The organism is Mycobacterium persicum (assembly GCF_002086675.1).
Classification (GTDB): domain Bacteria; phylum Actinomycetota; class Actinomycetes; order Mycobacteriales; family Mycobacteriaceae; genus Mycobacterium; species Mycobacterium persicum.
In genome coordinates this window covers 1-46559 of the sequence record NZ_MVIF01000035.1, presented here as the reverse complement: position 1 = coordinate 46559, position 46559 = coordinate 1, and the positions used below count along the sequence as shown (strand labels likewise).

48 protein-coding genes are annotated in these 46559 nt (G+C 67.3%); 29 read left to right on the top strand and 19 right to left on the bottom strand.

Going from position 1 to position 46559, the window contains the following annotated elements; all coding sequences use genetic code 11:
- Together BST40_RS30100 and BST40_RS13175 are read left to right on the top strand one after the other, a co-directional pair.
- The coding region (locus tag BST40_RS30100; protein WP_083154464.1) for a hypothetical protein at positions 1 to 438 on the top strand (438 nt) is incomplete at its 5' end.
- A 170-nt stretch (positions 439 to 608) separates the two neighbouring features.
- Positions 609 to 1001, top strand: coding sequence for a DUF3349 domain-containing protein (locus BST40_RS13175; RefSeq protein WP_075545818.1), 393 nt, complete (start codon positions 609 to 611; stop codon positions 999 to 1001).
- On the opposite strand, the gene BST40_RS13170 is transcribed toward BST40_RS13175, so the two are convergent.
- Both BST40_RS13170 and BST40_RS13165 read right to left on the bottom strand, forming a co-directional pair.
- Positions 990 to 2030 (bottom strand): NAD(P)-dependent alcohol dehydrogenase, encoded by a 1041-nt coding sequence (locus BST40_RS13170; RefSeq protein WP_075545819.1) that lies wholly within the window; start codon positions 2028 to 2030, stop codon positions 990 to 992. The two genes, BST40_RS13175 and BST40_RS13170, sit on opposite strands and share 12 nt — an antisense overlap.
- 99 nt (positions 2031 to 2129) lie before the next feature.
- Positions 2130 to 3209, bottom strand: coding sequence for an iron-siderophore ABC transporter substrate-binding protein (locus BST40_RS13165; protein WP_089025128.1), 1080 nt, complete (start codon positions 3207 to 3209; stop codon positions 2130 to 2132).
- 195 nt (positions 3210 to 3404) lie between these two features.
- On the opposite strand from BST40_RS13165, the gene ctaD reads away from it, so the two are divergent.
- From ctaD to BST40_RS13090, 15 genes are all read left to right on the top strand, one after another.
- Positions 3405 to 5150 carry an aa3-type cytochrome oxidase subunit I gene (gene ctaD, locus BST40_RS13160; protein ID WP_075545878.1) on the top strand — a complete coding sequence of 582 codons (1746 nt, stop codon included), beginning with the start codon at positions 3405 to 3407 and terminating at the stop codon, positions 5148 to 5150.
- Positions 5151 to 5175: 25 nt separating this feature from the next.
- On the top strand, positions 5176 to 6411 hold the full coding sequence (gene serB / locus BST40_RS13155) for a phosphoserine phosphatase SerB (protein WP_075545821.1): 1236 nt from the start codon (positions 5176 to 5178) through the stop codon (positions 6409 to 6411).
- A gap of 202 nt (positions 6412 to 6613) precedes the next feature.
- Positions 6614 to 6961 (top strand): ArsR/SmtB family transcription factor, encoded by a 348-nt coding sequence (locus tag BST40_RS13150; RefSeq protein ID WP_075545822.1) that lies wholly within the window; start codon positions 6614 to 6616, stop codon positions 6959 to 6961.
- Between the two features lie 8 nt (positions 6962 to 6969).
- A complete protein-coding gene (locus BST40_RS13145; RefSeq protein WP_075545823.1) occupies positions 6970 to 7449 on the top strand; it encodes an NADH-quinone oxidoreductase subunit B family protein in 480 nt (159 codons plus the stop codon).
- Positions 7446 to 9422, top strand: coding sequence for a proton-conducting transporter transmembrane domain-containing protein (locus BST40_RS13140; protein ID WP_075545824.1), 1977 nt, complete (start codon positions 7446 to 7448; stop codon positions 9420 to 9422). Before BST40_RS13145 ends, BST40_RS13140 begins: the two co-directional genes overlap by 4 nt.
- Positions 9419 to 10378 carry a respiratory chain complex I subunit 1 family protein gene (locus tag BST40_RS13135; RefSeq protein WP_083044058.1) on the top strand — a complete coding sequence of 320 codons (960 nt, stop codon included), beginning with the start codon at positions 9419 to 9421 and terminating at the stop codon, positions 10376 to 10378. Before BST40_RS13140 ends, BST40_RS13135 begins: the two co-directional genes overlap by 4 nt.
- Before the next feature lie 4 nt (positions 10379 to 10382).
- Positions 10383 to 11042, top strand: a complete 660-nt coding sequence (locus BST40_RS13130; protein ID WP_083044057.1) for a hypothetical protein — start codon at positions 10383 to 10385, stop codon at positions 11040 to 11042.
- On the top strand, positions 11042 to 12508 hold the full coding sequence (locus tag BST40_RS13125; RefSeq protein ID WP_075545827.1) for a proton-conducting transporter transmembrane domain-containing protein: 1467 nt from the start codon (positions 11042 to 11044) through the stop codon (positions 12506 to 12508). The genes BST40_RS13130 and BST40_RS13125 overlap by 1 nt, the downstream gene beginning before the upstream one ends.
- Positions 12505 to 13992: a hydrogenase large subunit gene (locus BST40_RS13120; RefSeq protein WP_371686035.1), complete on the top strand. Its 1488-nt coding sequence runs from the start codon at positions 12505 to 12507 to the stop codon at positions 13990 to 13992. Before BST40_RS13125 ends, BST40_RS13120 begins: the two co-directional genes overlap by 4 nt.
- Before the next feature lie 113 nt (positions 13993 to 14105).
- Complete coding sequence (locus BST40_RS13115) at positions 14106 to 14978, top strand: ABC transporter ATP-binding protein (RefSeq protein ID WP_089025125.1); 873 nt, start codon at positions 14106 to 14108, stop codon at positions 14976 to 14978.
- On the top strand, positions 14975 to 15823 hold the full coding sequence (locus BST40_RS13110; RefSeq protein ID WP_083154461.1) for an NUDIX hydrolase: 849 nt from the start codon (positions 14975 to 14977) through the stop codon (positions 15821 to 15823). Before BST40_RS13115 ends, BST40_RS13110 begins: the two co-directional genes overlap by 4 nt.
- Positions 15820 to 16569: an enoyl-CoA hydratase gene (locus tag BST40_RS13105; RefSeq protein ID WP_089025127.1), complete on the top strand. Its 750-nt coding sequence runs from the start codon at positions 15820 to 15822 to the stop codon at positions 16567 to 16569. The genes BST40_RS13110 and BST40_RS13105 overlap by 4 nt, the downstream gene beginning before the upstream one ends.
- A 10-nt stretch (positions 16570 to 16579) precedes the next feature.
- Positions 16580 to 17554 carry a class I SAM-dependent methyltransferase gene (locus tag BST40_RS13100; protein WP_075545832.1) on the top strand — a complete coding sequence of 325 codons (975 nt, stop codon included), beginning with the start codon at positions 16580 to 16582 and terminating at the stop codon, positions 17552 to 17554.
- A complete protein-coding gene (locus BST40_RS13095; protein WP_243410721.1) occupies positions 17512 to 18738 on the top strand; it encodes a class I SAM-dependent methyltransferase in 1227 nt (408 codons plus the stop codon). The genes BST40_RS13100 and BST40_RS13095 overlap by 43 nt, the downstream gene beginning before the upstream one ends.
- Positions 18739 to 18809: 71 nt before the next feature.
- Entirely contained in the window at positions 18810 to 19490 is a 681-nt protein-coding gene (locus tag BST40_RS13090) for an esterase (protein WP_083154459.1), read from the top strand.
- A gap of 3 nt (positions 19491 to 19493) precedes the next feature.
- On the opposite strand, the gene BST40_RS13085 is transcribed toward BST40_RS13090, so the two are convergent.
- The gene (locus BST40_RS13085; protein WP_075545834.1) at positions 19494 to 19880 is read right to left on the bottom strand and encodes a hypothetical protein; all 387 of its coding nucleotides are present in this window, start codon (positions 19878 to 19880) and stop codon (positions 19494 to 19496) included.
- 16 nt (positions 19881 to 19896) lie between these two features.
- Positions 19897 to 21162, bottom strand: coding sequence for an outer membrane protein assembly factor BamB family protein (locus tag BST40_RS13080; RefSeq protein WP_075545835.1), 1266 nt, complete (start codon positions 21160 to 21162; stop codon positions 19897 to 19899).
- 230 nt (positions 21163 to 21392) lie between these two features.
- On the opposite strand from BST40_RS13080, the gene BST40_RS13075 reads away from it, so the two are divergent.
- Positions 21393 to 22130, top strand: a complete 738-nt coding sequence (locus tag BST40_RS13075) for an acyltransferase (protein WP_075545836.1) — start codon at positions 21393 to 21395, stop codon at positions 22128 to 22130.
- A gap of 143 nt (positions 22131 to 22273) precedes the next feature.
- Here BST40_RS13075 and BST40_RS13070 read toward each other — a convergent pair whose 3' ends face one another.
- Both BST40_RS13070 and BST40_RS13065 read right to left on the bottom strand, forming a co-directional pair.
- Positions 22274 to 22729, bottom strand: coding sequence for a nitroreductase/quinone reductase family protein (locus tag BST40_RS13070; RefSeq protein ID WP_240316606.1), 456 nt, complete (start codon positions 22727 to 22729; stop codon positions 22274 to 22276).
- Between the two features lie 239 nt (positions 22730 to 22968).
- The gene (locus BST40_RS13065; RefSeq protein WP_082275268.1) at positions 22969 to 23646 is read right to left on the bottom strand and encodes a TetR/AcrR family transcriptional regulator; all 678 of its coding nucleotides are present in this window, start codon (positions 23644 to 23646) and stop codon (positions 22969 to 22971) included.
- An 81-nt stretch (positions 23647 to 23727) separates the two neighbouring features.
- Between BST40_RS13065 and BST40_RS13060 the strand changes: the two genes are divergently transcribed.
- Positions 23728 to 24498, top strand: a complete 771-nt coding sequence (locus BST40_RS13060; protein ID WP_075545838.1) for an MBL fold metallo-hydrolase — start codon at positions 23728 to 23730, stop codon at positions 24496 to 24498.
- A gap of 12 nt (positions 24499 to 24510) precedes the next feature.
- Here the strand turns inward: BST40_RS13060 and BST40_RS13055 are convergent, their stop codons facing one another.
- From BST40_RS13055 to mbp1, 5 genes are all read right to left on the bottom strand, one after another.
- Positions 24511 to 25056: an anti-apoptotic protein gene (locus BST40_RS13055; protein ID WP_075545839.1), complete on the bottom strand. Its 546-nt coding sequence runs from the start codon at positions 25054 to 25056 to the stop codon at positions 24511 to 24513.
- 101 nt (positions 25057 to 25157) lie between these two features.
- Positions 25158 to 26492 carry a cryptochrome/photolyase family protein gene (locus BST40_RS13050; protein ID WP_083154458.1) on the bottom strand — a complete coding sequence of 445 codons (1335 nt, stop codon included), beginning with the start codon at positions 26490 to 26492 and terminating at the stop codon, positions 25158 to 25160.
- Between the two features lie 7 nt (positions 26493 to 26499).
- The gene (locus tag BST40_RS13045; protein ID WP_075545841.1) at positions 26500 to 26979 is read right to left on the bottom strand and encodes a TspO/MBR family protein; all 480 of its coding nucleotides are present in this window, start codon (positions 26977 to 26979) and stop codon (positions 26500 to 26502) included.
- Positions 26972 to 29083: an MMPL family transporter gene (locus tag BST40_RS13040; protein WP_244174374.1), complete on the bottom strand. Its 2112-nt coding sequence runs from the start codon at positions 29081 to 29083 to the stop codon at positions 26972 to 26974. Before BST40_RS13040 ends, BST40_RS13045 begins: the two co-directional genes overlap by 8 nt.
- Positions 29084 to 29252: 169 nt before the next feature.
- Entirely contained in the window at positions 29253 to 29486 is a 234-nt protein-coding gene (gene mbp1, locus BST40_RS13035) for a microaggregate-binding protein 1 (RefSeq protein ID WP_075509453.1), read from the bottom strand.
- Between the two features lie 263 nt (positions 29487 to 29749).
- On the opposite strand from mbp1, the gene BST40_RS29420 reads away from it, so the two are divergent.
- Positions 29750 to 29977, top strand: coding sequence for a hypothetical protein (locus BST40_RS29420; RefSeq protein ID WP_131808262.1), 228 nt, complete (start codon positions 29750 to 29752; stop codon positions 29975 to 29977).
- On the opposite strand, the gene BST40_RS13030 is transcribed toward BST40_RS29420, so the two are convergent.
- Positions 29961 to 30356, bottom strand: coding sequence for a hypothetical protein (locus BST40_RS13030; protein ID WP_075545881.1), 396 nt, complete (start codon positions 30354 to 30356; stop codon positions 29961 to 29963). The two genes, BST40_RS29420 and BST40_RS13030, sit on opposite strands and share 17 nt — an antisense overlap.
- 220 nt (positions 30357 to 30576) lie before the next feature.
- On the opposite strand from BST40_RS13030, the gene BST40_RS13025 reads away from it, so the two are divergent.
- Positions 30577 to 31227 (top strand): SOUL family heme-binding protein, encoded by a 651-nt coding sequence (locus tag BST40_RS13025; protein WP_083154455.1) that lies wholly within the window; start codon positions 30577 to 30579, stop codon positions 31225 to 31227.
- 15 nt (positions 31228 to 31242) lie between these two features.
- Here the strand turns inward: BST40_RS13025 and BST40_RS13020 are convergent, their stop codons facing one another.
- Positions 31243 to 31752, bottom strand: coding sequence for an STAS domain-containing protein (locus BST40_RS13020; protein WP_240316607.1), 510 nt, complete (start codon positions 31750 to 31752; stop codon positions 31243 to 31245).
- A gap of 459 nt (positions 31753 to 32211) precedes the next feature.
- Between BST40_RS13020 and BST40_RS13015 the strand changes: the two genes are divergently transcribed.
- The 3 genes from BST40_RS13015 to BST40_RS13005 all read left to right on the top strand — a co-directional run bounded on the left by BST40_RS13015 (position 32212) and on the right by BST40_RS13005 (position 34728).
- Positions 32212 to 32916 carry an Rv1815 family serine proteinase gene (locus BST40_RS13015; protein WP_083154454.1) on the top strand — a complete coding sequence of 235 codons (705 nt, stop codon included), beginning with the start codon at positions 32212 to 32214 and terminating at the stop codon, positions 32914 to 32916.
- Positions 32917 to 33023: 107 nt separating this feature from the next.
- On the top strand, positions 33024 to 33737 hold the full coding sequence (locus BST40_RS13010) for a catalase family protein (protein WP_075545846.1): 714 nt from the start codon (positions 33024 to 33026) through the stop codon (positions 33735 to 33737).
- A gap of 16 nt (positions 33738 to 33753) precedes the next feature.
- Entirely contained in the window at positions 33754 to 34728 is a 975-nt protein-coding gene (locus tag BST40_RS13005) for an SDR family NAD(P)-dependent oxidoreductase (RefSeq protein WP_083154466.1), read from the top strand.
- Here the strand turns inward: BST40_RS13005 and BST40_RS13000 are convergent.
- The 3 genes from BST40_RS13000 to BST40_RS12990 all read right to left on the bottom strand — a co-directional run bounded on the left by BST40_RS13000 (position 34725) and on the right by BST40_RS12990 (position 38498).
- Positions 34725 to 35969: a glycosyltransferase family 4 protein gene (locus tag BST40_RS13000; RefSeq protein WP_075545847.1), complete on the bottom strand. Its 1245-nt coding sequence runs from the start codon at positions 35967 to 35969 to the stop codon at positions 34725 to 34727. The two genes, BST40_RS13005 and BST40_RS13000, sit on opposite strands and share 4 nt — an antisense overlap.
- A 127-nt stretch (positions 35970 to 36096) precedes the next feature.
- Positions 36097 to 37677 (bottom strand): 1,4-alpha-glucan branching protein domain-containing protein, encoded by a 1581-nt coding sequence (locus tag BST40_RS12995; protein ID WP_075545848.1) that lies wholly within the window; start codon positions 37675 to 37677, stop codon positions 36097 to 36099.
- Positions 37674 to 38498 (bottom strand): class I SAM-dependent methyltransferase, encoded by an 825-nt coding sequence (locus tag BST40_RS12990; protein ID WP_083154452.1) that lies wholly within the window; start codon positions 38496 to 38498, stop codon positions 37674 to 37676. The genes BST40_RS12995 and BST40_RS12990 overlap by 4 nt, the downstream gene beginning before the upstream one ends.
- Before the next feature lie 271 nt (positions 38499 to 38769).
- On the opposite strand from BST40_RS12990, the gene BST40_RS12985 reads away from it, so the two are divergent.
- On the top strand, positions 38770 to 39570 hold the full coding sequence (locus BST40_RS12985; RefSeq protein WP_075545850.1) for an electron transfer flavoprotein subunit beta/FixA family protein: 801 nt from the start codon (positions 38770 to 38772) through the stop codon (positions 39568 to 39570).
- A 35-nt stretch (positions 39571 to 39605) separates the two neighbouring features.
- On the top strand, positions 39606 to 40562 hold the full coding sequence (locus BST40_RS12980) for an electron transfer flavoprotein subunit alpha/FixB family protein (protein WP_075545851.1): 957 nt from the start codon (positions 39606 to 39608) through the stop codon (positions 40560 to 40562).
- Between the two features lie 52 nt (positions 40563 to 40614).
- On the opposite strand, the gene BST40_RS12975 is transcribed toward BST40_RS12980, so the two are convergent.
- From BST40_RS12975 to BST40_RS12965, 3 genes are all read right to left on the bottom strand, one after another.
- Positions 40615 to 41577 (bottom strand): alpha/beta hydrolase, encoded by a 963-nt coding sequence (locus BST40_RS12975; RefSeq protein WP_075545852.1) that lies wholly within the window; start codon positions 41575 to 41577, stop codon positions 40615 to 40617.
- A gap of 79 nt (positions 41578 to 41656) precedes the next feature.
- The gene (locus BST40_RS12970; protein WP_083154451.1) at positions 41657 to 43462 is read right to left on the bottom strand and encodes a flavin-containing monooxygenase; all 1806 of its coding nucleotides are present in this window, start codon (positions 43460 to 43462) and stop codon (positions 41657 to 41659) included.
- Positions 43455 to 44093, bottom strand: coding sequence for a TetR/AcrR family transcriptional regulator (locus BST40_RS12965; RefSeq protein WP_083154449.1), 639 nt, complete (start codon positions 44091 to 44093; stop codon positions 43455 to 43457). Before BST40_RS12965 ends, BST40_RS12970 begins: the two co-directional genes overlap by 8 nt.
- 130 nt (positions 44094 to 44223) lie before the next feature.
- On the opposite strand from BST40_RS12965, the gene BST40_RS12960 reads away from it, so the two are divergent.
- The 3 genes from BST40_RS12960 to BST40_RS12950 form a co-directional block, all read left to right on the top strand.
- Positions 44224 to 45075, top strand: a complete 852-nt coding sequence (locus tag BST40_RS12960) for a GNAT family N-acetyltransferase (RefSeq protein WP_083154448.1) — start codon at positions 44224 to 44226, stop codon at positions 45073 to 45075.
- Complete coding sequence (locus tag BST40_RS12955; RefSeq protein ID WP_082275270.1) at positions 45075 to 45959, top strand: lysophospholipid acyltransferase family protein; 885 nt, start codon at positions 45075 to 45077, stop codon at positions 45957 to 45959. Before BST40_RS12960 ends, BST40_RS12955 begins: the two co-directional genes overlap by 1 nt.
- Positions 45960 to 46034: 75 nt before the next feature.
- On the top strand, positions 46035 to 46559 hold a 525-nt coding region (locus tag BST40_RS12950), incomplete at its 3' end, for an amidohydrolase family protein (RefSeq protein WP_158084014.1).

The following is a 46559-nucleotide window of genomic DNA, read 5'->3' as shown; positions in this document are numbered from 1 at the left end:
GCTGCCGAGCCCGCCGTTGCCGCCGGCGCCGCCATCGGGTGGTTCGGAAACTGCGGGGCCGGTGGGGCCGGCGGGCAGGGCGCGTTAGGTTCCAACGGCACGGGCGGCATAGGCGGGGCCGGCGGTCGCGGTGCTCTGCTTATTGGCGACGGCGGCGCCGGCGGCAACGGCGGGGTCGGCAGCTTGGTCGCCGGCGACGGCGGCGCCGGCGGCACCGCGGCGCTGATCGGCACCGGCGGCGCCGGCGGAGTCGGCGGGCAGAACTCGAACGCCGCCGGTAAGGGCGGGAACGGCGGTAGCGGCGGCAACGCCCAGTGGATCGGTGACGGCGGCGGCGGAGGTGACGCCGGAATTGGGGCTGGTGGCAACGGTACCGGCGGCACCGGCGGCACCGGTGGAACGCTGTTGGGCTTGCCCGGGATAACGGGGCTGATGTAGACCGGCGGGCCGCGATCACGGATGGCTTGCGGGCATCGGGTCAACAGTGCGCGATACGACGACTGGGAGTTCTCAGGCCGGACATGTGCTGGCCGTGAACGGCGGATGAATTGTCGACACGTCATCGCCTGACGGTGGCGCGGTGATACACCTACCGTGACACTGTTTGGGTGACGAAAACCTCGCATGCCCATCCTCATTTTCTGCGGTCGGTCATCCGGTGGCTGCAGACCGGCTACCCCAACGGCGTCCCGGGACCCGACCGGGTGCCGTTGCTGGCGTTGTTGCGCAGCACGCCGTTGACCGAGGAGCAGGTCAAGGAAGTGGTGCGCGACCTCACCGCCGACGGATCGCCGGCCACAGCCGACGGTGTGATCAACCGTGACGAGATCGCCGAATTCATCTCCGGCGTGACGCACCACGACGCCGGGCCGGAGAACATTCAACGAGTAGCCGGCAGGCTCGCCGCTGCGGGCTGGCCGCTGGCCGGCATCGACGTCAGCGAGGTCGTTCCCGGCGATGACAACGCCCAGGCAGCGGAGGAGGTTGCGTCACAGGCGTGAGATATCGATGACGAAGCGGTAGCGCACGTCGCTGGCCAGCACGCGCTCGTAGGCTTCGTTGACGTAATCCGGTTCGATGAGTTCGATCTCGGGCGTGACGCCGTGTTCGGCGCAGAAATTCAGCATCTCCTGGGTCTCGGTGATGCCACCGATGTTCGATCCGGAGAGGCTGCGCCGCATCAGCGCCAGCGCAAATGCCGGCACCGGCATGGGGTGTTCGGGGATGCCCAGCTCGACCATGGTGCCGTCGACGTCGAGCAGGTTCAGGTAGTCGCCGAGGTTCAGGTTCGCCGAGACGGTGTTCAGGATCAGATCGAAGCTGCCACGCAACGTGCGAAAGGTGTCGGGGTCGGAAGTGGCGTAGTAGTGTCCGGCGCCCAGCCGCAACCCGTCTTCCATCTTCTTCAGGGATTGCGACAGCACCGTCACCTCGGCGCCCATGGCGGCGCCCAGTTTGACGCCCATGTGGCCGAGTCCGCCCAGGCCGATAATGGCCAGCCGGGTGTCGCGGCCGGCCTTCCAGTGCCGTAGCGGCGAATACAGCGTGATACCCGCGCACAGCAGTGGCGCCGCGGCGTCCAATGGCAGCGCGTCGGGGATGCGCACCACGAAGTTTTCGTCGACGACGATCGCCTCGCTGTACCCGCCCTGTGTGGACTGGCCGTCCTTGCCGATCGAGTTATAGGTGAAGGTCGCTCCGGGCTTGCAGTACTGCTCGAGCCCGGCCAGGCAGCTGCTGCACTGGCCGCAGGAGTCGACCAAGCAGCCCACGCCGACGCGCTCGCCCACCTGGAATTTGGACACCTCGGAGCCCACCTCGGTCACCACGCCGGCGATCTCATGCCCAGGAACCACCGGGTAATTCGGCTGGCCCCACTCGGCCTTGACGGTGTGGATGTCGGAGTGGCAGATACCGGCGAACTTGATGTCGATCACCACGTCGTGCGGGCCTGGCTCCCGCCGGTCGATCGTGGTCTTGGTCAGCGGTTCGGTCGCCGAGAAGGCGGCATAGGCGGAAACAGTGCTCATACGACATCCTTATCAAGGTCCAGCTGGGGCCGTAAAAAGCTTAGCTAAGTTAAGGTTTTCGGACTAGGTGACGGCGATCACGTCCAGGGGCGAGCAGCTTCAGTTGATCGGTGCGTTGATCCAGCGCAGGTCGTCGACGATGCCACGGGCGGCCACCAGGCCCTCGCCCGTCTGCCATATCTCGTCGTTGACGACGAAGACCCGGTTGTCGCGATTGGCGGACAGCTTGCGCCAGGAGTCACTGTCGAGGATGGTCCACGCGCGTTCGGTGGCCTTCGGCGACGCACACGAGACGTAGACGATGTCGGCGTCGGCAGCGGAGAAGTCCGTCCCCCTGGCCAGGTCGGCATCGGTGGCGCCGATCTCGATGTAAGCCTTGTCGGTGAACCGTTGCGCCGCCGGCCGGTCCACTCCTACCGCGCTCAGCACGTTGGCCGGAAAGTTGCGGGCGCCGTATACCCGCATCGTGTTGGCGGTCAGCTGGACAATCGACGCCTGGAAGTGGGTCGCGTCATGCTTGGCCCCGACCTCCCGCGCCCGCTGGGTGAACGCGCTGAGCAGCGATTCCACCGCGGCGCTGCGGGCCGTGGCAGCCCCGACGCCGCGCAGGTTGTCCTCCCACGCGGCGCCCGGCGCTGCCGTGAACACGGTCGGGGCGATAGCCGCCAGCTGCGGGTACAAGTTCGGTGTCACCGCCACCGAGCCCAAAATCAAGTCCGGCCGGGCCGCGGCGATAGCTCGCAGATCCGGGGAATTGTGGGTGCCCACCCCGGGCAGGTCGTGCACCGTCTTGCCCAGATAGGACGGCTGACTCGAGGAGCCGTCCGGCAACGCGGCACCGACCACCCGTGTCTGCAGTCCCAGCGCACACAGCGCGTCGAGCTGGTCGCCGGAGAGCACCACGATGCGTTGCGGATCGGCGGGAACCTGCGCCACGTCCGGGTTCACGCCGGCAGCGTTGTGGGCTTGTCGAGTCGGCGGCCCGGGATCGGCCGCGGCCGCCTCCCGCGCACACGATTCGTCGGGTTTCCGAGAGTTTCCCAGCACCCCGGCGCCCGCGATTTGGGTCGTGGGTGTGACCATTGATCGCGTCGCCGTTGTGGGGGGCTGGTCGGCGCCGCAACCGGTGCACGTCGCAACCAGCGCCGCCAATGATGCAGCGGCCAGACCCCGTCGCACCGCGCCGAATTGCACGCGTCCGACGTTAACACCCGGCCAGTCGGGAAGGGTCTGCCCAAGCGCCTTCGAGGCACCCGGACACCGATTACGACAGTTTGTAGGACCAAGGCCTGCCGGCGGCGTGGTGGCGGGCTAAGATTCCTGTCAAAGTGAGGTATTAAGACCCTATCCGCGCCGGGATTCTTGGAGGAGCAGTTGACTGCCGAAGCGCCGCCCTTGGGACAACTCGAGGCCATCCGTCCATATCCGGCCCGCACCGGCCCTAAAGGGAACCTGGTCTACAGGCTGGTCACCACCACCGATCACAAGCTGATCGGCATCATGTACTGCGTCGCCTGCTTCGTCTTCTTCTTCATCGGCGGTCTGCTGGCGCTGCTGATGCGTACCGAGTTGGCGGTGCCCGGTCTGCAGTTCCTGTCCAACGAGCAATTCAACCAGCTGTTCACCATGCACGGCACGATCATGCTGCTGTTCTATGCCACCCCGATCGTGTTCGGCTTCGCCAACCTGGTGCTGCCGCTGCAGATCGGCGCGCCCGACGTGGCATTCCCGCGGCTGAACGCCCTGTCGTTCTGGTTGTTCGTGTTCGGCGCCACGATCGCGATGGCTGGATTCATCACACCCGGCGGGGCGGCCGACTTCGGCTGGACTGCCTACACGCCGTTGAGTGACGCCGTCCACTCACCCGGTGCCGGCGGCGACCTGTGGATCTTGGGCCTGGGGGTCGCCGGTCTAGGCACCATCCTGGGTGCCGTCAACATGATCACCACGGTGGTCTGCATGCGCGCACCGGGGATGACGATGTTCCGGATGCCGATCTTCACCTGGAACATCCTGGTGACGTCCATCTTGGTGCTGATCGTGTTCCCGCTGCTCACCGCGGCGCTGTTCGGGCTGGCCGCCGACCGTCACCTGGGGGCGCACGTCTACGACGCGGCCAACGGCGGAGTCATGTTGTGGCAGCACCTGTTCTGGTTCTTCGGCCACCCCGAGGTGTACATCATCGCGCTGCCGTTCTTCGGAATCGTGAGCGAAATCTTCCCGGTGTTTTCCCGTAAGCCGATCTTCGGTTACACCACGCTGATCTACGCGACACTCTCGATCGCCGGGTTGTCGGTGGCGGTGTGGGCGCATCACATGTTCGTCACTGGCGCCGTACTGCTGCCGTTCTTCTCCTTCATGACGTATCTGATCGCGGTACCGACCGGGATCAAATTTTTCAACTGGATCGGCACCATGTGGAAGGGGCAGCTGACCTTCGAGACGCCGATGCTGTTCTCCGTCGGCTTCGCGGTCACCTTCCTGGCCGGCGGTCTGACGGGAGTTCTGCTGGCCAGCCCGCCGCTGGACTTCCACGTCAGCGACACCTATTTCGTGGTCGCCCACTTCCACTACGTGCTATTCGGCACCATTGTCTTCTCCACCTTTGCGGGTATCTACTTCTGGTTCCCGAAGATGACCGGGCGGCTGCTCGACGAGCGGCTGGGCAAGCTGCACTTCTGGTTGACGTTCATCGGGTTCCACACCACATTCCTGGTGCAGCACTGGCTCGGTGACATGGGGATGCCGCGCCGCTACGCCGACTACCTGTCCACCGACGGCTTCACCAGCCTGAACATCGTTTCGACGATCGGGGCTTTCATCCTGGGCGCGTCGATGTTCCCGTTCGTCTGGAACGTCTTCAAGAGCTGGCGGTATGGCGAGGTCGTCACCGTCGACGACCCCTGGGGATATGGCAACTCGCTGGAGTGGGCGACCAGCTGCCCGCCACCGCGGCACAACTTCACCGAGCTGCCCCGTATCCGCTCGGAGCGTCCGGCGTTTGAGTTGCACTATCCGCACATGGTGGAACGGCTTCGCGCCGAAGCCCATGTCGGACGCGCCCACGGCCCGGAGGACGGCGACGTCACCAGAGCAGACGACGTCAGCGTCCGCTCCTGATGCGTGGTACCGGAGGCCGCAACGGGTGACCACGTCGCCCAAAGTGTCGGTGCTGATCACGGTCACCGGCCATGATCAGCCCGGTGTGACGTCTGCGCTCTTCGAGGTACTGGCCAAACACGGTGTTGAGCTGCTCAACGTCGAACAGGTGGTGATCCGCGGCCGGCTCACCCTGGGAGTCCTGGTTTCCTGCGCACCGGAAGTCGCCGACAATGCGGCGTTGCGCGGCGACGTCGAAGCCGCCATTCACCGGATAGGCCTGGACGTGACGGTCGAGCGCAGCGACGACGTGCCGATCATCCGAGAACCGTCGACCCACGTGATCTTCGTGCTCGGCCGCCCGGTTACCGCCGGGGCGTTCGGCGCGGTGGCCCGGGAGGTGGCGGCGTTGGGCGTCAACATCGACTTCATCCGCGGCATCTCCGACTATCCGGTCACCGGGCTGGAGTTGCGGGTATCGGTGCCGCCCGGAGCCTATGGCCCGCTGCAGAGTGCCCTGACGAGGGTGGCTGCCGAAGAGAGTGTCGACGTGGCGGTCGAGGACTACGGGCTGGCCTGGCGCACCAAGCGGCTCATCGTTTTCGACGTCGATTCCACGCTGGTCCAGGGCGAGGTCATCGAGATGCTGGCGGCGCGCGCCGGTGCCGAGGGAGCGGTGGCGGCGATCACCGAGGCCGCCATGCGCGGCGAGCTGGATTTCGCGCAGTCGCTGCACCAGCGGGTGGCCACGTTGGCGGGATTGCCGGCGTCGGTGATCGACGACGTCGGCGCGCAGCTGCAGCTGATGCCCGGTGCGCGGACCACGCTGCGCACGTTGCAGCGGCTGGGTTTTCGCTGTGGCGTGGTCTCCGGCGGCTTCCGACGGATCATCGAGCCACTGGCCAGGGAGCTGAACCTGGACTTCATGGCGGCCAACGAGCTGGAGATCGTCGACGGGATACTCACCGGCCGGGTGGTCGGCCCCATCGTCGATCGACCGGGCAAGGCCACGGCACTTCGCGACTTCGCCGAGCAGTTCGGGGTGCCGATGGAGCAGACCGTCGCCGTCGGCGACGGCGCCAACGATATCGACATGCTGGCCGTCGCCGGGCTTGGCATTGCGTTCAACGCCAAGCCGGCGCTGCGGGAGGTGGCCGACGCCTCGCTGAGCCACCCGTACCTGGACACGGTGCTGTTTCTGCTGGGCGTGACCCGCGGTGAGATCGAAGCCGCCGACGCGCTCGACGGCGTGCTGCGCCGCGTCGAGATCCCGCCGGATTAGGTGCTGCCGAGCAGACTGGCCGAGCAGACATAGAATCGCACGAAATCAGCGATTTCGATGCGATTCTATGTCTGCTCGCCGGGCAGGGCGACCCGACAGATGATCGCCTCGGCGAGCGGTGCCGCCCAACAGTTGATAAAGTGTTCAATTGTTAAATTGACGTATGTCTGAATTGCAAAAGTTTTAGTCGATGTGAGGTCAGGTGTCGGAGCCGCTATACAAGCTGAAGGCCGAGTTCTTCAAGACGCTGGGGCATCCGGCCCGGGTCAGGATTCTGGAACTGCTGTCCGAACGAGACCACGCCGTGGCAGAGCTGTTGCTCGAAGTGGGCCTGGAGTCGTCCAACCTGTCTCAGCAGCTGGGCGTGCTGCGCCGGACGGGGGTGGTGACGGCACGCAAGGACGGCAACACGGTTATCTACTCGATCACCTCACCGCTGATCGCTGAACTGATGGCCGTGGCCCGCCGGGTGCTGACCGGGATGCTCAGCGGCCAAGTAGCAATGCTCCAAGACCTGCGCGCGGGCGGCCCGGCGGCGGACCGGCAGTAGGTCCGGGCATGGGTTGGATCGGCAGAATCATGCGACTCGGCCGCGTGGCCGAAAACGCGGGACCGGTGCCTGAGCCGACCGTCGGCCCGCCAGCCGGGGTGCGCGGCTCCCTGCAGGTGCGCCATGTCGACGCGGGCTCGTGTAACGGCTGTGAGGTGGAAATCTCCGGGGCATTCGGACCGGTCTATGACGCCGAGCGGTTCGGCGCCCGGTTGGTGGCTTCGCCGCGCCATGCCGATGCGCTGCTCGTCACCGGGGTAGTGACCCGGAATATGGCCCAGCCGCTGCGGAACACCTTGGCTGCGACACCGGCGCCCCGCCTGGTCATCGCCTGCGGTGACTGCGCGCTCAACCGCGGTGTGTTCGGCGACGCGTATGGCGTGGTCGGTTCCGTCGGTGAGGTCATCCCGGTCGACGTCGAGATACCGGGATGTCCACCCTCGCCTGACCAGGTGGTCATGGCCCTGCGGTCGGTGACGCGCAGGTGACCGCGACTTTCGCGGACGCGCCGCCCGAACACTCGGTGACGTTGCGCCGCAACACAATAGGCGCCTTAGCCGCGGGCGCCGTAACGACGGCCCTCGGTATATTGGGAATTGCGTTGGGGCTCAACGGCGTGTTCGGTGCGCTGCCACGAGCGCGGGTCGAGTGGCTGGTGCCGATGATCGGCGTCGACCTGGATGTGAGCCGGTTGGGCGCGTTCTTTATGGCGCTGACCGGTGCGGTAGCCGTCGTCGTCGGCGTTTACAGCATCGGATACGCACGCCTGGAACGGGCCGGCGCCGTCGCGCTCACGGCGCTTCCCGTTTTCGTCGGTGCGATGCTGCTCGTTCCGGCCGCCGGCTCGGTGACCACCTTCCTCCTGGCGTGGGAATTGATGGCGCTCAGTTCGCTCGTCCTGCTGCTTACGAATCATCGCCGTAGCGAAGTTCGCTGCGCCGCAATGTACTACGCGGTGATGACCCAGTTGGGCTTCGCCGCGATCCTGCTGGCCCTGATGGCGCTGGCGGCAGCCGCCGGAACGGATCGGTTCGCCGACATGGCCGAGATCCCGGACGGAGTACGCAACGCCGTGTTCGTGCTGACGCTGGTGGGTTTCGGTTCCAAAGCCGGCCTGCTGCCGCTGCACGCCTGGCTGCCGAGAGCGCACCCGGAAGCGCCCAGCCCCGCATCGGCATTGATGAGCGCCGCCATGGTCAACCTGGGCATCTACGGCCTGATCCGCGTCGATGTGCAGCTCCTGGGACCCGGCCCGAGGTGGTGGGGCGTGGCCCTGCTGGCGGTCGGCGCTGTCACCGCGTTGTACGGGGTGCTGCAGGCCTCGGTGGCCGCCGATCTCAAACGGCTGCTTGGGTTTTCGACGATCGAAAACATGGGGCTGGTCACCCTTGCTCTTGGGGCAGCCACGCTGTTGTCGGCGGCCGGGGTCGCCGCGGCGGCCGTGATCGCGATGACCGCGGCGCTGTTGCACCTGGCCGCCCACGCCGCATTCAAAAGTCTCGGGTTCTTGGCGGCCGGGTCGGTGTTGCTGACAACTGGACTGCGCGACCTCGATAAGCTGGGCGGTCTGGCCCGGAAAATGCCTTACACCACAGTCTTTTTCGGCATTGCCGCATTGGGTGCCTCGGGGCTGCCGTTGGGCGCCGGGTTCGTCAGTGAATGGCTGCTGGTGCAGTCGCTGATCCACGCACGTCCCGAGCACAACACCGTCGTGGGGTTGGTGACTCCGCTGGGCGTCGGCGCGGTGGCGCTGACCACCGGCTTGGGTGTGGCCGCGATGGTGAAGGCGTTCGGCACCGGATTTTTGGCGCGACCGCGTTCGGAGGCGGCGGCTCACGCGCGCGAGGCATCGCCCAGCATGCTCGCCGGCATGGCAGTCGCCGCCGTTGGCTGTGTCGTGGTTGCCGTGGCGCCGTTCTTCCTCGCCGACACCCTGCAGTCGGTGCTCGACACCCTGCCCGCGTCCCAGCACGCCGATCTCACCGGCCTGGGTCCGATGCTGCGATTGCCCGGCATTGACGGCTCGATCGCGCCGGGCCTGCTGGCGGTGGCCCTGGCCCTCGCCGTCCTGATCGTACTGGCGGTTGCCCGCTGGGGCTCGCGTCGCCGCCCGGACTCCGTGAGGTCGCCATTATGGGCCTGCGGCGCCGACGAACTCAGCTCGCGCATGCAATACACGGCGACGTCGTTCGCCCAACCACTGCAGCGGGTCTTCGACGACGTGTTGCGGCCCGACACCGGCATCGAGGTGACTCATTTGGAGCACACCCGCTACCACGTGGAAAAGATCGCCTACCGTGCCGAATTGTCCGATGCCATCGAGGATCACGTCTACGCGCCGGTCTTGCGGACCGTCGCACGATGCGCACAAGCGATTCGGTGCGCGCACAACGGAAGCGTGCACCGCTACCTCGGCTACGGAGCGCTCGGGGTCCTGGTCGTCTTGGTGGTCGCGCGATGAATGCTCTTTCCGCGGTTGCCGGCGCAGCGCAGATCGGTGCGGTCATGACCGGGGCACCACTGGTCGTGGGACTGATGCGGCAAGTCCGGGCCCGAGCCGAGGGGCGTTGCGGTGCAGGTGTTTTGCAGCCCTGGCGGGATCTGCGTAAACAGCTGCGCAAGCAACAGGTCACCCCGGACGGCACCACGCTGGTGTTCGCGGCGGCACCGGCGGTGGTCGCGGCCACCACCTTGCTGATAGCGGCGATTGCGCCGCTGGCCGCGACCGGCTCACCCCTTGACCCGGTCGCTGACCTGTTCGTGGTCGTGGGCCTGTTGTTCCTCGGCACCGTCGCCTTGACGTTGGCGGGAATCGACACCGGTACCTCGTTCGGCGGTATGGGCGCCAGCCGGGAGATCACCATCGCGGCCCTGGTGGAACCGACCATTCTGCTTGCCGTCTTCGCGCTGTCCATCCCCGCGGGGTCGGCCAACCTCGGCGCCATCGTCGCGTTTAGCCTCCAGAATCCCGCGGAAGTGGTGTCGCTGGCCGGAATTCTGGCATTCGTCGCCCTGGTGATCGTCGTCATCGCCGAAACCGGACGCCTCCCGGTGGACAATCCCGCCACCCACCTGGAACTGACCATGGTGCACGAGGCGATGGTGCTCGAATACGCCGGACCAAAGCTTGCGCTGGTGGAGTGGGCCAGCGGCATGCGACTCACCGTGCTGCTGGCCCTGCTGGCCAACCTCTTTTTCCCCTGGGGAATCGCAGGTGACAGGCCGAGCTTGATCGGCGTGGCGATAGGCGTCGCGGCGGTCGGCATCAAGGTCGCCGTGGCCGCGGTCGTCCTGGCCGGCGCGGAGGTCTTCATCGCCAAGCTACGACTATTCCGGGTGCCCGAGCTGCTCGCCGGCTCGTTCCTGTTGGCCCTGTTGGCCGTGACATCGGCCAACTTCTTTACGGCCCAGGCGTGACGGCATGACCGAGCTCAACTATGCGGGCGTGCTGGACCTCGCGCCGGGCGGGCTGATACTGACCGCGGTGCTGATCGTATGGCGGCGTGACCTGCGCTCCATCGTGCGGCTGCTGGCGGCCCAGGGCGTCGCCCTGGCAGCGATTCCGATCATCGTCGGCGGCCACTCCCATGACTGGGAACTGGTCGGGGTCGGGGTCGCGCTGCTCGTGTTGCGCGGGGCGGTGCTGCCGGCGCTGCTGGCCAACGCGCTCGGTGCCGAAGATGCGCCGCGCGAGGCGACGCCGCTGATCAACACCACGGCGTCGCTACTGATCGCGGCGGGCCTGACGGTGGTCGCGCTGGCAGTCGCGCGACCGGTGGTGGCACTGGACTCCGATGCGGCGGTCAGCGCCGCCCCGGCGGGCCTGGCGGTGGTGCTGATCGCCTTGTTCGTGATGGTGACCCGACGGCACGCCATCTCGCAGGCCGCCGGATTCCTCATGCTGGACAACGGGATTGCGGCTACCACATTCTTGCTGACCGCCGGGGTGCCGCTGATCGTCGAATTGGGCGCCTCTCTGGATGTGCTGTTCGCGTTGATTGTGCTCGGCGTGTTGACCGGACGACTGCGCCGGATGTTCGGTGGCACCGATTTGGACCGGCTGCAGAGATTGCGAGACTGATGACTGTTCTGATGCTGGTGCCGATACTTGCGCCGCTGTTCGCGGCCGTCATCGCGATGGCAGGCGGTTGGCGCCGGTGGACGGCAACGCTGACCGTGTTGTCGGCGGTGGCCGTGCTCGCCTCGGGTGTGGCGCTTGGTGTTCAGACGGCAGCCCGACCGAGGGTCGTGCTGGCGGGGATGCTGCGCGTCGATGCGCTCTCGGTGACCATGCTCATCGTCATCGGCGTGGTCGGCACCTTGGCCACCTGGGCAAGCATCGGATACCTCGACTCAGAACTCCAGCACGGTCACACCGACCTCCGTGACGCGCGGCGGTACGGTGCGCTGACGCCGGCGTTCCTGTCGGCGATGGCGGTCGCCGTGTGCGCCAACAACATTGGCGTGATCTGGGTCGCGGTGGAAGCCACCACCGTGATCACGGCCTTCCTGGTCGGGCACCGTCGTACCCGCACCGCGTTGGAGGCCACCTGGAAGTACGTGGTGATCTGCTCGGTCGGTATCGCCGTGGCGTTTCTCGGTACCGTCCTGTTGTATTTCGCGGCCCGGCACGCCGGCGCCGTCGGCGCGACGGCGCTGGATCTCGAAGTCTTGACGGCCCACGCCGGCCACCTCGACCCGGCCGTTACCCGGCTGGCCGGCGGGCTGCTGCTGATCGGATATGGCGCCAAAGTCGGGCTGGTTCCGTTTCACGGATGGCTGGCCGACGCGCACAGCCAAGCGCCGGCACCGGTGTCGGCGCTGATGAGTGGAGTGCTGCTCTCGGTAGCTTTTTCGGTGCTGATCCGGCTACGGCCGATCATCGACGCCGCGACGGGGCCTGGCTTCCTGCGCTCCGGTCTCCTGACGGCCGGCCTCGCGACAGTCCTTATCTCAGCGTTGTTGCTCACTGTCACAACGGATCTCAAGCGTATGCTGGCATACTCGTCGATGGAGAACATGGGGCTGATCGCGATCGCGGCGGCCGCGGGCACCAAACTGGCGATCGCGGCTTTGCTGCTGCATGTGCTTGCGCACGGCATCGGCAAGACGGTGCTGTTTCTGGCCGGGGGGCAGTTGCAGGCCGCGCACGACTCGACGGCAATCGGCGACATCACCGCGGTGCTGTCGCGGTCCCGGTTGGTCGGGTGGTCGTTCGCCGTCGGCGTCATCGCCTTGCTGGGGTTACCGCCCTTCGCGACGTTCGCCAGCGAGGTGTCGATCGCTCGATCGCTCGCCAATGCCGGGCTGTCCTGGGTGCTCGGTGTCGCGCTGCTGTTGATGGTGGTGGCTTTCACCGCTGTGGCGGGCAACGCGCAGCGGATCCTGCTCGGAGTGCCGAGCGCCGGGGCTGCGCGGATCGCCGTGCCCGCCACGGTGGCGGCCGCGCTGGCGACCGGCGTCATGGCGTCGGTTGCGCTGGGTATTACGGCGGGCCCGCTTGCCGGGTTGTTCAATGCGGCCGCCGGCCAGTTCGGGACGGGTTGATGCAGCGAACCATGGTGCGGCGAAAGGTATCCGGTGACGAACTCGCCCGGGCGGTGAGCGAGTTGCTGGCGGCCGGCTATCGTCTGGCCCTGGTGGCCGCGCATGACGACGGCGACACCCTGAGGATCGTCTACCTGCTGCTGGCGGGACAGCCGGACCGCCGCGTGGAGCTAACCTTGACCACCGACGCGGCAACCCCGTGGGCTCCGTCCCTGGGGCACCTGTCGATCCCCGCGGGTCGCTTCGAGCGGGAGATGATGGACCTGTACGGGGTTGTGCCGCAAGGACATCCGCAACCGCGGCGGCTGGTGCGGCATGGGCATTGGCCCCAGCAGTGGTATCCGATGCGCCGTAACGCCGGTGAGCCGCCGCCGTTTCCGAACGCCGGCCGGTTTCCGTTCCTGACCGTCGACGGGCCGGGCGTCTACGAAATACCGGTCGGGCCGGTGCACGCCGGCTTGATCGAGCCGGGGCATTTCCGGTTCTCGGTCATCGGCGAATCGGTGTTGCGGCTCAAGGCTCGATTGTGGTTCGTGCACCGCGGTATCGAGAAACTCTTCGAGGCACGAAACGCGCTCGGCGCCATCGGGTCGGTCGAACTTGCCGAGCGGATCAGCGGTGACAGCGCGGCTGCCCATTCCCTGGCGTACAGCCTGGCCGTCGAGGACGCGTTGGGATTCGACGCGCCCGAGCCGGTGCACCGGCTGCGGGCCCTGCTGGTCGAACTGGAACGGCTCTACAATCACGCCACCGATCTGGGTGCGCTGGCCAACGACGTCGGTTTTGCCCTGGCCAACGCCCACGCCCAGCGCGTTCGGGAACGGCTGCTGCGGATCAACCGGCGGGTCACCGGACATCGCCTGCTGCGTGGCGCGATCCGGCCCGGCGGCGTGGTGCTGCAAGAGCTTCCCGAACCCGACGAATTGCGTGCGCTGGCACACGAGGTCGCCGAAATCAGCGACCTGACACTGCGCAACACGGTGGTCTATGACCGGTTTGCCGATACCGCTGTGCTGACGCGTGACGACGCGGATGCCGTCGGGTGTCTCGGGTATGTCGCTCGGGCCAGCGGCATCGCCACCGATTCGCGCCTCGATCACCCGACCACCACGCTGCCGGTCACCGCGGTACCCGGCAGCGGCGGTGACGTACTGGCCCGCTACACAATTCGGCGTGACGAATTCGCCGCATCGGTCGCGCTGGCCTGCACGCTGATCGAGGATCACCGCGGCCCGTTGCGATGCGACGCGTCGCTGACGGCGACACCCGGCAACTCCGGGGTGGGCATCGTCGAAGGCTGGCGCGGCACGGTCGTACACCGGGTGGAAGTCGACGACGCGGGCCGCATCACCCGATGCAAGATCGTCGACCCTTCGTGGTTCAACTGGCCCGCGTTGCCGGTCGCCATGGCCGACACGATCGTCCCGGACTTTCCGCTTGCCAACAAGAGCTTCAACCTGTCCTATGCGGGCAACGATCTCTAGCGGCCGAGCAGACTGGCCGAGCAGACATAGAATCGCACGAAATCAGCGATGTCGATGCGATTCCGCGTCTGCTCGCGGGGGCGGGGCGACCCGACAGCTACCCCACGAGGGCGGTGCGGCACGATTGGCGGGTGCCCGAATCCGGCTCACCAGCTGACCAGGAGACAGCCGATCCAGACCTGCTGATCGACTTCAGGAATGTCTCGCTGCGCCGCAACGGGCGCACCTTGGTGGGGCCGCTGGATTGGGCTGTCGAACTCGACGAACGCTGGGTGATCATCGGCCCCAACGGGGCCGGCAAGACATCGCTGCTGCGCATCGCCGCGGCAGCCGAGTACCCGTCGACCGGAGTCGCATTCGTGCTCGGTGAACGGCTCGGCCGAGTTGATGTGTCGGAGCTGCGTGCCCGGATCGGGCTGAGCTCGTCGGCCCTGGCGCAGCGGGTGCCCACCGACGAAGTGGTGCGCGACCTCGTCGTCTCGGCCGGATATGCCGTATTCGGCCGGTGGCGGGAGCGCTACGAGGACCTCGACTACCGGCGTGCCGTCGACATGCTCGAGAGCCTGGGCGCCGAACACCTTGCCGACCGCACCTACGGCACGCTGTCCGAAGGTGAGCGCAAGCGGGTGCTGATCGCCCGTGCGCTGATGACAGATCCGGAACTGCTGCTGCTCGACGAACCCGCCGCGGGCCTGGACCTGGGCGGCCGCGAGGAGTTGGTGGCGCGGCTGGCCGACCTCGCCGCGGACCCGGACGCGCCCGCGCTGGTGCTGGTCACCCACCATGTGGAGGAAGTCCCGCCCGGTTTCAGCCACTGCCTGTTGCTGGCCGAAGGCCAGGTGGTCGCGTCCGGCCTGCTGCCCGACGTGCTGACCGCGGAAAACCTGTCCACGGCGTTCGGCCAGCAGATCGCCGTGGACGTCGTCGACGGGCGATACTTCGCCCGGCGGGTCCGCACCCGCCCAGCCCATCGGAGGCAGCCATGAACTCACCGTCGGAGCAGGGGCCCCTGGTACCCCGGCCCGCAGCGACCGTGATGCTAGTCCGCGACGCGGAGCCGGGCTCGGGGGCCGGCTTGTCCGTTTTCCTGATGCGGCGGCACTCCGCCATGGATTTCGCGGCCGGGGTGATGGTCTTTCCCGGCGGCGGCGTCGACGACCGGGACCGCAATGCCGACTTGGGCGGGCAGCGGGCGTGGGCCGGCCCGCCGCCGCTGTGGTGGGCGCAGCGCCTGGGCACCGAGCCCGATCTTGCCGAGGCGTTGGTGTGCGCGGCGGCTCGGGAGACGTTCGAGGAATCGGGTGTGCTGTTCGCCGGACCGGCCGATGACCCGAACAGCATTGTCCGCGACGCCTCCGTATACAGCGAGTACCGCGCCGCCCTGGCCGACCGCACGCTGTCCTTCGCGGACTTTCTGGGCCGCAACGATCTGGTGCTGCGCTCCGACCTGCTGCGGCCCTGGGCGAACTGGGTCCCCCCGGAGGCCGAGCTCACCCGTCGTTACGACACCTATTTCTTCGTCGGAGCGCTGCCCGAAGGACAGCGTGCCGACGGTGAGAACACCGAGTCCGACCGGGCCGACTGGACGCTGCCCCAGGACGCCATCGACGACTTCGCTGCCGGGCGAAACATCCTGCTGCCGCCCACCTGGACCCAACTCGACGCGCTGGCAGGCCGCACGGTGGCCGACGTGCTGGCCGTGCAGCGCACGATTGTGCCGGTGCAACCCAACCTCGCGCTGCAGGGGGACAACTGGGAGATCGAGTTCTTCGACTCCGACCGCTACAACCAGGCCCGGCGCTCCGGCGGATTCACCGCGTGGCCGCTGTGAGGGAGTTCGTCGGCGTCGTCGCCAACGAGGGCCTGGCCACGTTGGTGGTGTCGCGACCGCCGACCAACGCGATGACCCGTCAGCTCTACCGGGAAATCGCTTCCGCGGCAGATGATTTGGGCCGCCGCGAGGACGTCGCCGCAGTCATCGTGTTCGGCGGCCATGAGATCTTTTCCGCCGGCGACGACATGCCCGAGCTGCGCACACTGACCGCCGCGGAGGCCGATACCGCCGCGCGGGTGCGGCGCCAGGCCATCGACGCCGTGGCCGCGATCCCGAAGCCGACGGTGGCCGCGATCACCGGGTACGCGCTGGGCGCCGGTCTGACCCTGGCGCTGGCCGCCGACTGGCGGGTCAGTGGCGACAACGTGAAGTTCGGGGCGACGGAGATTTTGGCCGGACTGATCCCCGGCGGCGGCGGCATGGCGCGCCTGACCCAGGTGACCGGTCCCAGCAGGGCCAAGGAGCTGGTGTTCAGCGGGCGCTTCTTCGACGCCGAGGAGGCCTTGGCGCTGGGGCTGATCGACGACATGGTGGCGCCCGACCACGTCTATGACGCCGCCGTCGGCTGGGCGCGCCGCTTCATCGACGGCCCGCCGCTGGCGATGGCCGCCGCCAAGGCCGTCATCAACGACGTCCTCGAACTGGAACCGGCGCTGCGACCCGCCGCCGAACGGCGTCGTTACGTCGAGGTGTTCGCCGAAAGTCGAGGCGGTGGCGGCAACGGCGACGACGCCGGCCGTTAGGCTTCCCGGTATGACGAGCAGTTCGACCGACGTCGTGCCCAACCCGCACGCCACCGCCGAACAGGTGGAAGCCGCCCGGCATGACAGCAAGCTCGCCCAGGTCCTCTACCACGACTGGGAAGCCGAGAACTACGACGAGAAATGGTCGATTTCCTACGACCAGCGCTGTGTCGACTACGCCCGCGGCCGGTTCGACGCCATCGTGCCCGACGAGGTGTTGAGCGAACTGCCTTACGACCGGGCGCTGGAACTGGGCTGCGGCACCGGGTTCTTTCTGCTCAACCTGATCCAGGCGGGGGTTGCCCGGCGTGGGTCGGTCACCGACCTCTCACCAGGCATGGTCAAGGTCGCGGTCCGCAACGGGCAGTCCCTGGGGCTGGAGATCGACGGCCGGGTGGCAGACGCCGAGGGCATCCCGTACGACGACAACACCTTCGACCTGGTGGTCGGGCATGCGGTGCTGCACCACATTCCCGATGTGGAGCTGTCGCTGCGCGAAGTGATCCGGGTATTGAAGCCGGGCGGCCGCTTCGTCTTCGCGGGCGAGCCGACCACCGTCGGCAACGGATACGCCCGTGCCCTGTCCACCCTGACGTGGCGCGTCGCGACCAACGTCACCAGGTTGCCCGGGCTGGGCAGCTGGCGACGGCCCCAGGCCGAGCTCGACGAATCCTCACGCGCCGCGGCGCTGGAGGCCATCGTCGACCTGCACACGTTCACCCCGGCCGACCTCGAGCGGATGGCCGCCAATGCCGGCGCGGCGCAGGTCCAGACCGTCAGCGAGGAGTTCACCGCCGCGATGTTCGGCTGGCCGGTCCGGACGTTCGAGGCCTCGCTGCCGCCCGGTCGCCTGGGCTGGGGCTGGGCGAAGTTCGCCTTCACCGGCTGGAAGGCGCTGAGCTGGGTGGACGCCACCCTGTGGCGGCACGTGGCGCCGAAGGGCTGGTTCTACAACGTGATGGTCACCGGGGTCAAGCCGTCCTGAGTGTCGGCCTTGCGTTCACTTCTGACGACGTCGGTTACCTGCGCTCGGAGCCGGGTGCTGCCGCGCTGGCCGCGGTCGCCGAGTTCGAGCTGAGCGCCGCCACCCGGGTCGCCGACACCACCGCGGTGCGCGCCCGGTTCGGCGAGCGGGCGCCGATTCTGGTCGAGACCACGCTGTTACGGCGGCGCGCTGCAGACAAGCTGGCCGATCTGGGCGACGTCTCCAATTGGCTGTTCACCGATGAGGCGCTGCAGCAGGGCACGGTCGCGGCGGTGGCGCTGCATCGCGCCCGGCGGCTGGCCGGTCGGGTGGTGCACGACGCGACGTGTTCCGTCGGAACCGAGCTGGCCGCGCTGCGCCGGACGTCGGAGCGGGCGGTGGGCAGCGACATCGACCCCGTCCGGTTGGCGATGGCGCGCCACAACCTGGGACCCGATGCCGACCTGTGTCGCGCCGACGCCCTGCACCCGGTGACCCGGGACGCGGTCGTCGTCGTCGACCCGGCGCGTCGCCGTGGCGGGCGCCGGCGCTTGCGCCCGGCCGACTACCAACCGGCGCTGGGCCCGCTGCTGGCGACCTACCGAGGCCGGGAGCTCGTCGTAAAGTGCGCTCCCGGAATCGGTTTCGATCAGCTGAGCCGGCTCGGATTCGAGGGCGAAATCGAAGTGACCGCCTACCGCGGCTCGGTCCGGGAGGCGTGCCTGTGGTCGGGCGGATTGGCTGCGCCGGGCGTGCGGCGTCGGGCCAGCATCCTCGACAGCGGCGAACAGGTCACCGACAGTGAGCCCGACGATTGCGGGGTGCGACCCGCCGGGCGGTGGATCGTCGATCCCGACGGGGCCGTCGTCCGGGCCGGCCTGGTCCGCCACTACGGCGCCCGGCACGGGCTGTGGCAGCTCGACCCCGACATCGCCTACCTGTCCGGTGACCGGCTGCCCGCCGGCGTGCGCGGTTTCGAGGTGCTCGAGCAGCTGGCGTTCGACGAGCGCCGGTTGCGCCAGGCACTGGCTGCGCTGGATTGCGGGGCGCTGGAGATCCTGGTCCGCGGCGTGCAGGTGGATCCCGACGCGCTGCGGCGACGGCTGCGGTTGCGTGGTGGCCGACCGCTGTCGGTGGTCATCACCCGGATCGGTTCGGCGGCCGCCGGCCGTGGGACCGCCTTCGTATGCTGCCCGTCTCGGTAGTGGCCGGGTACGCTGGCGGCGATCACCCTTGGCGGCGCCACTGCCCGAAGGTCTGCGAGGAACATTCGACAATGCGTCATCTGATAGCGGTCGCAGTGCTGGCTGCTGCGGTCCTGTTGGTTTGCCCGGCGGCCGCAGCACCGCCGGCCTGTGCCAGCCTCGGCGGTTCGGTCGAGGCAGCGCAGATGTGCCACATCCATGCGACAGGCTCCAGCTACACACTGGACATCACCTACCCCGTCGACTACCCGGACCAACAGGCGCTGACCGACTACATCACGCAGAACCGCGACGGATTCGTCAACGTGGCGCAGGGGTCGCCACGCCGCGACCGGCCCTACCAGATGGACGCCACCGCCGAACAACACAGCGCCGGCCAGCCACCACACAACACCCGCAGCGTGGTGCTCAAGTTCTTCCAGGATCTCGGTGGCGCACATCCGTTCACCTGGTACAAGGCCTTCAACTACAACCTCGGGACGAAACAACCCATCACCTTCGACACGCTGTTTGTGCCCGGCACCACGCCGCTGGACGCGATCTTTCCGATCGTGCAACGGGACCTGGAACACCAGACCGGGCTTTCAGTGGTGACGCCCTCCAGCGGGCTCGATCCGAGCCACTACCAGAACTTCGCCATCACCGACGACGACGTGATTTTCTACTTCGCCCAGGGCGAGCTGCTGCCGTCGTATGCCGGAGCAACTCAAGTCCAGGTGCCGCGCAACGCTATCCCGGCGTTGGCGATCTGAGGCTTACACCGGGCCGGCCAGCGATTCCATCGCTGCCGCCGCGCCGCCCAACGCCAGCTGCGCCACGCACCCGACGATCGGTACGAAGAAGGCCACGGTGCGCCGCGCGAGACGCGACACGGTGACCACCAGGTCGGCGACGAAGATCGCGATGCCGGCCCACAATCCCAACCTGATGGCGCGGTCCACCCAGGCCGGATCGCCACAGGGCTGAGCACCGCACGGGTCGGTGCCCATCACCAGCATGCCCAGCACCAGCATCGTCGCCACGAACAATAGGGCGTGCAGCGCCAGCAGCAGGATCGCGACCGTGATATCCAGCGCCCGGTGGGCGGGGTTGCGGCGGTTGGACAGAGCCGCGTTCGCCGTGGCCGCATCGTCGGTAGACATCGACCAAGTATGGCCGTTAAGCCGGCGCGAAGCTGTAGACCTGGCCGTCGCTGGTGGCGGTTACCACCCGGCGGTCATACCCGATCGAGACGCCGACCGGATATCCGGTGGCCGCCGGCAGCGGATAGCTATTGATCGTGTGACCGTTGGCCGGATTGAAAACCAGCAACGACAAACCCGGTCCGCCGTCGTGGGGTGGACCGGCAACCACGGTGTAGCCGACCTCGCTCCCGCCCAGGCTGGACGTCGACAACGGCGTGACGTCGTCGCGTCGCCAGGCCTGGTCGGCATGGTCGCCGGCGTCGCGGAAGGCCACCAGCTGGGTGTCGGGACCGCCGCCGGACACGATCAGGCCCTCCGGGGTGACCGTGGGCGGTGTCTGCGCCAGAAATCCCAGCGGCGCCGACCATTTGACCTTGCCGTCGGCGGCGTGCAGGGCCCACAGGTGTTGGTCGCGGCCGTTGACGTAGACCGTCGCTCCGTCGGCAGAAAGCACCGGACTGGCGAGCACCCCGTCTTTGACGGCATCACTGGCCCACTCACGGACCAGCTGCTGGTCACGCAGTTTGAGGCCGACCAGCCCCGCTCCCGGTGCCCCCGGCTGCCAGACACCGAGCACAACGGTCCCGTTGACCCCCGAGAATGCCGGGGCAGCGGCGACCGGGCAGCCCATCCGCGCCGGCGCGCAGTCGGCCAATCCGCGCATCGGATCGGCCGGGTCGACGCCCTCGACCAGATCCACCGGGCTGCCGACGACTTTGCCGCGGTGGGTATCGAACACCAGTATCTGTCCGAGGTGGGTTGCGACGAGCAGGTGGCCGTGCCCGACGAATCGGGGAGTGGTCGGCATCCCGATCACCGGTTGGCGCCAGCGTGTCCACTGGGTAACCGGAAAGGCCACGATCGCACCCGGCTGTCCGACGTAGAGGTTGTCGAAGCCGTCCAGCAACGGGCCGGCGAACCCGCCGCCCTGCACCAGCCGGACACACCAGCGCTGGCGGCCGTTGTTGTTGTTCTCCCACTCCATCAGCGAACAACCGGCCGGGGTCTGCGCGTTGATCGCCAGGTAGCCGCGCGCACTCAGCGCCGGCCCGGCCGCGAGGCTGCCCTTCACCGAACGCGTCCACGCCAGCTTGAGCTTGCTGGCGCCGCTCGTGCCGGTGTAGCTGCTGTTGGCGGCATCGCCGTACTGCGCGGGCCAGCCCAGCGCCGGCGCCGCATCCACCCAGGAATCTGTGTTGCCGCAACCGCTGAGCCCGACCGTGAGCACGGCGGCGAACATGGCTGTCAGGAGACGTCGCGCACGCACCTTGACCTTTCGCAGTCCTTACGCAGGGTTCCCCAATACCTTCCGCAACGTTGGTCGCCGGCAGCCGGGTCCGGCCGTTCGGCATAGCGGCCATCGGGTACAGGTGAGGGTAACCCGTGGCGGCTCGGGTGTGCCGTGCCCCCACATCCGGACGCTGCGCGTCCCGCTCGATAGCTCCGCGTCGTCAGGCTAGGCTTCCGGCCATGACGTCCATGTGGGGTGCGCCGCTGCATCGCCGCTGGCGTGGTGCGCAATTGCGGGACCCGCGCCAGGCCAGATTCCTCACGCTGGCATCGCTGAAATGGGTACTGGCCAACCGCGCCTACACCCCGTGGTATCTGGTGCGTTACTGGCGGCTGCTGAAGTTCAAGCTGGCCAACCCGCACATCATCACCCGGGGCATGGTGTTCCTCGGTAAGGGTGTGGAGATCCATGCGACGCCGGAGCTGGCCCAGCTCGAGATCGGCCGCTGGGTGCACATCGGCGACAAGAACACCATTCGCGCTCACGAGGGCTCGCTGCGCTTCGGCGACAAGGTGGTGCTCGGCCGGGACAACGTCATCAACTGCTATCTCGACATCGAGATCGGGGACTCGGTGCTGATGGCGGACTGGTGCTACGTCTGTGACTTCGACCATCGGATGGACGACATCACGTTGCCGATCAAGGACCAGGGGATCGTCAAGTCGCCGGTCCGTATCGGGCCCGACACGTGGGTCGGTGTGAAGGTGACGGTGCTGCGGGGCACGTCTATCGGACGCGGCTGCGTGCTGGGATCGCACGCCGTGGTCCGCGGCGTCGTCCCCGATTATTCGATCGCCGTCGGCGCTCCCGCCAAGGTGGTCAAGAACCGGCGGGTGGCCTGGGATGCGTCGGCCGCGCAGCGCGCCGAACTGGCTGCCGCACTGGCCGATATCGAACGCAAGAAGGCGGCCAGATGAGGTGGCGCCAACAGCGCTTCATCGGGGTACCGCTCGCTCGCACCGGGTCACGCGACGGCGCTCCGAATTGCCGCTCAGTTGGCTAAGAAATCGCCATCGATCAAAGTCGCATCGCTGCACGGAACCTCGTTGGGTCCGGCTTTTCAGCTTCGTCGGGTCAACAAGATGACCGGGATGACGCGGCCTTGTGTCTGCTGCTCATAGTCGGCGAAGCCGGGAGCCAGCGCCTTCTGGCGATTCCATATGTCGTCGCGTTCGGTGCCGGTCAGTTCGCGCGCCGTAACTGCGATCGTCTGGACACCGTCGCTAGTGCCAATCTCGATCGCCGCCGCGGGATGCGCCTTCAAGTTGTAATACCAATCCGGGTTCCTGGGTGTGCCGGCTCGGCTGGCGAATATGGCCCAGTCGTCGCCGACAGGCAGATATGCCACCGGATTGAGGCGTTCTTGACCAGACTTCGCTCCGACCGAGTGCAGAATAAGCAGTGGTGCCTCGCCGAAGGCAGCGACCTTGCCGCGGTTGGCGCGAAACTCTTCGATGTTGCGGCTGTTGTAGTCACCCATCGCATCCGGGTTGTTGACCATCTCAGCAGAATCCATCGGGGCTCCTATTGCGGACGAGGACGCGAGAAAGATCGCGCGGCAACAACCGTACGCGCAGCTTCGATGCTGCGCTTGATGCCGATCAGAGCGCCTTGGATAACTGGTGAGCGGCCAGGCGAATGCGATGAGTTCACTGCGAACTGCCCAGAGGTGGACCATGGCGGCGCGGCGCCAAGCCCGCAGACGTGGTGTAAGAGTTCGTTCGATCGCGTGATTCGGTGCAGCTCGCGTGACCACTAAAGATCACTCACGGGCAACGGCTTTGACTCGCCATCCGTGCTCGCGGCGGCGCAATTCGCTGACATGCTCAAGACTTCGGCAGCGGTGTGGGCTAATTCCTCGAGAATCCGACGGTCGGCTCCTGCGCGGGCGCGCAGCGCCAGGCTATGCAAAGCCGCTCCGGCAAGCCGCCCCTGCGCGGCGGCATTGGTGGTCGGCGGTAGCTGCCCGCTGGCGATCGCGGCATCGAAACGCTCGGTGAAAGCGGCATCGATGGCACTCAAGATTTCTGCGAGTCGGTCACGAATATCTTTGTCGCTGAACGACTCTGCCGACGCGGTACAGACCGCCAGACAGCCGCGGCCCGGTCCTGGTTGAGTGGTGTACAGGTCGACGCTGGACAGGTAAGCGGCCAGCAGGTCGTCGCGAAGCTGCCCACCAGCGTTCAGCGATGCCGTGAATTCGGTGCGCATCCGGTGCCCGAAATGGTCCAGCGCCGCCAGATACATCGACTTCTTGTCGCCCAGAGCGGTGTACAGACTCGGCCGTGTGACGCCAGCCGCGCGTGCCAGATCGTCGAGGGAAGCGCTGGAGTAGCCGCGCTCCCAGAACACCGACAGCACCGCCTCCAGCACTCGGTGCTCGTCGAACTGACGCGGTCGTCCCCGGGGGCGCCGTGGCGAGATGTTTTTCATGCCGATCCGCTCGAAAATATTGACAACGCAATTTTATTGCGAAACAGTAGCAAAATACATTCCGCCGTAGGAGTAGCTGTCATGTTGATCAAGCACAATCCATTCGCTTCGCCACGGCCCGGTGATGAGGTGTTGGCCGGCATCCATCTGCTGGGGACTCGGCGAGTGAACTTCTACGCCGTCACCGAGGGTGACGCGGTGACACTGGTGGACTGCGGGTTCGACGGACACCGCCGTTACCTGGCCGCCTGGCTCGAGAGGACAGGTAGGCGGCAGTCCGACGTCGAGGCAGTCATCCTGACGCACGGTCACGCCGACCATGTCGGGTTCGCTGAGCGGTTGCGGCGCAAGGGCGTTCCCGTCTACTTGCACGACGCCGATGCCGCCTTCGCGCAGAGCTCCCGGGGCCGACTGCCCCCACAGCGGTTACGGCGACGCATCTGGAGGCCCGCAGCACTCGGCTTGCTCGGTGAAGCCGCCTGTGACGGTGTATTCGTTCAGCCGCTGCTGAAATCGGTAAACCGCGTAGGGTGCGGCTCACCGTTGGATGTACCGGGAAGACCGGTGCCGCTGTTCGTCGGCGCCCATTCGGCCGGCTCCGTCGTATTTCATCTGCCCGGACAAGCGGCGCTATTCACCGGCGACGCGCTGATGACCCGCGATCCCATGTTCTTCGGTCACGACCGCCCGATCGTCTTCGCCGAGCACACCGCCAACAATGCGGCGACGGTGTCCGTACTGAGACACCTCACTCCCTACATGGATGACGCTCTGCTGCCCGGCCACGGCGACCCATGGACCTTCGCCGGTGGCGTCGGTCAGGCGGTTCAACAGGCCGAAATAGCCGCCTGAGACTAAGCCGGCCTATTCGGGGTGGTCATCGACCTTGAAGTCGAAGTTGACATCGCCGGCGTCGACGCCGGTGACGGTCACGTTGACGCCGTACTTATCGCTGCCGTCGGTGAGTTGGCAACGCAGTGTGGCTCCCTCGACGCCCTTGAGGTTGTCGGGGCAGGTCACCGAATCAGGTCGTCGGCCCACCTGCTGCGTCAGCTTGTTGCTGATGATGGAGGCGACCTGGTTCTTGTCGACGGTCTCCACCATGTCGAACTTGACGTCCTTGCCTTCGACACTGGTTACGGTGACGTTGACGTTGTAGGTCGAGTCTTTGACTTTCATCTCGCAGTTCAGCTGCGCACCGACCTTGGCCGGCAGGTCACCCGGGCAGGTCACGGATTCGGGCTTGTTACCGGCGGCGTCGGTCATCTTGGCTCTGATCTGGTCGGCGACGTCGCTCTTGCTCACCGAATGCGACGACGATCCGATCGAACATGAGCAGGCTCCGGCGCTGGCCATCAGCCCCAAGGCAGCGCCTGAGATCAGCAACGCGCGAACGATCGAGTGAGCCATATCGCCTCCCTGCTTGGAACACTGGGACAACTGTGAATCGGCTGATAATGACATGCCAAACAGCTTCTCCGAAAGCGAATCCGGGAAATACCGCGCGCCGGTCAGCCGATGCCACGGTAGCGGCGCAGCGCCTCGGCGCGCTCGGTGCCATGGTCCACGATCGGCGGCGGATACCCCGATGGGCGCTTGCCTGTCCGGAGGTGGACGTCGGCGGCCGCGCGCAGTTCGGGCACCCAGCGGCGTATGTAATCGCCTGAGGGGTCGAACTTCTCGCCCTGCGTGGTCGGGTTGAACACCCGGAAATACGGCGCGGCGTCGGTACCGCATCCCGCGCACCACTGCCACCCGTGCTGGTTGCTGGCCATGTCGCCGTCGGTGAGCTGCTCCAGGAACCAGGCCGCCCCCCATTGCCAGGGCAGATGCAGGTCCTTGACGAGAAACGATGCGGCGATCATCCGGACCCGGTTGTGCATGAACCCGGTCTCGCGCAGTTGCCGCATCCCCGCATCGATCACTGGAAACCCGGTTTCACCGGCCTTCCAGGCCTCGAAGACTCGTTCGGCGTGGGCGCCGGTGTCGGTCTGGATGGAATCGAAGTCACTGTTCCAATTGCGCCAGGCGCTGGCCGGGCGGTCAAACAGGACCGCGGCGTAAAAGTCGCGAAAAGCCAGCTCGCGCAGGTAACTTCGGGCACCGGCACCGCGGAAGTCCAGGCCGGCGACCATGGTCCGGGGGTGTATGGTGCCGAACTTCAGGTGCGCCGACATCCGGCTGGTGCCGTCGAGGTCAGGCCGGTCGCGATCCTCGGCGTAGCGTTCCAGTCCGTCGTCGACGAAGGCTCCCCACTCCCGAAGAGCCGCGGCTTCGCCCGCAGCCGGGTCAAGCGGCACACCGGGGTCGGGGATTTCGCAGTGTTCGACGGGCACTCGGGCCGGATCCAGCCAGCGCGCACAGTCGTGGCCGGTACGCGCCGGCGAGGGCCACCCCGCCTCGCTCCACCGGCGGAAGAACGGGGTGAACACCCGATATGGCGTCCCGTCGTCTTTGGCGACGCGCCCGGGTGGCACCAGATACGGCGATCCCGTCGCCACCAGCGGAACGCAGCCCAGCGCCGCGCGCACCCGCTCGTCGCGGCGCCGGCCGAACGGCGCGAAATCCCCGGAGATATGTACCGCCGATGCCTCGATTTCCTTGGCGATTACGGGAATCCGTTCTTCGGGCCGCCCGCGGGTCAGCAGCAGCCGGCCGCCCAGATCGTCGCGTAATAGCCGCAGCGAATCGCCCAGATACTGCAGGCGGCGCCGGCCGGACGACGCCTCCAGACGCGGATCGAGGACAAAGCAGGCGAGCACCTCGTCGTCGGCGGCGGCAGCGGCTAGCGCCGGATGGTCGCGCAACCGCAGGTCGCGACGAAACCACAAGAGCGCCCGCGTCATCGGGCGGTCAGCGGTTGAGCCGCCAGAGGTGGGTGGCCAGCACGGTGGCGAAGGCCGTCCACACTGCGTAGGGAAGCATCGCCAGCCCCGCGCGTCGATCTGCTCCGGCGGTCCGGCGCACCAGGTCGGCGCTGCTGGTCGCCAAGACCGCGGCGCCCACCGCGGACGCGCCGAGTTTGTGGAACCGGAAGAACAGCCAACTCCATCCGCCGTTGAGCACCAAGTTGATGCCCAGCGCGGCGACATAGCGGCGCGCCTTGTCGTGGTGTCCCGCTGCGCGCAACCGGTCGAGGGCCACCGCGGAACTGAGGGCGATGTCGCCGTAGAGGGTGGTCCAGACCATCGGGAAGGCGATGCTTGGCGGCTGGTACCCGGGCTTGCGAAGCCGCGCGTACCACCCGGCGGTGGATCCCGGGCTGGCGATGCTTCCGGCACCCGCCGCCGCGGTGACGGCCAGCCCGGTAGCGGTCAGTGTCGACTTATTCATCCAATCCTCCATTCGCCGGTGAATAGGCTGAATCATGTTGATATCTAGCCATATTCGGGAAATTTGGCCACCAGATACGATCACCGATCAGGGTGAACACAGCCGGGATCACCAGCGTGCGCACGACGAAGGTGTCCAGCAGGATTCCCAGCCCCACGATGATCCCAATCTGGGTCAGCGCAATCAGCGGCAGCACGCCCAAGACGCAGAAAACAGCGGCCAATACGATTCCCGCGCTGGTGATGACGCCGCCGGTGGCCGACACCGCGCGGATCATTCCGTCGCGGGCGCCGTGGTGTGCGGCTTCCTCGCGGGCGCGGGTGACCAAGAAGATGGTGTAGTCGACCCCGAGCGCGGCCAGGAACAGGAAAGCGAACAACGGGGTGCTGTTGTCCAGTGCCGCGAATCCGAAGACGTGCATGCTGGCCCAGCCACCCAGTCCCAGTGCGGCCAGCGCGCCGAGAATGGTCGCGGCCAGCAGGGTAGGCGGCGCCAACGCGGCTCGCAGCAGTACGTACAGCACGAGCAGGATGACCATCAGGATCGCCGGAATCAGCACCCTGCGGTCGTGTGCGGCCGCGTCGCCGACGTCGAGGGCTTGGGCGTCGGCGCCGCCCACCAACGCACCGGGGGATACCGCGGCGGTCGAATCGCGCAGTGCTGCAACGATACTGAACGCCTTCTTGGATGCCGGCGGCGCATCGATCACTACCGACCATTTCGCCAACCCGGTCGTCGACCTAGCCGACTCGGTCGCCGATACCACTCCGGGTGTGGCGCTGATCGCCTGTTGCACCTGCGGCACCTGTGCGGCGGGGGCCACGACGATCGTCGGGCTGGCCAGTCCGGCCGGAAAATGCCGGTCGACGATGTCGAACCCGGTCACCGAATCGGCCTTGACCCGGAATTGCTCGGTCTGCGACAAACCGGTGCGGGTGCCGAGTAACCCGGTGGCCAGCAGGACCAGCAGGGCGAGGGTGGCCGCCGCGACCAGGGCGGGGCGGCGGGCAACCCGTTCGGCGACGCTGTGCCACAGTCCCGATTCGAGGGTCGCGCCGGCATCCGGCTCCGGGATGAAGGGCCAAAACAGTCGCCGGCCGCTCAACGCCAGCAGCGGCGGCAGCACCACCAGCACCGACACCGCGGCGACGAGCAGTCCGCAGGCCGCCAGCGCACCCAGGCTGCGGGTGCTGGGAGTAGCGGCAAAAAGCAGCGTGAGCAACGCCAGCACCACGGTGGCGTTGCTGGCGACGATCGCCGGCGCGGCCATGCGCACCGCGCGGCGCAGGGCGCCGCGGTGTTCCGCGTGTCGCCGAAGTTCCTGGCGATAACGCGAAATCAACAACAGCGCATAGTTGGTGCCGGCGCCGAAGACCAGCACGCTGGTGATCCCGGAGGTAGCCCCGTCGAAGCTGAGCCCGGTCACCGAGGCGACCGCGGTCCCGGCAGCCGCGGCAAGTCGGTCGGCGAACCCGATCACCAGCAGCGGCAGCAGCCACAACACCGGCGATCGGTAGGTCGCGATCAGCAGCAGCGCGACCACGGTTCCTGTGACAGCCAGCAAGGTGACATTGGCGCCGGAGAACGCGTTGGCGATGTCGGCGCCGAACGCCGGGCCTCCGGTGACGTGGGCATCGAGATCTGCCGGCAGCCCGCGGTGCGCGGCGGCGCGCAGCGACGTGACCGCGTCGGTGAGTTCCAACCCGGAAAGGCCGGTGCTGATCGGCACCACCCCGATGGCCGCTTTGCCGTCGGCCGATACCTGCACGGGCAGCGGTGCCGGCGGCGCGCCCGGTTGGGCAGCCGCCCGCATCCGATCGCGGACTTGTTCGGCGGCTTTGAGATCGGCGCCGTCCAGGACGGCGCCGTCGGCGCGGCGGGTGAGGACCACCAGCAGCGGAGCGCGGTCGCCGCCGGGGAACTGAGCCGAGAGCGCCTCGACTTTGGCCGACGCGGAGTTGCTCGGCAGCGATTGCGGTGCCTGACCCGCCGCGGCATTGGGGCCGATCAACACCATGAAGCCGACGCCGAACAGGACAACGCCCAAGGTGATCAGCCATGACCGCCTACCGGTCACCGCAGCCGCGAGCCCGTCCCACACCACGCCGGCAAGCATTTCAATTTTTAAGTATTAAGCAAACTAACCACTATGGCGGCCCGGGTCCGGCCGCGTGGCGGCGACCGCAGAACAATGCTCGAATACGTTGTACGCCAATGCAAATCGACGGTGGGCCCCGGCCAGGAATTCCGGCCGGGCCCACCGTGTCGACGAACTACTGGTTGGCCTGCTGCCGTTCTTTTGCCGCCTTCGCGCCGGCACGGGCCGATTCGGCCGCAGCCTCCTTCTTGGCGGCCTGGCGTTGGGCGTCGGCCTTGTCCTGCTGGGCCTTTGCTTCCTGCGCAAGCCGATCATTGCCGGTCACCAAACCGATGACTTGCTTGATCGCGCCCTTGACGCCCTCGACTATGCCGCTGACGGCTTCCAGGGGTCCACTTCTGCTTGCCATTTCTGCCTCCCGCTGATTTCTCGATTCGGCGGCATTACCCCGCCCTCGACCTCAGTTTCCCGTTGAGTCTCGAAAGGAAACCTTCGCGGACCCCCGGGTCGCCCGTCGAGGCCAGCGAAATGCCGGCGGAGCTCCGCAGACGGGTGCGGCAGGGTGATCGTCGTCTCCGGCGCGACCCTGAAAGACCGCGGCCGGCCGGCCCGCCGGTGAACGCGGTGCTCCGGCCGGAGTTTCGCGCTGCTGCTAGCGGGTATGTGGGTGGGGTGAACGCGGGAGAGGCAGCCCGGCGCGTCCGGCGCGCAGAGCGCACCGTGCTGCGGGTGCAACGGCGACTGTGGTTGGCGCAGCTGGTTCTTCCGGCGGCCGCGATCACCACGGCAATCGTGGTATCCGTGGCGGCATGGTCGATGTGGCAACGGACGTCTCGTCAGCGCCGGTCCGAAAGCCCTTCCGCGGCGGCCCGGCCCGCCGCGGCTACCGAATGCCCTTGAGCGCGGCCACCAGCCCTTCAGGGTCTGCGACGGTCACCGTCAAGGCCGAGTGGTCGCGCAGTCCCAGCACCCGGTGAACAGGCGGTTCGAAGTGGACGCACACCCCGGCCCGCGCGTTCGTGCCGAAGGTGAGTCCGTCATCGACCATCGACAGCCGGGGGCCGACCGCGGTCCACCATCGATACGGACCGGTGATATGCGCGTCGCGGACGCTCGACAACGGCGCTTCGACACGAAATGGCCCGTAGCGAGCCAGAAAACGGCCGTCGTCCGTCAGCGTCACGCCCTGGCGTCCCGGCCACCGAAACGGAAGCCACATCGCGGCAAGGCGAGGATCGTAGCGATAGGGAAAGTGTTGTCCCCGGTTCTGCGGTTTCATTGCCCGGCTCCCGTCTTGCGCCTTCGCGCCACCGCTGTTCGTACCGAGGCTACTGGCCGTCGCATCGTGGTCTACACCGGCTCCGGCGCGGTGCGCGGCGTTTTGCCGGAAAATAGGATTGCTGCGGAAAAAGAGACTGCCATTCGATATTTTCAGAGCCGACACGTCGGGCTGGTCCGCGCCGTTAGGCCGTGAAGCACACGAAAGGTAGGTCCGCAGCATGCTGGGATGTGTCGCGCCACTGCTGACCCAGGTCGTCGAGGCGGCCGGCTCGGTCGTCGGGGTGCGGGTCGGGACCGAGAAACCGCCCCATACCGTAGAGCAGCTCCACGGCGGACTTCAGATCCGCCGCTACGGCCCACGAATCGCGGCCGAAGTCGTCGTCGCCGATACCGAGGAAGGTGCCCGCAATCGCGGATTCCGTGCACTGGCGGGCTACATCTTCGGTGCGAATCATGCGAATTCGAAAATCGCGATGACGGCTCCGGTCAGTCAGCAACGGGCCGGCGGAGCAGCCGGCCCGGGAATGCGCATCGCCATGACGGGCCCGGTAGCACAGCAAGCGGGCGGCGACGGCGCCTGGGTGATCCGGTTTTTCATGCCGGCTAAATGGAGGCTGGATACCCTACCCACGCCGGACGACGAATCCGTCGAACTCGTCTCGGTACCGGCGCAGGATTATGCCGTGCTGCGTTTCAGCGGTGACCGCGGACCCGGCGCCGTCGCCGCACACACCGACGAATTGCTCGGGCTGCTCGACGGCACCGAGTACGCGCCGGCCGGTGCTCCGGTGGCGTGGTTTTATGACCCACCGTGGACGCTGCCATGCTTGCGCCGCAACGAAGTTGCCGTACCGGTGACGAGGCGGTGACCGCCGCGGGCAGTTCTAGCGACGATCTCCGGAGACTTGCGCGAGCGGGGTTTGGCGCTGCGGTTCGCGTTGTTTGACCAGTCCGGCAAGGAACTGACGGCGCGAGCGGATGACGTCCTCGATCAACTGCAGAGCCTCGGCAACCGAATCGGCAACAGGCAGACCGTGATTGATGACAATCCGCAGTAGCGGACGCATCGCAGGACCCGCGATCACGCTGCAGTGCAGGCCGGCTTTGTGGTGTTCGTCGTTGAGCACCAAAAGAGCCCGAAAACCGTCAACGCTGAGGAACTCGAGGTGGCTCAGATCGAGTATCAACGGCGCCTTCACCCGCGCGAAGCGCCGAATTTCGTGGGCAATGCGCTCGGCGTTCGAAGCGTCGATCTCTCCGTCGATGCGCGCAATGGTGGCCAGGCTGCGCGCGTAAACGCACAGTCGTGCCCCTGCGCAGTCGACCACATAGCGGCAGCGGGGTTGTTCTGGTGGGCTGATAGCCCCTAAAGCAGTCATATTCTTCGAGCCCATCGAGTGTGGTGGTGGGCGCGGGAGCTACAGCCTTTGGGACACCGCCCCCGCGGTGGTCAGCTGTGAACTCAACCTCGTCGAAAAGCCTAATGCCGGCAGCCGCGACGCGGTGGCCGTAGGCGGACCCGACGCGAAGCCCGGGGCAGCGATTAAATGCCAGCGGCACAACAGATTTCGGCAGAGCCACCGAGGTCGGGCAACCACGCCGAGTCTTCGCTTTTCGGCTACTGCCCCCCTAACCACTTCGCCTGTTGACCTTCGACCGCGGGCCCGTAACCGACCGCTCTGCGACCAGATCGCCGCCGGAAAATGTACTCGCCACCGCCCTGGTGTTTCTGCGATATTTGGGTTTCACCGCGCCGGAAAAGGGGTAATCTGAGCCCGCTAGGCGGCTTGTACAGCCTGGAATTGACGGTTGCGGAAGTTGCCCTTGTGGAGACGAGGAATGGTAGCGGCCAAATGGAAACCGTGTGGTACGGATTTCGCCATTCCGCGGTAGCTATAGCGATCGCGTTGGTGGTGCTCAGTACACCGGCGCCCGCTGCGGCCAAACCCGGTGTCACGGTATTTCCGGGCATGGAAATTCATCAGGGCGCCGTGGTGTGCACGGTGGGGTTCGTCGAACCGCGGCTGCGGATCGCGGTGAGCGCCGGCCGCTGCGACGAGGGGGCCACCGTGACCGACAGTAAAGGGAACGTGGTCGGTAGCGTGATGCTCGCCCGGCGCGACACCGTCAACGAACCCGCGGCAGCCGACTCCGCAGCGGGCGTCGAATACGAAGTCATCACACTGGCACCCGAGGTGATCGCCTCAGAGCTGTTGCCCGGCGGCCGTCAACTGCAGTCCATCCCGGGATTCAGCGTGCAACCGGCGCTGCCGGTGTGCCATGGCGGAATATCCTCCGGGCACGTCTGCGGCCGGGTCAGCTCGGTCGGTAACGACGGGTTTGCCATTGCCGACATGACCGCAGACCAGCGCGAGCTGGGCGGGCCGGTATATACACTGACCGACGACAACCGCGCCGTCATTGTCGGACTGCTCGACGGGGCGCGCGGCTCGACGCTGTGGGCCCAGTCCTGGCAGGCGGTCATGCGGCAGCTCTACATCGACGCACGGTCGGCTGGCCCGATACAGCCGCCCTTGGGACACACCATCGGCCGGTGAACGACCCAGTTCGAACCGGGACAGACCCGAAAGTAGCTGCGCGGCAACGATGACCGGCCGGCCCCGAGTGCTGGTTTCGCAATCCCGAGAAGGGGAACCCGGCGCGGATGACTGTTTCCGACTTCGTCGCTCGGCCTTTTCAGTGGGGATCCGCGATCCGCGGTAGTCGAATCTTCCACCCGGTCGGCGTCATCGCGTCAGGTTCGATCGAACGCGTTGCGCCGGCGTCCACCGGGCTTCCGGTGCCGTCGTCCGACGTCGTGGTCAGGGTGTCAAAAGCAGGCGGCACGCCCGGGTCCCTGCCCGACTTCATCGGGCTGGCGCTGCGGGTCGCGCCCCCGCGGGTCGACGCGACACCGTGGGACATCCTGTTGGTCTCCGCGGGATCTGGTGTCCTGAGCCGGGCGCTGGCGCTGCGGCCGGTCACATCGTGGACGGGCCCACCCATGACCACCCTCATGCCGTTGCGCTACCGGGCAAAGTACTGGTGGCTACGAGCGCGAATACTGACCGATATCAATGGATTCGGCCTGTCTCTCGGCGATGTTCGGGAACGAATCAACGACGGTGGCGTCGAACTGGCCCTCGACCAAGCTTGCGGCAGAGCCAATTTCGAGAAGGTGGCGCACCTGAGGCTGACCAGTGTCGCCAGTCCGGGCCCGGGTAACGACGTGTCGTTCGATCCGGTGGTCAACACCGTGCCCGGGTTGCGGCTGTTTCCGGGATGGCTGGCGGACCTACGGGGCCGTGCCTACGCGCGAAGCCGTGACGGCCGACATGCCGGCGCAGCCGCCGGCGGGTGCCGCTGCCACGGGGGATAGGGAAGTATGGGGCGGTATGAGCGTTTTCGGCCGGCTGCGCCCGCTGCTCGACACGGCCCTCGACCGGACGATCGTGCCCGGTTACACCCGCATCGGCTATCGGCTTCGCCGATCGGGCTGGTCCGGTGACCCGCCGCCGGGTGCGCTGCGGGGCCGCACCGCGCTGGTCACCGGCGCCAATCGCGGCCTGGGCAAGGCCGTCGCCGCGGGTCTGGCCGGGCTGGACGCGACCGTACTGCTGACCGTTCGCGACCGCGAGAACGGTGAGCGGGCCCGCGACGAGATCGTCGCCGAATCGGGCGCCGACGTGCGGGTGGAGGTGTGCGACGTCTCCGACCTGGACGCCGTCCGCACCTTCGCCGCCGACCTGCGCACCCGGGTGTCGCGGCTGGACGTGCTGATCCACAACGCCGGATTGCTGCCCGCGACCCGCGACGAGACCGCCGATGGCCACGAAATCACTTTGGCCACACATGTTTTGGGGCCGATACTGCTGACCGAGCTGCTGGCTCCGATGCTGGCTGCCTCCGACGACCCGCGGGTGATCCTGATGTCCTCCGGCGGGATGTATACCCAGTCGCTGCCCGTCGAGGACCCCGAATATCGCATCGGTCGCTACCGTGGCGCCGTCGCGTATGCCCGCACCAAACGGATGCAGGTGGCATTCACCCCGATCCTGGCCCGCCGCTGGGCCGACCGGCACATCCGCGTGTATTCCATGCATCCGGGTTGGGCCGATACTCCGGGCGTTGCGTCGTCACTTCCGGGTTTTCGCGCCGTCACCGGGCCGCTGCTGCGCACCCTGGAGGAGGGCGCCGACACCGCCGTGTGGCTCGCCGCGACCAGTCCCGCACCACCGACCGGCACCTTTTGGCACGATCGCCGGCTCCGACCCGAGCATTACCTGCCCTGGACCCGTTCCAGTGACCGCGATCGCGATGTGCTGTGGCGGTATTGCGCGACAGCGATCGGCCTGGATGGTGTGGACTAGCGGTCCGGCAGGGCGTGCTCGGCGATCGGCAGCCGGGGCAGTGGCTGCCGTTCGCGGCGTTTGGCCGCCAGATACACCTGAGCGGTCTCTTCGGCGACTGTCCGCCAATCGAAGTCGGAGGTGAGCCGGTCGCGGGCGGCGCGGGCCCGCTGCTGCGCGGCGGCCGGGTCGGCGAGCACCGCGGACACCGCGGCGGCCAGCCCCGCCACATCGCGGGGCGGACACGATATCCCGGTCACCCCGTTGATCACCGCTTCGCCCAGGCCGCCGATGTTCGACGTCACCAGCGGGGCGCCGGCGGCGGCGGCTTCCAAGGCGACCAGCCCGAACGGCTCATAGTGGCTGGGGAATACCGCCGCGTCCGCTCGGTGTAACACCGCCAATAGTTCGGTGTGGTCGAGGTGTCCGACGAACGTGGTTGCCTTGAGTACCCGGTGCTTACGGGCCTGCTCGACCAGCCAATCCCGTTGGGTGCCTTCGCCGGCGATAGTCAGGGTGGTACCCGGGTGGGCTCGCCTGATCCGCGGCAGCGCGGCGATGGCGTCGTGCACACCCTTCTCGTATTCCAGCCGGCCGACGTACAGTAGCTCGGGCGCCCCGGTGCGCGCGCGTCGGACCGCGAATGGCCAGCGCGCCGCGTCAATACCGTTGCGGATCACCGTGGTTTCAGCCAGGCCCGGACCGAAGAGCTCGGTGATCTCGTCGCTCATCGACGCCGAACACGTGATGATCGAATCGGATTCGCGCACCAGCCACGACTCGACCGCGTGCACCTGACGACTGATCGTTCCGGCGACCCAGCCGGAATGCCGCCCGGCTTCGGTCGCGTGAATTGTGGAAACCATTGGCACGTCGTAGAACTGGGCGAGCGCGATGGCCGGATGCGCCACCAGCCAGTCGTGGGCGTGCACGACGTCGGGACGCCACGGCCGGTCGGTGCCGTGCCTCTTGAGCGACAGGCCGGCCCGGATCATCGCATGACCCATCGCCAGGGTCCAGGCCATCATGTCGCTGCCGAAGCTGAATTCGTGCGGATCCTGTGCGGCCGCGATCACCCGCACCCCTTCGCTGACCATATCGGACGACGGGTGGGTGCTGGGGTCGGTGCCGGCGGGCCGGCGGGACAGCACGACGACGTCGTGACCGGCCGCGGCCAATGCGGTCGACAGATGGTGCACATGGCGGCCGAGCCCGCCGATCACCACCGGCGGGTACTCCCACGACACCATCAGGATTTTCATCGAAACGGCCCCCCATTCCGTCGCCGAAACTGCAACCACAGCGCGGCTTCGACCCCCGAATAGACGCTGAGCGCAGGATGGATGCGGCCAGCGCAGTCTCGGCGGCCCGGCGGACCCGATAAAGCCGTCATCGGGGCAGCCTTCGGGCATCAAGAGCGCCGAACAGACCGTCGGCGCGGTTCCAGCCATCGGCCAGCCGCTGCGCGTTGTCGCGCCTGCCAGAAGCCAGCGCCCCGGCGATCTCTCGGGTCGCATGGGCGTGCAGATGCGCGCGATACCGGGCATAGTCGGCGGCCGAGTCCTTGCTCACCATGAACGGCCAGTCGCTGGAGACGGTCAGCAGCGTCTCGCGCAGGATCTGATCGGCGACATGATCGCGGGGGATCGGCCCGTCCAGCGATGCCGTCTGCGCCAAAGCCTTGTCGACGGTGGTCAACGCGGTGTCGACGACTTCGGAGTTGAGCTGGACCAGGTCGGCCACCTTCTCGCCGTTCCACACCTGCCAGTCTTTGCCGGAACCCCAAGAGCTGGGCGGTAATTCGACCGGGTCGCCGACGAACCCGTCATCGAGCGCGTCGAGCAGCGTGCCGACTCGCACCCCGGCGGCCGGCAACGCCCGCAACACCCGCGCCAGCCATGTCGGCCCCTCATACCACCAATGGCCGAACAATTCGGTGTCGAAGGCGGCGATGACGTGGGCGGGCCGCCCGATCCGCTCCGACTCGGCGATCAGCCGCCCGCGCACCAGGTCGACGAAGTCGGCGACATGAACGTCGACCGCACGATCGGCCCGCTCGGGGTCATAGGGCGCCTTGGCCTCCGAGGGCACATTGCGGCCGGTGACTCGGGCCGGCTTGAGACCCGTCAGATGGTCGTAGGTGTGGAAATCGCGGTACGCCGCGTGTCCGGGGTAACCGGATTTCGGCGACCACACCCGATAGCTGACCTGCAGGTCACGCCCGAACGCCACCACGTCGGTGTCGCCGACCGGCCGGCCCAGCGCGGTGTCCCCGTGCAGCGACGGCCCGTCCACCATGAAGTGGCTGACTCCCGCGGCGGCGTAGTCGTGCTCCAGGCCCGGGGCGTAGGCGCATTCGGGCGCCCAGATTCCGGTCGGGCGTGCCGCCATCCGCAAGCACGCGTCGGCCAAGCCTTCGCGTAACGCGAACTCGCGCAGCCGGGGATTCAGCAATGGCTGGAAGGGATGCGCCAGCGGCCCGCCGAGCAGCTCCACCGCGTCGGCGTCGATCAAGCCGCGCAGCAGCGGACTGCCGCCGTGACGCCACAGCGTCGCGAAGTGCTCAAGTGCTTGGTCCGCCTCGATGCACTCGCGAATACCGAACGGCCGCAATGCTTCCGGCGTGCATGATTGATAGTGCGCCGATTTCGAGCGCGGCGCGCCCCGCACGCTGGTGGCTTCGGTGGCGCGCAAGCGCCAGTTGGCCAGCCAGTGGTGCATCCCGCTCAGGCAATAGGGGTCGTCGAGCTGGGCGTTGACCACCGGGGTCATGCCCAGAGTGATCAAGCCCCTGCGGTCTTCGCCGGCCAACTCCCGCAGCACCCGAAACAACGGCAGGTAGGCGGCCGACCAGGATTGGTAGAGCCACTCCTCGCCGACCGGCCACCGGCCGTGGTGGGCCAGCCAGGGCAGGTGGGTGTGCAACACCAGGGTGAACATTCCGGGCACCCGGCTTGCGGGTGCGTTCACGGCCGCACCGCGATTGCGATCAGGTCCAGGCTGTCGTGAATGTCGCGGCTGTCGTCCTGGTTCACCATGTCGAAGTCGTCCGTGGTGACCGCCGCGACGTCAGCGGCCAGCTCGGCGGGCCACGGCGCGTCGGCGACCGCCCGCTCGATCTGGGCGTCGATGATCGAACCGCCGTGGCGGGCGTCCATGTCGCGCAACCGCGGCCCATGAAACAACCCGTACATGGCCACCTCGGTGAAGCCCCCGTTGACCAGCAACTCGGTGAGTTCGTCGGCGTTGAGCTCGCGGGTGTGGAAGGGGTTGATCGGGGTGTCGCGACCGGGGGAGAAGGTGATCCGATTCGGGGTGGACATCATCAACAGGCCCGACGGGCGCAGCACCCGGGCGCACTCCCGAACGAAACCGCTCTGGTCCCAGAGATGCTCGATGACCTGGAAGTTGACCACGACGTCCACCGACGCGTCAGGCAGCGGCAGCTCTGCCAGGTTGGCCTGCATCACGTCGACCCGGGGATAGCGGCTGCGAACATGTGCCACGGCGGCCTCGTCGTAGTCGATCGCGACCACCCGACGGGCCACAGTGGCGATCAGGTCGGCGCCGTAGCCCTCGCCGCACCCGGCTTCCAGCACGTCACGGCCCGCGCAGCGGGGCGCCAGCCGCTGATAGACGACCTCGTGGCGGCGGAACCAGTAGTTCTCGACGTCCAGGTCGGGGATGGTCCGTTCACCCGTCAAGGTGAGCACCGTCGGGGTCGTCGGAGAGACCGCCGGCGGGGAGTCGGTCGGGGTGTTTCGGGGAAGGCCGGGGACGAATGCGCTCATTGCTAAGGCAGGCTAACCCGTAGCGCCCGATTCGCGAACCGCGCACCGGCTAGCGGCGGCCCGGCAAGGATGCGGCAGGTGCCGACCAGCGAGCCGAGGGGCCCCGTTTGCCGGGGTGACCGGGCAATCCGGCAAGTACGACCCGCTATGGTGTGGGGGCAGACCGCAAAAAGTTACCGCCTAGTAACATGCCTGTGCGGTTGCGAAACCGCGTGACCGAGTCCGGCTGACGAGCGCTGCCGGACGCCTTCGAGGAGGACGAGCCACACTCATGACAAACATCGTGGTCCTGATCAAGCAGGTCCCGGATACCTGGTCGGAGCGCAAGCTGACCGAGGGTGACTGGACGCTCGACCGTGAGGCCGCCGATGCGGTCCTGGACGAGATCAACGAGCGCGCTGTGGAAGAGGCGCTGCAGATCCGGGAGCGGGAGGCAGCCGACGGCGTCGAAGGGTCGGTGACGGTGCTGACCGCGGGCCCCGAGCGTGCCACCGAGGCGATTCGCAAGGCGTTGTCCATGGGTGCCGATAAGGCCGTGCACCTCAAGGACGACGGGATGCACGGCTCCGATGTCATCCAGACCGGGTGGGCGCTGGCGCGTGCCCTGGGCACCATTGAAGGCACCGAGCTGGTGATTGCGGGCAACGAGTCCACCGACGGCGTGGGCGGCGCCGTGCCGGCCATCATCGCCGAGTACCTGGGCCTGCCGCAGCTCACCCATCTGCGCAAGCTGTCGGTCGAGGGCGGCAAAGTTGTCGGTGAGCGCGAGACCGACGACGGTGTGTTCACCCTCGAGGCCACCCTGCCGGCGGTGGTCAGCGTCAACGAGAAGATCAACGAGCCACGCTTCCCGTCCTTCAAAGGCATCATGGCCGCCAAGAAGAAAGAGGTCACCGTGCTGACTCTGGCCGAGATCGGTGTCGAGGCCGACGAGGTGGGGCTGGCCAATGCCGGGACCGCGGTGTTGTCCTCGACGCCCAAGCCGCCGAAAACGGCCGGTGAGAAGGTCGCCGACGAGGGCGAGGGTGGCAACCAGATCCTGCAGTATTTGGTCGGCCAGAAAATCATCTAAACCAGCGCTATTCCGAGACGAGAGCGATATAACCCATGGCTGAAGTACTGGTGCTCGTTGAGCACGCTGAAGGTGCGCTGAAAAAAGTCACCTCCGAATTGATCACCGCCGCCCGGGCGCTGGGCGAGCCGGCGGCCGTCGTGGTCGGCGCCCCGGGCACCGCCGCGCCGCTGGTCGACGGACTGAAGGCGGCCGGTGCCGCCAAGATCTACGTCGCCGAATCAGATGTCGTCGACCACTACCTGATCACGCCGTATGTCGACGTGCTCGCGGCGCTGGCCGAGTCCTCGGCCCCGGCCGCCGTGCTGGTGGCCGCCACCGCCGACGGCAAGGAGATCGCCGGCCGGCTCGCCGCCCGGATCGGGTCCGGCCTGCTCGTCGACGTGGTGGACGTCCGAGAGGGTGCAGTGGGCGTCCACAGCATCTTCGGTGGCGCGTTCACCGTCGAGGCGCAGGCCAACGGCGATACCCCGGTGATCTCGGTGCGCGCCGGCGCCATCGAGGCGCAGCCGGCCGACGGCGCGGGTGAGCAGGTCAGCGTGGAAGTGCCGGCTCCCGCCGAGAACGCGACCAAGATCACCTCCCGCCAGCCCGCGGTGGCCGGTGACCGGCCGGAGTTGACCGAGGCCACCGTCGTGGTGTCGGGTGGCCGCGGTGTTGGCAGCGCAGAGAACTTCAGCGTGGTCGAGGCGCTGGCCGACTCGCTCGGTGGCGCCGTCGGCGCATCCCGTGCCGCCGTCGACTCCGGCTACTACCCGGGCCAGTTCCAGGTCGGTCAGACCGGCAAGACGGTGTCGCCGCAGCTCTACATCGCGCTGGGCATCTCCGGAGCGATCCAGCACCGCGCGGGCATGCAGACCTCCAAGACCATCGTCGCGGTCAACAAGGATGAGGAGGCGCCGATCTTCGAGATCGCCGACTACGGCGTGGTCGGCGACTTGTTCAAGGTCGCTCCGCAGCTGACCGAGGCGATCAAGGCCCGCAAGGGTTAGCAACCCGCCGGGTCTTGGCGATCCCGGCGCAAGCGGACGATCGCAAAGTGCCTTAGATGGTCCGCAACCGCCGCACGCGGCCGGCGATCACCCGCCGGGAAACCGCGGCATTGGGAGCCATGCTTTCGAATGCGTGCGGACAACCTGGATACACATGCAATTCGGTTGGCACGCCGGCCACCGCCAGGCGGCGCGCGTAGGCGACGTCCTCGTCCCGGAAGATGTCGAGGTCACCCACGTCGATGTAGGTGGGCGGCAGCTGCTTAACATCGCTCACCCGCGCCGGAGCCGCATAAGAACTGACGTCATCGGTGCCGGCGCTCTGGCCCAGTAGGGCCTGCCAGCCGGTGATGTTGTCGTCGTAGGTCCAGGTAACGAACGGCACCAGTTCGGGGTCGGGCAGGCAGGTGCGATCGTCGAGCATCGGATAGATCAACAGCTGCTGGGCGATTGCGGGGCCCCCGCGATCGCGAGCCATCAGGCACACCGCGGCGGCCAGCCCGCCGCCGGCGCTGTCGCCCATCACGGCCACCCGGGCCGGATCGATGCCCAATTCGTCGACGTGGCCGTGCAGCCATTCCAAGGCGGCAAAGCAGTCGTGCACCGGGACGGGGTGCGAAACCTCCGGTGCGGTGCGATAGTCGACGAGCAACATCGGCACACCGGAGTCGGCGACGTAGCGTCGCGCGAGCCAGTCGTAGAGGCCGCCCAGTTCGCGCATGCCGAAAATCATTCCGCCGCCATGCAAATAGAGCACGGCACTGCCGGGTGGGGGCTCCGTCGTCGCGCGGTACCAGTGCAACGTCAGTGTCGCACCGTCGTCGGTGGCTACCGCGTGGTGCTGCACCTCCACACCGGCTATCGGCGGGCGGGTGGCCATGAGCTGATCGACGGTGCGCTTGCTGTTGGCCCTCCGGGTCGCCACATCGCCTACCGGCGGCGGCTCGGACTCGGCCCCGCCCGCTTTCAGCAACGCCAGCTCGGCGAGCACTTCCTGGTCGATCTGCAGGCCCACGGCGGTCAGGTGCGAACCGGGTCGATGGTGATCCGGGCGCCTGGGGAGCCGTACCGCGAGGCGTCCAGCGTGCCGTCGATCATGACGCGACTTCCTGCTTGAGGGGCGACGACGTCCGCTTGGCGAGACCGTCGAGCTGGCCTGCGTCCCGCCACGCCGTGAGGATGTCGGTGTATTCCGTTGGGCTGCCGAAGAAAAAGCTGTCCTGCCGCAATCTGGCGCTCACCTGGCCCTCGCGGTTGTAATAGCCCGGGGTGCACGCCTCCCGCCGTCCGGCGATCACGGTCGAGCGCTGCACCACCGCGTCCACCCAGGCTTGTTCGGCTTCGGCGGTCGCCTCCACCTCGGTAACATCGTGCTGCAGCGCCCACGCGATCACCCAGGCGACCTGCTGGGACTGAGTGTCGATCAGGTACGGAAAGTTCACGGTAAAGCCGGACTGGGCAATGCTTTCGATGAAGCAGTTCGGAAAGCCGTGCACGTGCAGGCCGTGGAAGGTGCGGATACCGTCGGCCCACTTGGCGGTCAACGTCAGACCGTCGCGACCGATCACCTCGAAGCCGGTTCGCTGGGAATACTCGGTTCCGACCTCGAACCCGGTGGCGAAAATCAAACAGTCGAGCGGGTATTCGACGCCCTCGGCGATGACACCGTGCTCGGCGATTTGTTCGACACCCTTCCCGTGGGTATCGACCAGGGTGACGTTGTCGCGGTTGAAGGCTTGCAGGTACTCGTCATGGAAGCAGGGCCGCTTGCAGAAATACCCGTACCAGGGTTTGAGCGCCTCGGCGGTGGCGGGATCGGTGACGATCGAGTCGATACGTGCCCGGATCTCTTCCATTTTCGCGAAATCGGCCAGCTCCAACGGTGATGCCTGGCCGGGCCCCGCGGACGCGTTGTGGCGCACGATGGGCAGGTTCTTGGTCAGGCTGGTCCACGCGTCGTCGACCAGGTCCTCGTCGCATTCGCCTCCGGCGGTGAGGATTTGGAAGTTCTCGATGCGACGCCGCTGCCAGCCCGGCTGCAACGAGTCCGCCCAGTCCGCGTCGGTCGGCCGATTGGCCCGCACGTCCACCGTTGACGGGGTGCGTTGGAAGACGAACAGCCGCTGCGCGGCCTCAGCCAGACGGGGCACGCAGTGGATCGCCGTCGCGCCGGTGCCGATAATGCCCACCCGCTTGTCGGAGAGCCTCTCGAGATTTTTACCGGTGTAGGTGTAATCCCAACGGCTGGTGTGAAATGCGTGGCCGCCGAAGGTTGTTATGCCGTCGATGCCGGGTAGCTTCGGTTTCTGCAGGTATCCGTTTGCCATCGCCACGAACCGGGCGCGGATCGTGTCATGCCGGTTGGTGGCGATTATCCAGCGGTAATCGCTTGGATCCCAACGGATCTCGGTGACGTCGGTGCTCAGTCGGGCGTTGCGGTAGAGGTCGTAGTGCTCGGCGATGTGCCGGCAGTGGGCGAAGATTTCGGCTCCCTTGACGTACTTCTCAGTCGGGACGTAACCGAGCTCCTCGAGCAGCGGCAGGTAGATATAGGACTCGACGTCACAAGCGATGCCGGGGTAGCGATTCCAGTACCAGGTGCCGCCGACGTCGGCCGCCTTGTCGATGAGCCGGATATCGTCCACGCCGAGTTGTCGGCACCGCGCACCGATGAGCAGTCCGCCGAAACCGGCGCCGATGATCGCCACGTCGGTCGTTTCGGTGATCGGATCGCGGGAGAAGTCGGGATCAGCCCACGGGTCGTCGCCGAAACGGGCGAATGCGCCCGCGACTTCCACATATTGGCGTATCCCGTCCGGTCGCAGGCGCTTGTCGCGTTCCTGTTGGTATTTGGCGCGCAGCGCATCGGGGTCGAATCCGTTCCCGGCGAACTCACTCATGATCGACCTCTCCGCTGTCTTGGGTGTCTTGGGGTTCTGCGGCCAGCCCGCGGCGTACCAATCGCAGATAGGCGTCGACGACTTCTGCCTCCCGGCCCGCGTCGGTGACCAGGTCCTCGAGGAACCGGTGGGCCCCGACCAAAAAGTGTGCCTGCGCGGCGATCTCGACGTCGTTCATCGCCCGCACCGAGCCGGCCGCGATGCCGTCGCGCAGCCGCGCCGAAATCAGCTCGACCCAGGCGTCGATGCCTTGGCGATACAACTCGGGCTCGAGAAACCTGATCTCGTCGACCAACCGGATATGCCCGGGGTTGCTGCGCACGTAGTCGACATAGGCCAGCAAGCCGGTGCGGTGACGTTCGAAGAAATCACCGCCGTGCTGCGCGGGTTGCTCTTCGAAGGCGGCCAGCCGCGCAAAGAAATCCGACATGAGCTTGCGCATCGTCGCCCGCAACAGCTCGGCGCGCGAACCGAAGTGGTAGTGCAGGTTTCCCACCGCGGTGTTGGCCCGTGCGGCGATTCCGGTGACCGATGCGCGGTGCAGTCCGCGTTCACTGGCCTCGGCCAGCGCGGCGTCCAAAATCGAGGCGCGCGTCCGGTGACGTTTTGCGTATCCGGGAACGTGAGCCATGGCACAAGATACTGGATCAATTTTCAAAATTCGGCAAGGATTCGGTGCTGCGACATGTTGTCACCTGACGTGCACCGGCCCGTCACAGCGTCGATGCCGATTAGCTGACCGGCTACGCCACGTTGGTGCCATGAGTATCGCTTCTGTCCTCATACCCAGCGACAAGCCGAACGATCCGGCGACCGGATCATCCTCGGGACCACGCTATTCCCTGTTGCTGACTACCGACGACGCCCTGATCGAGGCCGCGCAACGACTTCGATACGACGTCTTCAGCAGCACGCCCGGGTTCGCGGTGCCGTCGGCCATCGATCGCCGCGACGTCGACCGGTTCGACGAGTACTGCGACCACCTGCTGGTCCGCGACGACGACACCGGTGAGCTGGTCGGCTGCTACCGGATGTTGCCGCCGGCGGGTGCCATCGCCGCGGGAGGACTGTACACCGCCACCGAATTCGACGTCCGCGCATTCGACCCGCTGCGGCCGTCGTTGGTCGAGATGGGCCGCGCGGCGGTGCGCGACGGTCACCGCAACGGCGCGGTGGTGCTGCTGATGTGGGCGGGCATCCTGGCCTACCTGGACCGCTGCGACTACGACTACGTGACCGGCTGCGTGTCGGTGCCCGTCGATGCGGGCCCGAAGAGTCCGGAAGGTCACCCACCCGGAGCCCAGATCCGCGGGGTGCGCGACTTCGTCCGGGTCCGGCACGCGGCGCAGTACCGGGTGTACCCATACCGGCCGGTGCGCATCGCGGGCAGCGGCCTGGACGACATTGCCCCGCCGCGGCGTCCGACGGTCCCGCCGCTGATGCGGGGCTACCTGCGGCTGGGCGCGAGGGTATGCGGCGAGCCCGCGCACGACCCGGCCTTCGGAGTCGGCGATTTCTGCGTGTTGCTGGACAAGCGTCACGCCGACACCCGTTACCTGAAGCGGCTGCGATCGGCGGCGGCGGCCTCAGAGATGGCCGGCGGGGCGCGCTGATGAACACTGCCGGGCACTGCTGGCTGCCTCGCGCATCATGTGATGTCAGCTGCGTGGGCCAGGGCGACACCGCCAGTCTTGCGCGGCTGCGGGTGGCACTGCGCTTGACGCTCGCGCTGCTGTTGGCGCCGGGCCTGCCCCTGCTCGGGGTGCCACTGCCCGGTCGCACCCACGTGCAACGCGCCTACTGCCGGTTGGTGCTGCGCTGTTTTGGCGTCCGGATCACCCTGTCGGGCAACCCGATTCGCAACCTGCGCGGCGTTCTGGTGGTCAGCAATCACATGTCGTGGCTCGACGTCTTCGCCATCGGTGCGGTATTGCCCGGGTCGTTCGTCGCCCGGGCCGACATGTTCAGCGGACCCGCGATCGGGATCCTGGCCCGCCTGCTGAAGATCATCCCGATCGAGCGGGCCAGCCTACGCCGACTGCCAGAGGTGGTCGACACCGTCGCCCGAAGGCTGCGCGCCGGTCAGATCGTCGTGGCCTTCCCGGAGGGCACTACCTGGTGTGGGCTGGCGTCGGGCAGCTTTTACCCGGCGATGTTTCAGGCCGCCGTCGACGCCGGGCGTCCGGTGCAGCCCCTATGGCTCACGTATCACCGCGTCGACGGCAGCGTGTCGACCACTCCGGCCTACGTAGGCCAGGACACGTTGGCACGGTCGGTGTGCCGGGTGCTCGCCGTGCGCCGCACGGTGACCCGGGTGCATGTCGGGTCCCTGCAATTGCCGGGTACCGATCGCCGAACCTTGGCCGCACGGTGCCGGTCTGCGGTACATGCGGGGGCACAGCTCCCGGGTCACCGGCCGGCGCTGGTGGCTCGCGGCCTTGAGCGCAACGCCTTGACCGGTTGCGGTGACACGCCGAGAACCGCGGCCACAGGGTAGGTTTGGCGAAGCGCGCCGTTCGCCGCCCAACTGTTGTCGCGGAAGGGGAAGACGTTGGCTGACAAAGTCATTGACATGTGGGCGCCGATCGTGCCGGCTGCCGAGATCATCGACGACCTGCGTGCCGGTTTTCCGTCCGAACAACTCCGGTATCTCGAAGTGTTCACCAAGACGCCACTCACCGCCGAGCAGTTCAACGCCTACGCGGAATCGCTTCGGCGAAGCGACGATGACATCCTTGCCCAGCTCGACGCCGCCGGCATCCACCAGAGTCTTATCACCGGCTTCGACGAACGCTCCACCTGCGGCGTGACGTTCGTGCACAACGAGTCAGTGGCCGCGCTCGCCGCCCGACACCCGGATCGGTTCATCCCGTTCGCCGGCGCCGACATCATGGGCGGCGCCGCGACGCTCGACGAATTCGAGCGCTGGATCACCGACCGTGGATTCCGCGGACTGAGCCTGCGGCCTTTCATGATCGGTCGACCGGCATCAGACCCCGCATACTTTCCGTACTACGCCAAGTGTGTCGAACTCGGGGTGCCGCTGAGCATCCACACGTCGGCCAACTGGACTCGGACCCGGCCCAGCGACCTCGGA

Bases quoted from the DNA above. Each gene is read 5' to 3' on its own strand.
- BST40_RS13065 (WP_082275268.1), bottom strand. From the start codon at position 23,646: ATGAAAAACATCTCGCCACGGCGCCCCCGGGGACGACCGCGTCAGTTC.
- BST40_RS13170 (WP_075545819.1), bottom strand. From the start codon at position 2,030: ATGAGCACTGTTTCCGCCTATGCCGCCTTCTCGGCGACCGAACCGCTG.
- BST40_RS13030 (WP_075545881.1), bottom strand. From the start codon at position 30,356: ATGAAACCGCAGAACCGGGGACAACACTTTCCCTATCGCTACGATCCT.
- BST40_RS12980 (WP_075545851.1), top strand. From the start codon at position 39,606: ATGGCTGAAGTACTGGTGCTCGTTGAGCACGCTGAAGGTGCGCTGAAA.
- BST40_RS13015 (WP_083154454.1), top strand. From the start codon at position 32,212: ATGGAAACCGTGTGGTACGGATTTCGCCATTCCGCGGTAGCTATAGCG.
- BST40_RS13125 (WP_075545827.1), top strand. From the start codon at position 11,042: ATGACTGTTCTGATGCTGGTGCCGATACTTGCGCCGCTGTTCGCGGCC.
- BST40_RS12970 (WP_083154451.1), bottom strand. From the start codon at position 43,462: ATGAGTGAGTTCGCCGGGAACGGATTCGACCCCGATGCGCTGCGCGCC.
- BST40_RS13050 (WP_083154458.1), bottom strand. From the start codon at position 26,492: ATGACGCGGGCGCTCTTGTGGTTTCGTCGCGACCTGCGGTTGCGCGAC.
- BST40_RS13055 (WP_075545839.1), bottom strand. From the start codon at position 25,056: ATGGCTCACTCGATCGTTCGCGCGTTGCTGATCTCAGGCGCTGCCTTG.
- BST40_RS13090 (WP_083154459.1), top strand. From the start codon at position 18,810: ATGCGTCATCTGATAGCGGTCGCAGTGCTGGCTGCTGCGGTCCTGTTG.
- BST40_RS13080 (WP_075545835.1), bottom strand. From the start codon at position 21,162: ATGTTCGCCGCCGTGCTCACGGTCGGGCTCAGCGGTTGCGGCAACACA.
- BST40_RS13100 (WP_075545832.1), top strand. From the start codon at position 16,580: ATGACGAGCAGTTCGACCGACGTCGTGCCCAACCCGCACGCCACCGCC.
- BST40_RS13070 (WP_240316606.1), bottom strand. From the start codon at position 22,729: ATGGATTCTGCTGAGATGGTCAACAACCCGGATGCGATGGGTGACTAC.
- BST40_RS13020 (WP_240316607.1), bottom strand. From the start codon at position 31,752: ATGGGCTCGAAGAATATGACTGCTTTAGGGGCTATCAGCCCACCAGAA.
- BST40_RS12960 (WP_083154448.1), top strand. From the start codon at position 44,224: ATGAGTATCGCTTCTGTCCTCATACCCAGCGACAAGCCGAACGATCCG.
- BST40_RS13010 (WP_075545846.1), top strand. From the start codon at position 33,024: ATGACTGTTTCCGACTTCGTCGCTCGGCCTTTTCAGTGGGGATCCGCG.
- BST40_RS12965 (WP_083154449.1), bottom strand. From the start codon at position 44,093: ATGGCTCACGTTCCCGGATACGCAAAACGTCACCGGACGCGCGCCTCG.
- BST40_RS13005 (WP_083154466.1), top strand. From the start codon at position 33,754: ATGAGCGTTTTCGGCCGGCTGCGCCCGCTGCTCGACACGGCCCTCGAC.
- BST40_RS12990 (WP_083154452.1), bottom strand. From the start codon at position 38,498: ATGAGCGCATTCGTCCCCGGCCTTCCCCGAAACACCCCGACCGACTCC.
- BST40_RS13135 (WP_083044058.1), top strand. From the start codon at position 9,419: ATGAATGCTCTTTCCGCGGTTGCCGGCGCAGCGCAGATCGGTGCGGTC.
- BST40_RS13060 (WP_075545838.1), top strand. From the start codon at position 23,728: ATGTTGATCAAGCACAATCCATTCGCTTCGCCACGGCCCGGTGATGAG.
- BST40_RS13000 (WP_075545847.1), bottom strand. From the start codon at position 35,969: ATGAAAATCCTGATGGTGTCGTGGGAGTACCCGCCGGTGGTGATCGGC.
- BST40_RS12955 (WP_082275270.1), top strand. From the start codon at position 45,075: ATGAACACTGCCGGGCACTGCTGGCTGCCTCGCGCATCATGTGATGTC.
- mbp1 (WP_075509453.1), bottom strand. From the start codon at position 29,486: ATGGCAAGCAGAAGTGGACCCCTGGAAGCCGTCAGCGGCATAGTCGAG.
- BST40_RS13110 (WP_083154461.1), top strand. From the start codon at position 14,975: ATGAACTCACCGTCGGAGCAGGGGCCCCTGGTACCCCGGCCCGCAGCG.
- BST40_RS13025 (WP_083154455.1), top strand. From the start codon at position 30,577: ATGCTGGGATGTGTCGCGCCACTGCTGACCCAGGTCGTCGAGGCGGCC.
- BST40_RS12985 (WP_075545850.1), top strand. From the start codon at position 38,770: ATGACAAACATCGTGGTCCTGATCAAGCAGGTCCCGGATACCTGGTCG.
- BST40_RS13145 (WP_075545823.1), top strand. From the start codon at position 6,970: ATGGGTTGGATCGGCAGAATCATGCGACTCGGCCGCGTGGCCGAAAAC.
- BST40_RS13130 (WP_083044057.1), top strand. From the start codon at position 10,383: ATGACCGAGCTCAACTATGCGGGCGTGCTGGACCTCGCGCCGGGCGGG.
- BST40_RS13045 (WP_075545841.1), bottom strand. From the start codon at position 26,979: ATGAATAAGTCGACACTGACCGCTACCGGGCTGGCCGTCACCGCGGCG.
- BST40_RS13075 (WP_075545836.1), top strand. From the start codon at position 21,393: ATGACGTCCATGTGGGGTGCGCCGCTGCATCGCCGCTGGCGTGGTGCG.
- BST40_RS13085 (WP_075545834.1), bottom strand. From the start codon at position 19,880: ATGTCTACCGACGATGCGGCCACGGCGAACGCGGCTCTGTCCAACCGC.